This window comes from Psychrobacter sp. BI730 (assembly GCF_013414195.1).
In the GTDB taxonomy this organism is placed as follows: Bacteria; Pseudomonadota; Gammaproteobacteria; order Pseudomonadales; family Moraxellaceae; genus Psychrobacter.
Genome location: NZ_JAATTV010000002.1, coordinates 115,344 through 173,014, shown reverse-complemented (window position 1 = coordinate 173,014; position 57,671 = coordinate 115,344). Strand labels below are relative to the sequence as shown.

The window sequence follows — 57,671 nt, the reverse complement described above, 5'->3', positions numbered from 1 at the left end:
TTTTGGTATAAACGGTCAATATAGAGTATAGAAGGTAGTAGGCATACTAGATAATGTGAAAACCAATAGTATTAAACCAATACTAAATAAACTTAAGTTTAATCGTTTACAGATTAAGAGCATAATAAATAAATTAAAAACATTTTTAATAAAAAATTAGTTTAGCTACGTTAAAAAGCATCAACTGAATTATATTTTTGAATATAGCTAATAATCCTCTATAAAAGAGCTACAGCGTTAACCTCGCTTGAAGTATTATATATACATCTGCACTCAGTTGCCTTGTATCTCTTTTAAATTGAATCAACTATAGCAAGCATTAAAAAAGCCCCGTTAATACGGGGCTCTGACGCACAAAAATTACACTTTCTTTCTTATATATCCTAAAATTAGAACGGAATATCATCATCTACAGGGCCATCTGGCATTGCTGTAGGCTTAGATTGTGCAGGTTTCTGTGCTGGCTGATTGAACTGGTTTTGCTGAGCAGGCGCCTGATTGTTAAAGCTGTTCTGACCACCTTGAGCCGCTGGTTGGTTGTAGCCGCCTTGATGTGCCATCTGATTATTTGCTTGCTGACCAAAGTTGTTCTGGTTGTTTTGGCCACCTTGATTATTATAGCCGCCACTCTGACCTTGGTTCTGACCACCAAAGCTATCTCCACCCTGACCGCCGCCAGTTTGACCATCGAGCATCTGCATTTGTTCAGCACGAATCTCAGTAATATAACGGTCTTGACCACTTTGGTCTTGGTATTTACGTGTACGTAAACTACCTTCGATATAGACTTTGCTGCCTTTACGCAGGTATTGCGCTGCGATTTCACCTAGACGGTTAAAAAGTGCGATACGATGCCACTCTGTCGCTTCTCTTTTTTCGCCGCTTTGTTTGTCTGTCCACTGCTCTGATGTCGCAACCGAGATATTGGTTACGCTACCGCCATTGCTGAATTGGCGTGCCTCAGGATCTGCTCCGAGGTTACCGATGATGATAACTTTATTGACTCCGCGCATGATACCGTCCTTTTACTTATGAATAATTTAATAAACTGTTTTAATCGTTATTTGATAGCATCATTTGATACTATCAATTGTATAATTTTACTTTAACCAATTTTTATCGAAATATCTATAGGCTGCCTATGGTACACGTCAGTCTATGTCGCTTAGATACTCTATCTTGATATACTCGTCAATATTGTAGAGTCCAATAAATAACAGGTAATAGATAAATATGCTGCTATTTTGCCATTTTAAGACGCTAAAGAACACCGTCTACCTTTATCGATATTGCATAGCACCTTACTTATTATTAAGTGATTTAGAGATTTCTAGTTAGCATCGGAAGGCTTACGATGCATACTTAATGTCACGCTACCCAGCTCTACGCCAAATTTTTTCATCACTGAGCGATTGAGCATGACATCTTCATTGATAAGATACATCCAATCATCGAACGTTACTTTGTAGGTTTTGTCCTCGACACGTAACTCTAATAAGTAATTCCAGTGCAACGTATTGCCAACCACTTGCCCTGTTGCCTCGCCAATGACATCACCTGCGACACCTTTCCAGCTGCCATCTGTCTGCTCAGTCAGACGCCATATACGCTGCGATTTCGTGCCATCTGCCCACGAGAACTTCTCGTTTAGGACAATGACATCATCTCCCTCATGGGTTGCATCAATATCAACATAAAAGCGCTTTTTTACTTCGCCATTTCGACCTTGGAACATTCCCCAACCATCGATTTGACCCGAAAAAAACTTATGCATGTCGAGCGTCGGTGTGGTGTTCTGATATGCCTGAATATTTTGTGTAGCGCAACCAGAGGTCAGCAGCATGGCTGATAGACCAAGACCTACGGTTAACTTGGCTATTGAGCGATGCACCTTCTTTCTACCCTCGATGACACTACCAGACAACATCTTAAATTTACTCATATTAATTCCTTTTAAATAGAGATAAATAGTTAGTTTCCACTGATTGATATTGGTGGTTTATGAGATTGTTGTCTGTGCAATTTTTGCTATTTGGCTTTATCTCTATATAAAAACATAAGCCTAAAGCTGTTATATGTCGTATTAAATATCTAGCGGACTTTGCGCCAAACTCGATAGCTGCTGACGTGAATCATCCGTCAACTGTGTCTTATCTAACTTTAAATAGGCGACTTGCTCTTTTGCCATTACGACCAGCTCGTCAACGCCATCTACTGCCAGCATCTGTCGTGACCAGTCTTGGATATTGATGTCTTTGGGAATAGTAACCGTTGTGCTCGATAGATAAGGTGGCTGAGAAATGGGAATAATAATAAGCAATGCGGCACCCATAATAATAGCCAGTATGCCCCACGCCAACAAATTAGGCTGGCTTAATAACAGACCACCCATTGCCCCGCCTACAAACGCCCCAAAGAACTGACTGGAAGAATTAAGCCCCATTGCGGTCGCTTTATTGGCGACTGGTGCGCGCTTAGATATCCATGAGGGAATCGTCGCCTCAAGTAAGTTAAAACCCATAAAGTACAGCAGCAAACCCAATATAATACCAACACCGACCTGACTGCCAAGCGCTAACAATGCTAAAGCGGCGGTCATTAATGCAATCGCACCCAAAAAAACCTGACGCATTTTGCGTTTCTTTTCAGCGATTATGATAAACGGTATCGCGATGGCGAAGCCAATAAACAATAGTGGCAAATACACCATGCCTTGCTGACGTACTGACAAGCCAAGTACGTCACTGAGCTGGTGCGGCAATATCACAAATATCGCCGTCATCGTCAGATGTAGCGCAAAGATGCCGATATGTAAGCGGTTAAGATCGCCAATCTTAAGGACAGTGGCCAACTGTTGACCAATGGTTTTGTTATCCAAATTATGCTTAAGCACGCGCATAGGCGTCGGTACAACTACCAATAGCAGCATCGCCAATATAGCAAATCCTGAAGTCAGCCAAAACAGTCCAGAGATACCGAGCGAGCCGACTAACAATGGACCAAAAGCAAAGGCCAGCATAATAGAGGTCGCAATCGTCAGACCCATCGTGGCCATCGCTTTGGTACGCATCTCTTCACGAGTCACATCAGCCAATAGTGCCATAAGCACAGCAGAGACCGCACCACTACCCGCCAGCGCTCGACCAATAATCACTTCGTAAATATCAGTCGCATTTGCTGCAATCATGCCGCCGACAGCGAACAGTATCAATCCTAGAAAGATAATAGGCTTACGCGGGAATTTATCAGCAGCCAAACTCATCGGTATCTGAAAGATGGCCTGCCCTAAGCCATAAATACCAACGGCCAAACCAATTAAAAACGGCGTCGCGTGTGCATAATTGTCACCATAAACAGAAAATACCGGCACAATCATAAACAAGCCAATCATACGTAAGGCAAAGATGCCACCGACTCCGAGGATTGCCCGTTTCTCTACGCTATTCATACTTGCCTCACTGGTTGATCATTGCTGGTTGCTCATTGCTATCTTTCACGACTAACACTGTGCCATACCATGATTTATCACTACTGGTTTATCAAGGCATTGGCCTATAAATCAAGCCCCCTAGTATAAGACATTCGCCGTTTGGTTGCCGAGACTTTTGTCTTACTGGTGCAGTAACGTATGCGCCCTTAACCCAAGCCATTCATATTACGAGATTATTTTGTTACCAAGTGCATCAGATGCACAGTCCTGCCTTGAATAATGCTGTCACCATGACAATAAAGTAAAACGTTGTCAGCACAATTAACGGCTCACTCACCATATCTACGTAACGACGAACGCTTCTATAAAATGATATTTTTGGTCAAAACCATAACAAACAATGCCTGTTACTTAACACTGATTTGATTTAGATTTGTTTAGTCCTATAAAAAATCGTCATAAGAACGACAAGCAATACAAAGCCAAACAATAATGGAAAATGAATAACTAGGCTGGCTTAACTTTTACCTTATAAATATATGTACCTTTTATAAAAACACTACTTATAACAACACCATAAATTTAGAATTATTCACGTTTTAACCAACCACTTTACTGATCTGTACTTACTTTTTGATTTGAGATATTTCCCAATCCCCTTTTAGCAAATAGGAAACCTGTAACCGATGGCACATGACCATATCGCAATACGCGGCGCACGTACTCATAATTTAAAAAACATCGATTTAGACATTCCACGAGATAAATTCGTGGTAATCACTGGCCTATCTGGCTCTGGTAAATCTTCATTGGCATTTGACACGCTATATGCCGAAGGGCAACGTCGTTATGTTGAGAGTTTATCGGCATACGCGCGTCAGTTCCTCTCGCAAATGGAGAAACCTGACGTCGATAGTATCGAGGGTCTATCCCCTGCGATTGCTATCGAGCAAAAATCCACCAACCATAACCCACGCTCGACCGTTGGTACGATTACCGAGATTTATGACTATCTGCGTCTGCTCTATGCACGCATTGGTACACCATATTGCCCTGAGCACGGTGAGCCAATGGTCGCACAGTCGGTCACTGAGATGGTCGATCAAGTCATGGCATTGCCAGATGACACCAAGATTATGATCTTGGCACCGGTGATTCGCGAGCGTAAAGGTGAGCATACTGTCTTGCTTGAGCAGCTGATTGGGCAAGGTTTCGTCCGTGTACGCGTCGACGGTGATGTCTATGATACCGATGAGCTACCAACACTGGATAAAAAGAAAAAACATACCATCGAAGTGGTGGTCGATCGCTTTAAAGTCCGTGATGACTTGGGCAATCGTGTCGCTGAGAGCTTAGAAACAGCGCTACGTCTAGGCCAAGGGCTGGTCACGCTACACTTTATGGATGGCAACCCAAAAGAAGGCGGTGACGAAAACCAAGTGATGTCAGCCAAGCACTCATGCCCTGTCTGTGATCGCGCGGTGCCTGAGCTTGAGCCACGCATGTTCAGTTTTAACAATCCATATGGCGCGTGCCCAAGCTGTGATGGCCTCGGTAAACGTCAATATTTCGCCGCTGAAAAACTGATTACTCATCACGAGAAGTCACTTAACCAAGGCGCAATCAATGGTTGGGACAAGCGTCATGCATACTATTTCGGTTTGCTTAGCACTGTCTGTAAGCATTTCAAAATCGATATGGATGCACCGTGGCAGGACCTGTCAAAAGAGCAGCAAGACCTCATCATGCATGGTTCTGGTAAAGAAAAGCTGACCTTTAACTTTACCGATGAGCGCGGTCGCAAAACGAATAAGACTGTACCGTTTGAAGGTGTGCTTCCTTACCTAGAGCGTCGTTATGCTAAGACACAAAGTAACCTTGTCCGTGATGAGTTGGCTAAATATCTGGCTGATACCACTTGTAACGTTTGTGATGGTGCACGTCTGAATGAAATCTCACGCAATGTCCGTGTTGATGATCAGACCATTGCAGAAATCGTTAAGCTGTCTATCGGTGATGCGGCTGACTATTATAAAACGCTAAAGATTGGCGGTCATAAAGGTGAAGTCGCCGAAAAAATCTTTAAAGAGATTAATGAGCGTCTAAACTTTCTTGTGAGCGTCGGGCTTGATTATTTGACCCTTGCTCGCTCTGCCGAAACACTATCGGGCGGTGAAGCGCAGCGTATTCGTTTGGCTAGCCAAATCGGTGCTGGTTTGATGGGCGTCATGTACGTACTTGATGAGCCATCAATCGGTCTGCATCAGCGTGACAATGATCGTCTGCTAAAAACCCTAACCCGCTTGCGTGACTTAGGCAATACAGTACTGGTCGTTGAGCATGATGAAGATGCCATTCGCCAAGCGGATCACGTCATCGATATCGGCATCGGTGCAGGCGTACATGGCGGTCATATTATTGCCCAAGGTACGGTCGATGACATCATGGCAAACAAAGAATCGCTGACTGGGCAATATATGTCTGGTAAGAAGAAAATCGAGATTCCAACTGTGCGTCATAAAGCCAAAACCATCGACGTCGAAGTCAAAGGTAAGGCCAAAGCCAAAAAAGTACCGATGACCATCGAGCTAAAAGGCGCATCAGGCAACAACCTACACGATGTAGATTTGACCATTCCTGTTGGTATCATGACTTGTGTGACTGGTGTCTCAGGTTCGGGTAAATCAACCTTGATTAACCGTACCCTTATGCCATTGGCAGCGACTCAGTTAAACAACGCCTCAACGCTGATTGCCGATAAATTTGAAAGCATTAGCGGTCTTGAGTATTTGGACAAAATGGTCGATATCGATCAAAGCCCAATCGGTCGTACGCCGCGCTCAAACCCAGCGACTTATACTGGTGTGTTTACTCCTGTGCGTGAGATGTTTGCCCAAACGCAAGAAGCGCGCGCCCGTGGTTATAAGCCTGGTCGCTTTAGCTTCAACGTAAAAGGCGGACGCTGTGAGATGTGCCAAGGTGATGGCCTTATCAAAGTTGAGATGCATTTCTTGCCTGATATGTATGTGCCGTGTGATACCTGTGAAGGCAAGCGCTACAACCGCGAGACGCTAGAGATTCACTATAAAGGCAAAACCATCGCTGACGTGCTTGATATGACCGTTGAAGATGCCGTTGAGTTCTTCTCAGCCATTCCAGCGATTTATCGTCGTCTGCAAGCATTGATGGATGTCGGTCTGAGCTATATTCGCTTGGGTCAGTCTGCGCCAACACTATCAGGTGGTGAGGCGCAACGTGTCAAACTGGCGCGTGAGCTGGCCAAACGTGATACGGGACAGACGCTGTATATCTTGGATGAGCCAACCACTGGTTTGCATTTCCATGATATCGATAAGCTACTCAATATCCTGCATGCCCTACGCGATAAAGGGAATACTATCGTGGTCATCGAGCACAATCTTGACGTAATCAAGACTGCAGACTGGGTGATTGACCTAGGCCCTGAAGGCGGTAAAGGTGGTGGTATGATCATCGCTGAAGGTACGCCTGAAGAAGTGGCTGAAGTCAAAGAATCCTATACGGGTATATTCTTAAAGCCAATGCTAGAGCAAGGCATGAGAGAAGTCAGCTAATACCGTTAGTCATGATTGATAAAAGGCCACTCTTTATAGGGTGGCCTTTTTTATTGGCTGTTATAAAACAATGCACGAACCATAAGCTATGAACGGAAATTGATATATAAACTAAGAATTAAGTTGCTTCGCTACGTTACCTTTCTTAATATTTATTAGAGATACTTAGAAGTTAAATGTATTAATATTTAACTGGTTAAATATGATGTGTATACGCATACGATATAGAAACAACTGGTTAATAACGATATAGCCAACATAAATTGACATTACTCACTCTTGTACGATCCCTGAAACTCTTAAGGACTTCTTATGAAAAAATTACTACTTATTGTCTTAGCATCTACTGTTGGCGTTAGCGCCTGTGCGTCAAGCGGCACATCAAATGGCACAAGCGATCGCAATCATCAAAGACCTGCGATGTCAGCAGACATGAAACAAGCAATGGATGATTGTGCTCAACGAGCTGGCGTGAAAATGTCTAAAGAGAGTCGTCCAAGCCAAAGTGATATGAAAAAACTAGAAGCCTGTATGACTGCAAAAGGGTATAAAAAACCTGAAGGACATGGTCAAGGCCGTCCGCAATAACTACTATTTTTTAGATGACTGATGATAAAAGGCTACTCTTTATAGGGTGGCCTTTTTTGTTGATTGAGAATATAGTAAAGTACTACTTTATACTAACTTGGGATTAAAACATTGTTTATTTATTTCAGAAGAATATAGTAAAAGCTAATTTTTAAATGTAATGCTCTTAACATACTAATATTATTACAGTTGTATATCCCATATTAAAGGAGAGAAGATGCAAAGATTTACTAAGACAATTCTAGCACCTTTACTCATTATATTAGTATCGGCTTTAGTAGGCTATTTAGTATTAAACGGTTTTGATGATAGATATATAATTAATAATAAAAAAGATTTGGATAAAGTAACTAAACTCGCTATGAAAGGTAATATTGAAGCTCAATATAGTCTTGGTAATTTTTATACTAATTATAATGACCAGATAAATCAAGATGAAGCGTTCAAATGGTACAAAATGGCTGCTGAACAAGACCATATTGAAGCTCAAAAACAGATGGCATATATTTATGAGCAAAAATGGCATTATGAATATAACAAGTCTGAACCTAATCGTGACTATCTTTTCCAAGCTAGAGACTGGATGAAAAAAGTCTCTGATGAAGGAGATGTTGACGCTCTTGCATGGTTAGGACAGTTATATTTAGACGAATTCAAAAATAACGAATACGGTCTAAAATTAATATATCAAGCTGCTATGAAAAATGACTCATGGTCACAATTTAAAATAGGAAGATATTTCTCAGATGATAAAAGTATATACCCTCATTATAGTGACGTGGTTGATTTTCCAATGTCGGCTGAGTGGTATTTAAAAGCTGCGACTCATGAAGATTGTACGTCTAATGATATACTTGACTTCTGTACAACCGCTTTTATGGATTTAGCTCGATATTACAATAAAGGTTTAGGGGTCCGTCAAAATTTAGAACAAGCAAAAGAATGGGCTGGTAAAGCTTGTGACCACGGCGAACAAAATGGTTGTAATTTATTTACGAAAATTAATAAAAACTAAAAATTGATATATGCTAATGCATCGATTTAGCTAATTAAGCGCTGCTTCATTCAAACACGTAGATTAGCTTGACGAAGGAAACCCAACAATTCAATATTAAGCTAAGTTAACATTAAATCCGTCATAGGTTGGGTGCCGCAAGCTCAACCCAACCTACAAGTTAGACATTTTTCAGACTTAAGGTAATTAATGTTTAACCTAAACAAATTCCCTCTCAATATTCATCACCCGTGCATCTACCGTACGTTCTAGCTTTTCCTCAATTTGACTACATTGCGACTCGACCTCACGTTTGAACAGCCCGACAATCACAAACGTCCACTCACTGGCATCATGCCGATCACGCTCGCCGCTTTCACATACCGCGACACTTGGCGTATTGCCAAATCGTGCATGCAAACCGCCCATGCGTTGGCGTTTTTCTTTGAGTGAACTACATCCGGGTAGCGCGAAAGTCAGTGTTAAGATAGCGATATGCATTTTATTCTCCTTGCGACAGTGGTTTACGCTTTATAATAGTAGCAAATAAGAACTGTGAGTGATGCTATCGTTGATTCCGTTTAAAAGAGACATAAGGCAACCGAGTGTAGAGGTGACTGTGATACTTCAAACGAGGTTAACGCTGTCACTCTTTTATAGAAGATTGACTATATCGTTACCTTGCTATATTCGTATCGCTACCATATCCACTCCCAGACCCTTTATAATAGCGTATCCATACCAACCAACACGCGTATCTCACCCATGACCTCTATCAGCTACGTAAAGCAGCAGCGCATTACTCGACTATGCGTGCGCTGTGGATTACTCCTTATGCAGTATGGCGCTGAGTCTGCCGTGGTGGTGGACTTATCCAAACGCTTGGGGCTTGCCTTGGGAATGAACAGCGTCGAATGTTCGCTGAACTTTAACGCCATTACCTTGACGACTATCTGTGACGAGCGCTGTATCACCACTACTAGAGACACAATTAATCAAAGCATCAATGTCAATTTATTGGTTCAAATCCAGCAAATCGTCAACAAGACCGAAGCCACTATCGATCACAATGACTTGATTGACCGCACTACCCTTGCGTTTGATGAGTTGGATAAGACCGTGTATCCAACATGGCTCGTAAGTATATTTGTTGGCGCATCTTGTGCCGCATTTGCTTATTTGAATGGCGGTAGTTGGTCGATTACGGCGGTGACATTCATCGCGGGTATGGTTGCGATGTTTACCCGTATCTATTTGTCCAAGCACCACTTTAACCCTTTTATCACGGTAATTGTGACCGCTTTTATCGCTTCACTGATTGGGGCGACGACCTATTATTTTGATATTGGCAATAACGCCGATATCGCTGTAGCTTCCAGCGTATTGCTATTGGTGCCCAGCTTCCCATTGATTAACTCTTTGTCCGATATCTTAAAAGGCTATGTCAATATTGGCGTTGGGCGTGCGGTCTTTACCTATATGCTTACATTATCCGCGTGCGTCGGTATCGTAATGGCACTGGTTTTACTTCGCATACAGCACTGGGGGTTTTAAAATGTGGTTTATTAAAACCGTCATACTGTCTTGTATCATCACCCTTGGTTGGACGCTAATGTTTAGCGTACCCAAACGCTATATCTTGCCGTGTTTACTGATGACCGCATTTGGCTTTGGGTTAAAGACAGCGCTCGTTTATCAACACATTCATATCGTGGTTGCTAGCTTTTTTGGGGCGATGCTTGCCAGCTTTTTGGGTGTGTATTTTTCTAAGAAATATACTCTGCCGCCCAAAGCGCTCATCTCGCCTAGCGTCATTTGTATGATGCCTGGTATCGCCGCTTATAAGGCGATGGTCAGTATGGTACAGATAGGTTACTTTGGCTTTTCAGACGAGTTGTTTAGCCAAATGATGGTGTATTTGTTTGAAGCACTATTTGTCACCTCAGGATTGGTACTTGGCTTGTCTATTCCGGGACTGTTATTTTATAGACGTCGTCCTATTGTATAAATGGGTTTGAGTAGATTTAAATATCTAAATGCTAGGCTTTTCTTAACCAAGCAGCGTTTATAGTCAAGCGATTCAACACATCTTAACCATAAAAAACTTGTAAGATGGATGATAAGACCCATTACAGTAGAGTCGGAAACAGCACCCATAACAATTCAATAAAGAGACCTAATTATGACCAAACATTATGATTATATCGCCATTGGTGGCGGTAGCGGCGGCATTGCCTCACTCAACCGTGCAGCCAACTATGGCAAAAAATGCGCCATTATCGAAGCCAATCAATTGGGTGGCACTTGTGTGAATTTGGGCTGTGTTCCCAAAAAGGTCATGTGGTATGGCGCCCAAGTGGCTGAAGCTATCCATAAATATGCGCCAGATTATGGTTTTGATGTTGAGTTAAAAGGTTTTGACTTCCAAAAGCTGGTACAGAGCCGCCAACAATATATCGAAAACATTCACCGCGCTTATGATAACAACTTGGCCAAAAACGGCGTCGAAGTGATCAAAGGTTTTGCTAAGTTTGTCGATGCCAATACCGTAGAAGTAAATGGCGAGCTGATTACCGCTGACCATATTTTGATTGCTACGGGCGGTCATCCTATTCAGCCAGATATCAAAGGTGCAGAATACGGCATCGACTCTGACGGCTTTTTTGCGTTGAATCACTTGCCAAAACGCGTGGCGATTGTAGGTGCTGGCTATATCGCTGTCGAGATCGCAGGCGTGTTAAACAGTCTGGGTGCCGAAGTGCATTTGTATGTGCGCAAACACTCGCCACTACGTACGTTTGACCATACTATCGTAGAGACTTTGCTGATAGAAATGGAACAAGCTGGCATTAAGTTACACACCAACACGGTGATCAGTGAAGTCAATAAAAATGACGATGACAGCCTCGATTTGACCACCAACGATGGCGGTGAAGACTGTATCGATACTGTTGACTGCTTGATCTGGGCGATTGGTCGCGCGCCATCGACAGACGGTATCAATCTGCAAGTGACAGGGGTCGAGACAACCGAGACGGGTAAAATTAAAGTCGATAAATTCCAAAACACCAACGTCGATGGTATTTATGCAGTTGGCGATATTATCGAAAACAGCATAGATCTAACGCCCGTAGCGATTGCCGCTGGTCGCCGTTTATCAGAGCGTCTGTTTAATAATAAGCCTAATGAACATTTAGACTATACATTGATACCGACCGTGATTTTCACCCATCCAGCTATCGGTACGATTGGCTTGTCTGAGATTGATGCCATCAATCTGCATGGTAAAGAAAACATCAAGTGCTATACTTCAACGTTTACCGATATGTATAGCGCGGTCACTCAACATCGTCAAAAATGCACAATGAAGCTAGTATGCTTGGGTGATGACAAAAAAGTCATTGGTTTGCATGGTATTGGTTTTGGCGTCGATGAGATGATTCAAGGTTTTGCCGTTGCTATCAAAATGGGCGCGACTAAGGCTGATTTTGACAATACCGTTGCCATTCATCCAACTGGCTCAGAAGAGTTTGTGACAATGCGTTAAGCTCACTGTTTAACGTTTCTCTTAGTCTTAGCTATTATAAAAAAGGATGCCGTTTGAGCGTCCTTTTTTATTGTCAGTCATGACGTAAGCATATAGCTTCGTAGGTCTAAAACTGACTCATTACTTTTATATCGCTTTGGTGACTACTGTACTTTCTAATCATTATTTGTATTGGAAAATTTAAAGTAAGGCATACTGACAGCGCAATCCCGATGCTGTTATGATGCGCTTAATACTGACCGTTGAGGGATGACTGTGTGGCAGGTGTACTTATTTATATTACCGATTGGGCTTGGCATTATGACCTTGGCAGCAAGCCTATTGTTTTTGTTTGCTTACCTAATGTCGGATGATAATGCCACGCGCTTGCCAGCATTTAACTGGTTCAAGCGCTTAATTATTGTGGCATTTATGCTGCTGAGTATTGGTCTGTTTATGACTTTTGGGTATTTCTGGGGTTAATTTAGATAGAATATTTTTTAGTGTTTTTTACTAAGCCAATTTGATTAGCTAATGACTTTTTCTAGTTCTAATAGCTCTAAATCATCACGCTTTGGCTCGCCATTATTGCCATCATTTGGAAACGGCATTTTATTACCATTGAACTTATAACCACGGCGCTGATAGTAAGCCAAAAGCTCAGGACGATGACTTAGGATAGACATAGTCAGTCGGCTAGGCTGATTCAGTGACTGTAAGTGGCGATCTGCAAAGGTCTCAGCTGCATGTAGTATCACATTGCCAACACCCTTCCCTTGTAGCAAAGGATGTACCGCAAACATGCCGATATAAGCTTTCTTATTTGCGTCAGCATTGGTTTTGATATCGACAGCGATACAGCCAAGTATTTCACCCGTTTCTTCTTCATCACGGTCGCCAGTTGTGGTTTTCGGATAAACGAAGTAATAGTGATTAGGATCATTGATAACAGCAGCGAGCTCCGCTGATGTAGTCCTGATACCGCCGATTAAGTCGGCCTCATTGGTCCAACCTGCCGTCTCACGATAGCAGCAATTCAATAACTGCTCAAGTGCGCCAATATCATCTAATGTCGCTTCACGTAGAAATACCGACTCTTTATCAAAATGGTCTGTGTTTATATTGCTGTTATTTATATTATTTTCGCTCATATTATAATTTTCCTTTTTTGTTCATGTATAAAAAAACTGACTTAGATCCCTAAGCCAGCCTAGGGCACGTCATTAATTAGATTGTGAGGCTTAAAATGAGAAAAATTGTAGATAAACGAGGAAGAAATTGCCGTTAATATGAACATATTTGCAAGATTTCTGACGATGTTTAGCAAAATTTAGCCATTTTAAGACCACTAAATGTGTTCATGTGCTAATTGATGACATGCCCCAGATACTAATACTTATTGCTTGATAGTACTAGGGCGATAATGCATGCGCTTGCTCAATAATATCAAACCCTGCATTGAGCTGAGCGCGTGTCGGTGCATGACCACGGCGTAATAGCTCGGAGAAGGCAACCAGCTCTTTATCACGTCCAAGCGTACTTGCGGCACTAGCCCGTGTATCTTCGCCTTCATCATCGAAATAGTATTCTATATAATCATGCGTATCTGGCGTACCAAGTAGGATATTGTGATCTGGTGTCTCGGCATGACCGCTATAGCGTAGGCTCTTGCCATATTGCATGGTCCAGAAGAAAGGAATACGCGTTTCCAGTGAGTCAACACTGTCGTCACTTAGGATTGCAGCAGCTGTGACCATGCCATGCTGCAGCGCCACGCGCCAATGCTCGATACGCATGCGACCCATTTTATTGCTGGCTTTTGCAATATCACCTAGCGCGTAGACGCCATCGCGCAGCTGTAGATGCGCATCGACTTGTACACCATCTGGATCGTTAACTTCGCTCAATATCTCTGTACGTGGAGACACGCCAGTACCCAATATCACGATATCGGCATCAATATGCTCACCATTCGCCAGCGTGACACCGCCTACATTTGAGAAAGCCTGATTATTGTTATCTCCATCCTTGTCCACTTGACGGTCAATCTTAGTGATTTCATTGACGGTTGCGTCAAACACAAAATTGATGCCCTTCTCTTCATGTAACTTAATTAAGGCGTTACTCACCGTTTCAGAGACAATATTGCCCATCACGCGGCTACCTTGACCAATCACTGTGATAGAAGCGGTCGTGCCTGCTTGCGCTAATGCCGAAGCGGTTTCCATACCGATAAAACCTGTACCAATGATTACCACGCGCTGATCATGACTGGCCGCTTTAATTAGTTTGGCATCATTCATGCTGCGTAGCGTATATACGCCATCTATGTCAGCACCTGTAATAGGTGGTAAGTTTGGTTCAGCACCAGTGGCGACAACCAAGAAGTCTGCAGTTTGTCGCTCGCTGTTGCCATCATCATCTTCGATGACGACGGTCGCTTCATTGGGTAGCACTTCGCTAACCGTTTGGTTGAGGCGTAACTCAATATTGTTATTATTAGCCCAGTCAACACCGCCCAATAGCAGCTTATCCTCGTCCATCTTACCTGCCAAAAATGCTTTAGATAATAAAGGTCGGTTGTAAGGAGCTTTATCATCTTTACTAATCAACGTAATCTTGCCGCCATAGCCACCCTGACGCAACTGGTCGGCTGTCATAAATCCTGCACCGCCACCACCAACGATAAGAGTATGGGTATCAGTCAATTTATTACTTTCGATCTGCCCCGTTAACTGAGTTGAGGTATCGACTGTCAGATTGTCACCATCGTGAGTCAGCTCATACTGGGTCAAGCCCTTTGTCGCTATCGGCTCTAATAGTGAGCCATCGCGGCTATCAAAAGTTGCATGATGCCAAGGACAAACTACCCGATTGCCACAGCGTAATCCGTTACCCAAATCTGCACCCGCATGTGGGCATTTACCATCGAATGCACGGAACTCATCGTCATCGCGAGTGATTAAAATGATACTATCGTCTTCTTGCTTATACGACTTCATACCTCCGCTTGGGATATCCGCTTTACTGATGGTGACTGTGTTGATCGTTGCGTCGGTCATAATGCTTCCTTAACAGTTATAATGATGTCTAATGACAGCAGGTTGAAAATGACCGTAACCAACCAGACAAATTCAACTTATCCTATTATTTTTAATATGCTATGCATTGATAGTAGCAAGAGCGCCTCACACACGATGTTTTTTTGTATGTTTGCTGCGTTGCAAAACGTAATTATGCGACTTTGCTTTCCGCACTCTTTTTACTTCTAATCATTATTAATAAACAAAATAAAAGACGACCTTATGACTTCTCAAGACAACCAAAACGAAATAACTACTAATTCTCAAGCCAGTTTAGAGAGCCAAGCTGCCACTATTGATCGAACAAGTGTTGCTCAAAACGGCAATGAACAAAAAGCTAATGACCAAACAGCCAGTGAGAAAATTGACCTAGCTCATATTGATATTGCCACTATTACAGACACTGCAAATTTGCCACAGCCAAGTTTACAGCCAATACAGCAAGCGACTTATAAAGCCAATACGACTGATTTTATCGTTAATGAGCTATTGCCGTTAGATTTCACTGGTGAAGGTGAGCATTTATGGTTGCATATCGAAAAATCAGGCATAAATACTGCTTATCTGGCGAAACTACTGTCAGAGTGGGCAGACATTCCATTGCGTGACGTCGGCTACTCAGGGTTGAAGGATCGTCATGCGTTGACGACCCAGTGGTTTAGCCTTCGTATACCAAAAAAACAATTACCGCCTACTGAGTTTGCACCAGTAGACATCGGCGAAAATGAGACTGTCACTATCCTTGCCCAGCACTGGCACAATAAAAAACTCAATCGCGGTACGCACCGTGCCAATCAATTTGTCATTACTTTACGTGATATTCAGTTTGCGAGCGTTGGTGACGAAAATGTTGATGACGGAAGTAACGCATCACCCGAGCAACTACTATCTGCAAAAGAGGCCGTCGAGCAGCATTTAACACGCATTGGTAGAAACGGCGTACCCAATTATTTTGGTCCCCAGCGTTTTGGGCGTCAAGGTAATAACGTCAGAGAGGCTTTATCACTGTTTGCTCGTCCACCGCGAGAGCCTCGCCCGCAGCCAAAAAAGAGCAAACGTAAGCGTGCCCCGCGCGAGCAAAATACGATGGAATTGTCTGCTGCACGTAGCTTGATATTTAATGAGATATTGGCAGCACGGGTACGTGATGGTAGCTGGAACACTGGCCTAGCAGGTGAAGTGTTTAATTTGGATGGTTCAGGATCAATATTCACTAGTGAGACACTAGATGATACGTTGCATGCTCGTATTGACAGTGGCGATATTCATCCAACTGCTGTGCTATGGGGCACGGGTAACGATAAAGTCACCGGTAGCGCTGCAGATTTAGAGACCGAGGTAGTACAACACAGCCCCCTACTCATGCAACTGGCAACTGGATTAGAGCAGCGCGATATTAAGGCGCAAAGACGAGCGCTACGTCTACCGATTGAGGCGTTAAGCTGGGAATGGTCGGACGATCAGACGCTGGTATTAAACTTTACTTTGACGACGGGTAGCTTTGCCACAAGTGTGCTCGCAAGCTTGGTACAGCAATTAGCTTCTTGATTGGATGGATTAATGAAACTGGCATCTAAATTGGACTAAGCAATAGAATATCAGCCATACCGATAATACTTATATAGTGTTAGCAGTATGGCTGTTTATTAATGGCTGATCGTTAATGACTAACAGCTTTTATAGAGCCATTGCTTACCGCCTTCTTTTTCGGCCCACATCTCATTTGCACTGACAACTTGATTGCGACCACGGTGCTTGGCTTCATACAGGGCTTTATCTGCTGTGCTAATTAAACGTTGGCAGATATCACTAGGCAGCTTTTGCATTGAAGCTATTTGGCTTTCCGCACGCTGAGTAGCAATTGGCTTGATAAGAGGTGACGTTCGAGCGACGGTCTTTTGCTGTGTGATCGTTTTGTAGCCTTGCGCGATACAATCTCGCTCTTCATGAGTTAAGGTATATAGCCCAAAGCTTGCTGTCACATTAAAATCAGCCAGACCTTCAATCTTCATGACATGTTCAGCAATATTTAGCCGTAATTGCTCGGCAATCATCATAGCGCTATCATGCTTCGTGTCTGGTAGGACAATTAAAAACTCTTCGCCGCCATAGCGACTGATAATAGTCTTATCTGTTAACGACTGCGATAGCGTCTGCGAGATTTCAATCAGAACCTGATCACCTACATCGTGTCCATAATTATCGTTAATCTGTTTGAACCAGTCCAAATCTAACAGCATGACGCTTAAGTCTTGATATTCTCGCACAGTAGCCAAGGCATACTTCATCTTTTTCAGACCGTAGCGACGATTTTTAAGCTGAGTAAGCTCGTCCTGATTGGCGTGTCGCAGGGTCTCAAACCGACTATCATCTAATACCAATAGCAAGGCACGGAACATATAGACGATAAAAATTGCTTTCGGCAGCGCTAAATATAAGTGCGTCGACCGCCAAAAAAATGCCGATGAACGCTGTAACTCGCTGATACTATCCCAATTTAAGACGTTGTTTTCAAAAGCCAACGCAGCAACCGCATTTTCAGCGGCCATAATCTCGTTATAAGTTAGATAGTTATGACTCTCAAGCATGGGATGAATAACGGTAAACTGGCGTAAATTGGGCAAACTGATACCAAAGTAAGGTGACATGATCGCTAATAGCATCAAGATAATATGCAGCCAAAACATACGCCAAGCATAGCGGCGCCTGATCAACATCATACCTAGCATAGCAGCGCCGACGAGCGACACGCCTGCAAACAGACTGCTGTACCCTATCATCACAATAACAGTAGAAATGTAGGCGGTGTAAACCAAGACCAAAGCTATCTGCCATCTGCTTAAAACAATTTCGTTGTCGTTGCTTGAGTGAAATAAGCCTTTGACCATACATAAAAAGAACAGTCCGACGAAGCTAATCCCAAGCCATAATGGATATAAATAATGTATGTTCACATAGGTGTTTAACGCATCTTGCTGCCACCAGACATACAAGCACCAGAACCAATGCAATGACACTTCTAACACGATAAATAAGGCCATCAGCGATGTTCGGTCAGCAGCCTGCCACTCAAAGATCATTTGAGAGATTTTGTTGTAACCTAGATGGGATATCGATACAGCCATAGAAGGGCTACCGCAGAGAGTATAAATACATTAAAAGGTGTAAGTGCGTTGAATATATAAGCGCTAGAATCAAAGCCAAAGCATACTATTCGCTCTGAAACTTCCATATCAAGTGTTACAAGTTCTAGCCTTATTATCAATCTATTTTACGCATTTATTTCCCAATAATTTCTCTATGAATGTAATTATGTTTATGTAGCTATTTTTGGCCTTATTCATCATGATAAATAAGGCCCTATCGCTACTGAAAACAACCTTATTAGAAGTAACTGTAACAAGGTAAATCCTACTCACTAAGCAAGCGTTGCAAAAGACTCCCAAACCCCTTGCTGATCATCATTTAAAGTAGGAACATCGCCCAAACGTCGCCATGGCATATTGCTACCATGAAAATCACTACCAATAGATGCCGCCAAACCATGCTCAGCAATGCTACGATCAACCATTCGGCGAGTGCTGATTGGCTCACTGGTGGCTGGTAGCTCACAAGCATCGCCGCCCAGCTGCGCAAACTCTTCAATCAATTTACGCACGCGTGTCGCTGACAATTGATATCGCGTAGGATGTGCGAGCACCGCTTTGCCGCCGCAAGCGTGAATCAGCTCGATACCATGCTGCATCGTCAACGCCTCGATTGCTACATAAGCAGGTTTATTATCTGCTAGGTACTTATCAAAGGCTTTTTGAACGGTTTTGACTTCACCGCGCTCAAACAATACCTGTCCAATATGGGCGCGCCCGACTGCTTGTGGGTTACCGCCTGCTTTATCGAGCACTGCTTGCCATAGCTCATCATAACTAATATCTAATAATTCACTCAATTTTTCAGCGATACGCTGACCACGAGTGGCTCGACTGTCTTGCAGTTGCTGCAGCGTTGCGTGCATTTTTTCGCGATCAGTAAAGTCCAGTCCAAGTACGTGAATAATTTTATTAGTGGATTTATTCTTTCCGTAACCACCGCTTAATGTATGTTCACAGCTGATTTCAACGCCATTAATAATCTGCATATCGCAGGCACTGGCAGCGACCCTTGCCTCGTCAATCCCTGCTAGCGTGTCATGGTCAGTCAATGCCAATACGTTGATGCCCGCTGAATGAGCACGTTGTATGACCTCGGTCGGTGCATAGGTACCATCTGAACAAGTACTGTGGCAATGTAAGTCAATTTTCATACGCTGAGCCTTAAAGTTTCAAATAAAATAAGAGTAGAATAAAAGCTAGTTAGCAGACAGTCATTGTTACGATTATGTGCGTTGTAGTTTGTCTTGATGATTCTGTAGATTTAGCCGTTATCGGTGCTGTATTTGTGTTTATATTTGGCCAGTGGCATGGTCATCAGGCGCAATAAGAAAGTATTACTCTATAGGTTGCGTATATCGCATGATTATCGTGTTGATTGCTTTTTTTTGGTGCGGTAGACGTGTAAACTACCCCATACGTTTTTGTTGGACATACCCTTTGCTATGAAAGCATTATTAGACTTTATTCCCTTAATTGCCTTTTTTATCGCGGCGCGTTATAACGGTATTTTAGCAGCGGCAGGGGCTTTGCTCGTCGCCACTATTATCGTTTACGCCATTCATTTTATTCGTCAAAAAGGTAAGTTTGATAAGCAGCAATGGGTTGTCTTATTATTAACGATTTTATTCTGCGGCGGCACATTACTGCTGCGTGATGATATTTATTTGCGTTGGAAATCGCCCATTATCAATGGTATTTTTGCATTGACGCTATTCGTCAGTGCCGCTATTAATAAGCCATTAATGCAGCTTGCTATGAAAGAGGTATTCACCCTGACGCTTAGCGGCTGGAAAAAGCTGACCGTTGCTTGGGCGCTGTTTTTTGCCCTAATGGCTGTACTACATTATATCACAGCGTTCACAATGTCAGATGAAGCATGGATCAACTTTAAGACCTATGGCTGGATTCCAATTATGCTGGTGTTTGTCGTGGCTCAATTTGCCGTGTTGAAAAAGCATCTCAACCCTGCCCTAACAGACAAAGCCACGAAATAATTTCTGTTACCTTGTCATAGCAGCAATCACATTGTCGCTATGACGTTTATACTAAGCCCACATAAGCTCATCATTACTTTTTTATTATTCACTAAGGAAGTCTCATGTCTTTATTTGCCATCATTGGTCATGACGTGGCTAATAGCAGTGCACAACGTCTGATCACTCGTACTGAACATATTGAACGCTTAAAAGCGCTACACCAAGAGGGACGCCTTGTTATCGCAGGTCCAACGCCTATCGAGCATGGAAAAAGTGATATGTCTGGCAGCTTAATCATTGCAGATTTTGACTCTATCGAAGCGGCTCAAGCATGGGCAAACGATGAGCCTTACTTACGTGATGGCGTGTATAGTCATGTCGATATCAAACCATTTGTTCAAGCATTACCAGCACCAACTGACAGTAATGATCAAGTAGCTGCATCGTGATCCAGAGAGTCTCTTTTTCACCTGCCTGTTGCTACAAAAGTGCCCTGATTGGTCTCATGTTAGTGACAGCCGTTTCGGCGCAGGCTGCACCTGCTGCGCCCATAACACCTGCTGTCGATGCAACCGATCCGACAGCAGTGCTGCCGTTGACTGGCCCAATAGCGGCGCGCGCTTTACCAACAAAAAACTCAGCGCTAGATATCAATGATACCTTGGCGGCACAGTTGCAACCATCTACTAAAGCATTGTCAGCTGCCAATCAAGAATTGCTTAGCCGTAATGCACAATTACAGCGGCAAGTGAACGACTTGCAGACCCAAGTAAATGTCTTGGTTTACGAGAGTAAAGGACAGTTATTTCTATACGGTGCGTTTACCGTTCTGATCAGTCTATTAGTCGGTATTTTTGTCTCGTGGTTAGTATTTGTCCGCCGTGAGCGCTGGTAGCATATACTGTGCTCGCACTGACTTGCATTACTCTACTTCGCTGTGTCTGACCAAATGTCTATATCATTGATCCGTCACAATTGACCGTTGAGCTAACGTTACTGATATTCCTAAGAAGTGCCTCATGTCTACCGCTAATCATCAAAACCCTGAACACTTAAACGTTATCACACCTGCCAAGATTGACTGGCAAACGGATGATACCGGCAATATGGTGCCAGTATCAGGTGAGTTTGGGGATGTTTACTTTTCTCATGCGGATGGTTTGGCAGAGACACGTCACGTGTTTCTAGAACACAATCAGTTACCAGAGCGTTTGGCACACCTTGCACCAAAGCAATGCTTTACGATTGCTGAGCTAGGCTTCGGAACTGGGCTTAATCTACTAGCGACGTGGCAATTGTGGCGACAACTGCGTGAAACCAACCCGCAATTAGCAACGGCTCGCCTGCACTTTATTACTACTGAAAAGTTCCCTATACCGCTAGCAGATCTGACCCAGATACTTGCGTTATGGGGTGAGCGTGCGCCTGAGCTAATGGCATTTATTGAGCCACTTTTGGCTGCATATCCGCCCCTAATTGCAGGCTGTCATCGTTTAAGTTTTTCTCATGATAACTTAACCATCGATATGTGGTTTGGTGATGCAGCAGAAAGTCTAAGCAAACTGGCATTAGACCATTCTAACCAGCATACGCCTTATATTGATGCTTGGTTTTTAGATGGTTTTGCGCCTTCTTGCAATAGCACCTTGTGGGCTGACAGTATCTTTGCCCAAATGCAGCGCCTATCACGCCCTCCTACGACTGCCGCTACTTATAGCTGTGCAGGTATCGTCAAGCGTGGACTAAAACAACATGGCTTTCAAATTAAAAAAGTCAGAGGTTTTGGTCGAAAGCGAGAAATGCTAACGGCCATCATGATTGATACGGACAGTAGTGACATTACTAGCGATAATAAAAGCCACGAGGCGAAGCAGCAAACGACTTATAGCACATTCGATCACACTGTCGTCATTGGTGCAGGTGTCTCAGGGTTGCTCACAGCTTGGTCGCTTGCCAATCGTGGTATTACCGTCACCTTATTAGATAAATCAGCGCCCTTAGCAGGTGCATCAGGCAATCCTAGAGCGTTACTTGCGCCCAAAATGACGCCACTTCACCATGTTGACGAGCATCTGCATACCATCGGTTACCTCCATAGCAGCAGGCTATATCGAAAGTTAAATCAAACAGCCGTACAGCTTAATACAGTACCAGTACTTGAACTGACTGGCGCCCTTGATTTGCTTATAAAAGCCAATATCAGTACAGAACAAATTGCCGACTATCCTGATGAGATGGCGACCACCCTATCGCATGAGCAAGCACAGATTACTAGTAGCCTAAAAGAGCAGGACTTATCAGAGAACTTGTACTTACCGCAGTCTGGTCTGGTCAATCCACAAGCATTAAAAAACACCATACTGACTCATCCGCTCATTCACTTTCAGCAGTTAGAAGTGAATGAAATCAACGAGACTGAGCAGGAAGTTCGTATCGAAGGTATTGATGGAAACCGTAACACTGTCACTATGACTGCTGATAATGTTGTCATTTGTGCGGCTTTTGAAAGTCATCAATTGGATCAGCGTATTTTTGATTGCCGTAAAATTCGTGGGCAGCTATCTTGGTTTACGCCAACCCCTGAGCAGTACGCTAAGCTGCCTAAAATACCACTCAAATATAGTGGTTACTGTACGCCATTCACTGCCCAAACAGATGACGGACAATTAAACGATGTTACAGAGTACAGCCCTCAGTTTCTACTAGGGGCAAGCTTTATACGTAATGATACGGACACGGATATCCGTGAGGAAGAGCATCAAATTAGCCGAGACAAGCTCATCAATGCTATTCCTGAAATGGCATCTATCATTCCGGCAGATACGAGTTTATGGCAGGGCCGAGCTGGCATTCGCACCCAAACACCTGATTACCACCCTATCGTTGGACAATTGGCAAACAGTCAGCGAATATGGACAATGAGTGCGATGGGCGCAAAGGGTTATGCATTGGCACCTATTTGCGCTGAAGCATTAGCAGATATGATGCTAGGATCGTTTGCACCACTGTCAGAGACGATGCTCGCACGCCTATCACCCAATCGTACACGTTTACAGACGCCGCTTGTTTAAGAATAAATGGCTCTTGTGTAAATAACAGCAACGATTTCCATAGTTCATACTGTCTTATGATATCTTAATTTAATGTCGACTCTAATAATGAGATATACCCCATGAGCTATTACCAAACAACCCTTACTCTACCCACCTATGCGCGTGGCATTCATATCATTACTCCGAAGGTCGAAGAAGCTATTTCTCAGCTGCTACCTCACTCTGACAAGGTAGGGTTGGTTCATCTGTTTTTGCTGCATACGTCAGCCAGTCTTGCGATCAATGAAACTGCTGATCCAGATGTCAGACTAGATACAGAGGAATGGCTTAATAAAATCGCGCCAGAAGATCAGCCAGAGTATCGCCATACTTTAGAAGGCTCAGACGACTTGCCCGCGCATCTCAAAAGCATGATGTTTGGGGTAAGCTTGACTATACCGCTTGTCGATGGTGAGTTAGGACTGGGTACCTGGCAAGGTATTTACTTATGTGAGCATAGAAACCTGCAAGAATATGGCGGACAGCGTAAGCTGGTGATTACGGTAAATACGTAATAATATACTGTCAATAAATAGCAGGTTGACCCTTGCCAATTACCCCATTTACTTAGAGCGCCATTAACGGATAAAGCTGATTATGAATACTTCTCTCTCAAAAACACTAAACTTACGAAAATCTAAACTGCTTTATCGTACGGCTCCTGCTACTTTCTTGAGCCTGTTGCTACTGACTGCTTGTCAAAAAGATCCAGAACCTGAAGCAATTGATACAACTACAGCTGAGACCTCAACGCAAACCACGCCAGTAACGACCAATATCAATGTAGATGCAGCTGAAGATAGCAATGCAGATGACGCTAAAAATGTAGCGCAGACCGATACTGATTCAGAACGTGATATGAGCTTAACGGAGTTAGATAAAGATCTTGGTGTTACTACATCTACGGCAAATGATAGCGCTGAAAAACCTAATCCAGAACAAGCTATCAAAGGCGCACAAATCACTGATGTCCGTTATAAAAGTGCCGCAGGTGAGAGTTTATCTGTGGTCTTTGAGACCTCAGCAGCTGGTATGCTTAACGCTATCATTACTCGTCCCAACCAGCCAAAAATGACATTGAGCGCACCAGAAGGTCAAGGCAATAATCCTACCTATCAATCAGCTGACGGTAGTATCCAACTCGTCAGTCATGCTGGTGGTGGCACTATCGATCTTATCCGAAACAATAAAGTGACTAGCTTTGATGCCGTTAGTGCTGAAGCAGAAGTCATCACTGAATAAAATCTGAGGCGACCTTTGTTTCAACACTCTATTTAAAACCATAAAAAAGGCGGCAAACGTTATTATCGTTGCCGCCTTTTTCGTTTCTGCGTATTGCTCTGTACTGACTTGTCTCTACTGAGCTGTCTAATGAGTGATGAGTGATTGTATTTAACCAAACCCAGTCGATTGCCCAAACATCCCGATCAACCAGCTTATCACTGTCCACAATCCCCAACCGACAAATACAATGACCAGCAGTCCAAGAAAATCAGGGATATGCAGATATAACCAAGCAACGATTGGATTGCGCCAAAAAAACCCAAAACGGCTTTGCTGTTGCTTGTCTTCTAGTGACTGGTGCAAAAACGGTCGATCCATATGCATGGTTTCGGTAATACCATACTCATGGTGTAGATGCTCGTGCACGATACCCAGGGTCTTACGGCTAGGGCGAATGAAAATATCTAATAGCGTACCAATGCCAGGTACGATACCAACGACCATATCAATAACTGCCAATCTAACCGCTGGCGTCATTTTATGAGCGGGCACACCTAACTGACGCCCTAATATAAATGCATAACTGGTCAATGCCAATCCTGCCAAATCTCCTGCTAGTGGAATGGTCGAAAGCGCCGCATCCGCACCCATTCCTTGCTTAGTAAAAGGCACTCGCACCAGCGAATCCATGGTATTAGCAAATTTTGCTAGCTTACGCTCAGTTGCGATAACTTGCTCACGAGTCAGACCATGTTCGGCAAGTTTTGCTTGATAGTCCGTAACTGACGCATTCGTATCAGACAGTTTCTTTGATTTGAACCTCGGCAATTTATCGAACTTATCCATTTAGCGTCGTCCATATGCAAGTAACTGCGATGAGCGCAAAGACATAGCGCCCTACCCAGATATTAGCCAAGAACGCCTGAAAGCAAGCCAAAGGGTTACGACTGGCACAAGCACTGTTTTGTTTGGCAAACATCATCGCAACTAGTGCCAATCCAAATACTGGGGTTACGCCTAATGTGGTCGGAGCAAAGTAATGCCACATAACCACGCCCATCATTAGCAAAAAGAGCATCTGTAATATTGAGATGATAATCACATCATAACGACCGAATAGTATCGCTGTTGATTTCACGCCAATCTTTAAATCATCCTCACGGTCAGCCATGGCGTACTGGGTATCGTAGGCCACTGTCCAGCACATATAAGCTAAGAATAGCAGCCAACACCAAACATCGGGAGCGCCTTGCACCGCCACATAAGACATCGGTATCGCCCACCCAAAAGCAGCTGCTAAAAATACTTGCGGCAAATGCGTATAGCGTTTCATAAATGGATAAATAAATGCCAATATAACGGCACCAAGCGACCAGTAGAATACAGCTATAGGTAAGAAAAATAGCAGACTGGCACTTAACAGCACCAGTACTAAAAATGCAGCAACAGCTTCTTTGCCAGATAAGCGTCCATCTGCTAATGGGCGACCTTTAGTGCGAGTTACATGACCATCTACTTTACGATCCGCAAAGTCATTGATCGCACAGCCCGCCGCTCGCATAAATATTGCACCAAGGGCAAATATCGCGAACACCTTGATACTTGGCAACGCTGCCGTCATTCCTTGCTGCTGCGCTTGACCCATTGCAGCAAGTAGTACGCCCCAAAGCGTTGGCCATAAGAGCAGCTCAATGCCGACTGGCTTATCAAAACGGGTTAGCTGGATGTAGGCTTGTAGCTTGTCTTTAAATGTCATGGCTTTTTATTATCATTGTTTGAATACTTTTTATGTGCGCTTATATACTTCGCTCAGAACAACTAAATTAATTTTTCAAAGGGCTGATTACTGAGTTTTAATAGACTAATTACTAAGTTTAATGGACTGGTTACTGAACTTGTTGCCACAATTTATTCGCTTCGATCAGTGATAGCTCAGGATATTGCTTGCGTAATGCTTTCAGCGCTGGGACTTTGTCTTTCTGTTTCGCTTGTTGACGCAAAAATACTAGCTGCTCTTGTGGATTGCTCAGCTCTTTTAACCGTGCCTCAAGCCGAAGAATGCGAGTACGCAACATGATATTAATCAACAGTAAAACTGCACCCATAACCCAAATGATTAACGCTGACATTCCTTGCTCCTAAATCCATTAATTCTGCATATATAAGCTGATTGATTGCGTACATTTATACTCGTACATTCATTATCGCAAACAGTATCTGTCAGACAAAATACCCATCAAAGCGCACGGCTTCATTATGCCAGCTTTCACTAGCTGGCTCATCAGCAAGCAGCGGTGCAAACTGTGGACGCTTTACGATCACGCGACCTTGGCCTTGCATATTTCGTCTGACAACGGCCTGCGCCCTACTTAGCAGCTGTCGCTCTTCATCTGAAGTTGGTGGACGAGCCAATTGATGCAGTGCTTGCATATGCTTACCGACTTTTGCCCCTTTACCTGTTTTGCTATCTTGATAGCTATCCTCTGGAAACATCGGATCCAAATAGACGACATCGACTGCCATAGCATCGTCTATTGCGGTGCTTGCTTCTAGATTCGCAAAATAACTGAGCGCATCAGCATTAATAATCTGTAGACGGCTCATGAGCTTTTGCCAATTGGGTTGCGCACTCATACGCTGCTGCTCTGCAAGTAACAGCAATGCCATCAAAGGCTGTTGCTCAAGCATAGTAACTTGGGCACCAGTACTGGCCAATATCAAACTATCATGCCCAAAGCCAGCAGTTGCATCAATAACGTGACTATCTGATATGATTTTGGCGGCTTGTAATAGCAGCTCAGACTTACGACCAGCACTCACTACACGGCGCTGCAACTTGTCCCACTCAGGTGCCACACTAAGCCCATCACTTAGCCATAATAGCTTATCTTTATCATCTAATAATAAAATAGGTTGAGTAGATGCTTGGCTCAACTGCTGACGGCGCTTTTGAGTTAACTTCTCTGTAGCGACCTTAATATCCAAGATAATTGGTAATGTATGCTCAGCTATCAATGACTGTAGACTCTCAACCTGTGCTTGCTGACTTTCCTTGACGTAGAATAGCTGACAATGTACAACAGCACCTGTCTCGTCATACGTTTGGGGCACATCGGTCATAACCATCATCCTATTTGCTGCTTATTTTCACTATAAATTACTGGCGTGTTAAATCATAACGCAAATCTAGCCAGCCATTTGATAACCAAAGCCCCAAGCGGCGACCAACACGATAACACCCGTGATAATGCGTAACCAAGCAAAAATAGTAAAGTCACGGCGACTTACCCATGCCACAAGTAAGCGGATACAAAGTAGCGCCACTACAAATGATACGATGGTTCCGATACCTAGCACCAGCCAGTCTTCACTGTTGGTCAATACGTCACCATGTTTGAGCAAATCCAACAGTGCCGCGCCTACAATGACAGGAATACCCAAAAAGAAAGAAAACTCAGCAGAAGCCTTACGTGAGACACCTAACCACAGCGCACCAATAATAGTGGCGCCCGAACGTGACGTCCCTGGTATAAGAGCTAGACATTGGAACAAACCAATCATCAACGCAGTTCTTATGCTGACATCTTCCGCTTCTTCTGCAATGACCGTTTTAGGACGTTTTTCCACATAAAATATCAGCAGACCGCCAATGATAAGCATAATGGCAACGACGATAGGATTGAACAAATAAGCTTTGATTTCATCGGCAAAAGTAAAACCAACAATCATCACAGGGATAGTAGAGACAATCAGACTCAGTCCCAGCTGTCTAGGATTGGTCATGCCCTCTGCTTTGCCAGTCAGCAAACCCATCAATGCTTGCCACAATCTACCCCAATAGTCATAAATCACTGCCAAAATAGCGCCAAGCTGCACAACAACAACAAATAAATCAACTTTTTCTTTAGTCCAGAAACCCATCACATCTGCTGATAAAATCAAATATCCCGTACTAGAGATGGGTAAAAACTCAGTGATACCTTCAACGATACCCATGATGACAGCTTGAACGAATAAAACTATATCCACAGTGACTTTCCTAGAAACAGACTGGCCTAAAAAAACTGGCCTAAAAACAGACCGATTGGCTGTCCTATATTAACGTTGATTTTATATGGGTATGCGCTTACTAAACACTAAAAAGCTGGCTGCAAAAAGCATATTTATAAAGCTATGCTTTGCCTTGCTCTTTAAGTGTTTTCCAAGCTTGATTGCGTAGATACTTTGGTAATGCCTGTGACGCTTCCGTACCACCATCGTTTGCAAACTGAGCAATACCAAGCTGCCCAATCACAACAGCATCTGGCCAAACATTTTCATGGCAGTCTTGCTGATCATGTCGTGCCAATAACGGCGCGCCATTACCCGCGATAGGCAGGTTGAGTACTGTTTGGCTATCATAATCTAATAGCTGCTCTGTACTATCGCTACCATCAGCCGATACTGGCTGCATGGTGCTATGACCTAACTGTTCGTCAGTTACCAACTCATACTGCCCGAAATAGACTTGCTGCATACGAGCATCAAGAGCGCTATATAAGTGTGTTAGCCCATATTTCTGATACGCGCATTGTGCGATTGCTTGTAGGCTTGAGACGCCAACGCAAGGCAAATCATGCGCTACAGACAGAGCCTGTACCACTGCCGTATTGATACGGATACCACTAAACGCACCCGGCCCGCGATTGAATATTAAAGCCTGTATATCAGCAAGACGTAACTGCGCCTCAGACAATGCAGCATCAATCATCGGTAAAATCTGTTGAGTCTGCTGACGCTTACCTGTTTCGGTATGGCTCGACAATACCTGTCCGCTCGAATCTAAAATCGCGATCGAACACTGGTCGAACACGGTATCCATTGCTAAAAACATCACAACCTCGGCTTTTACTTTTGGCGTTCTAAATTGATTTGTCAGATTTTAATAATTTTTAATAACGATCTATCATTCATTCACTATAAGAATACTGACAGAATGAAGCAGCGCCTATCATAGCATTTAGGGTACACGAATTTTATTAATTTCTATATTTTTCACACTTTATCCATCAGTGTTTATCTGCAACTGATAACGATAAAAAGCCCCAAAGCTTCATTGGCTTTGGGGCTTTGTTTAGACGTTTTAAAAATAACTAATTGTTATCTAAAAGCGGGTTTTGAACTTCTTTGGTGCTTGGTTTTGCATCTCTTGCATTTGCTTTTGCATCTCTTCAGTGCTTGGCATATTGTTTGGATCCAGTCCCATTTGCTTGGCCATTTTTTCTGGATTCACGTCTTTAGCGCCACCTTGCTGACCACCACCGCCAAACAATGGACCGCCGCCACCGCCAGCACTACCGCCACCCATGAGCCCTTGCATAGACTTCATCATTTTACTGATGCCTTCAGGCTTTGAGATCATTTTCATCATTTTTGCCATCTGCTTGTGTTGCTTGAGCAGACGATTAACGTCTTGAATCTCACGGCCTGAACCTGCAGCGATACGGCGCTTACGACTTGGATTGATTTTATCAGGATTTTTACGCTCAAATGGTGTCATTGAATTGATCAATGCTTCCATTTCGCGTACTTTTTCTTCTGGCTTGGCATCTTCGACTGCTTTTTGCATGTCTGAGCCGCCCATACCAGGCATCTTATCCAAGAAGCCTGCCATGCCGCCCATGCTCTTCATCTGCTGGAACTGAGTCAATAGATCCTCAAGGTCGAAGTCACCGCCCTTTTGCATCTTTTTCGCCATTTTTTCGGCTTTATCACGGTCAATCTTTTGCTCAACTTCTTCGACCAGACTCAGTACGTCACCCATACCAAGGATACGCTGCGCGATACGCTCAGGGTGGAACAGCTCTAGCTCGTCTAGTTTTTCACCGCGGCCCAAGAACTTAATTGGCTTACCGGTGATAGCGCGTACAGAAAGCGCCGCACCGCCGCGAGCATCACCGTCAGTCTTAGTTAAGATAACACCTGTCAATGGCAACGCATCATTAAAGGCTTTTGCAGTATTGGCGGCATCTTGGCCAGTCATGGCATCGACGACAAATAGCGTCTCAGATGGGTTAACCGCAGCAGTTAGCGCCTTAATCTCATCCATCATGGTATCGTCGATATGTAGACGACCAGCGGTATCAATGATCAAGATATCTTGATATTGGATTTTGGCTTCTTCAATCGCACGCTTTGCGATATCAATTGGATTCTCATCTGTGCTTGAGTTCACAAACTTAGCATTCACCTGACCGGCTACTTGCTCAAGCTGTTTGATAGCCGCTGGACGATAAACGTCAGCCGAGACTAGCATCACTTTTTTCTTTTGACGCTCTTGTAGATATTTGGCCAACTTACCAGCTGTAGTCGTTTTACCCGCACCTTGCAGGCCTGCTAGCAAATAGACAACGGGCGGCTTGCCTGTCATCTCTAACTGCTGATTGGCACTGCCCATCATTTCGGTCAGCTCGTCGTGTACGATTTTGACAAAGGCTTGACCTGGCGCTAACTCTTTTAGCACCTCAGCACCAAGCGCTTGTTCTTTGACGCGTTTTACAAAATCACGAGTGACAGGTAGTGCTACATCGGCTTCTAACAACGCCATACGCACTTCACGTAGTGTGTCTTTGATATTGTCTTCGGTCAACTGTCCGGTACCGACGATGTTACGTAGGCTCGACGATAAGCGTTCTGTTAAGGTATCAAACATAAATAACTCTCAATTAAAATGGTTTTCAATTAAATAATACGCAATTAAAATAACTCTAAATCAAACCATTAAAATGGTTCGTAAATAATATTAGGATACGCTATAAGATATTAGGATATTGCATGACAAGGGACATGATAAAAGAATTATATTATCAATACTATAGCATTAACATGACTCAAAACTTATAGTCGTTTCGCAAAGGACACAGCGCTTATAATTGCAGTCAACTTTTTACAGATGACATATTTTATGTTTTGCGCCATGCAGTACTACCGATCATTTATAAGTTATAAGCAAGATGGTGCTCAATTGGCACCCATTTTATGATAAATTGGACGATTATTCTAATCATTCTGATAATACCACTTTAGCGACACATTGAGCGGCAGTTTATGCTCAGTATAAGATGAGGCTTTTTATCTGTGCACTTTGCATTCTTACTTGCTAGCATGGCTTATATCTTAGTCAGTATCCATATTGGTTGGGCGCTGGTTCAGGACAAACCTATCCACAAAAGCCTCAGTTTGGGCTTATTGCTGGTTGGCATGGCGGCACATGCGGCACTGCTATATCCATACGTTGTGACGCTGTATGGTTTAAATTTCAACTTGTTCAATATAATCAGTCTGACCAGTTTATTTTTCTTATTCTTTTATCTGTTGTTCTGTTTATATCGCCCTATTCTTAGCCTTGGTATTTTGGCTGCACCCACTGCGCTAATAGGTATGACTGTCGGTTACGTTGGCCGCGCCCCTTATCAACCATTGACTGATGTCAGTATCGGACTTGAAATCCATATCATATTATCATTAGCTGCCTATTGTGTGCTGTTGATGGCGGCGGTACAAGCGCTATTTCTACGGCTACAAATACGTGAGCTCAAGCATCATACCATTCATCGATTTTGGGTCAATAAGCTACCCTCCCTGCAAAGTATGGAGAGTTTATTATTCGATATGCTCTTGGTTGGCTTTGTATTGCTCAGTATCGCACTGGGAATTGGGTTTATCTATGTGCAAGACTTGATGGCGCAACATATCGTGCATAAGACTGTTTTCAGTCTACTATCGTGGTTATTATTTGGTGTACTACTATTCGGTAATTGGCGTGCAGGCTGGCGAGGCAAACGTGCGGCCAATATCACTATTTATGCCTTTATTCTATTAGCCATTGGCTTTGTTGGTAGCAAGTTCGTCTTAGAAATGCTCCTATAAAATATATATTCAGAAAAAGGCGGTCAGCAACACTAGTTACTGACCGCCTTTTTTATATTTCTAGCCGACTCACTACTCATTTTTCTTAGTTAAATACCACTGTCTTATTACCCGCCACAATCACACGGTTTTGTACATGCCAGTTTACAGCACGTGCTAATACGTTGCGTTCGATATCACGGCCGATAGCACGCAACTCTGTCACCCCTTGGCGATGCGTCACACGGTGTACATCTTGCTCAATAATAGGCCCTTGGTCAAGCTCAGCTGTGACATAATGCGCAGTTGCACCGATAAGCTTAACGCCTTTATCATAAGCCTGACGATAAGGATCTGCGCCCACAAACGCAGGTAAGAATGAATGATGGATATTAATAATCTGCATCGGCCAACGCTTGACGAAATCTGATGACAATATCTGCATATAGCGCGCCAATACTAGCAAGTCGTTACCTGCCATCAGCTTATGAATCTGCTCTTCTGCCTCTGCCTTATTGTCTTTGGTCACTGGCACATGATGAAAAGTAATGCCAAAATTCTGTACTGCTTGCTTTAAGTCAGGATGATTGCTGACCACGCAAGTAATCTCACAATCGAGCAATCCACGCTGATGTCGCCATAATAAATCTAACAACGCATGATCAAACTTAGATACCAAAATACCGACTTTGGTCTTCGTTGCATTATTATGTAGGCGCCAATCCATGTCGTGGCGCTTAGCAACCGTATGCGCAAAGCTGGCCTCAAAATTCTCGATAATATCGCTTAATCCTGCCAAGGCAAACTCTAAACGCATAAAATATTGACCGCCTTCATGCGCCGTTGAATACTGATCGAGCGTAATGATATTAGCACCATAACGATGAATAAATTCAGAGACTGCCTGTACGATACCTGCCTGATCTTTGCATTTGATGAGCAGCGTGGCTGTATCGATAGCAATAGGTGTCTGTTTGCTCTGAGAAGCTATGGTCGATAATGAAACGGTTTTAGTGTTGTCTGACATAATTCGCCCAATATAAAAAATGATGACTTATCGCTGAAAAATTGCTAACAGCATAGTAAACCGGTTATTTTAATCTTTTTTGCAATACTTTGCTGAGCGAGTTGGTTGTTTTTGTTTATTTAAGGTGATTTGGTTATTTAGAAAGATAAAGCAAAAACCCCCAACGTAGGGTTGAGGGGTTTAAAAGTCTTAAATTAAAATAATAATCTTCTATTCGACCTTAATGGCTCTGGAGAAATCAAATCCATTGCGAACAACAGTGACTGTAGACCCCATAGAAAATGCTTGATTGAAATCTACAATATAGCTATTAAAGTCTGTACTTGTCGTATTGCTTGACACTCCATTAATCGAAACTGCATAAGGTGTTTGACCAGTTATATAAGGAGATAGAGTTACTTTAGTAGTATTTTTTTGATCATTAATCATAATACTCATATTATCTACACAAGTAGCTCCACCTGTACCAAACGGGCTAGCATTATCGATCCAAGGCGTTATTAAGCTGTTGCCACTGATGTTCAAATCGCTGTCTAACGACGGTAGTCTATAATTAACACTTTGAGTGCTTTCGCTTCCGTTTAAGGAGGTAGAGGCATCAAAACGAACTTTCACCCAGTTGGAGTAGCGTAGAGGATAGCGAATCTCAAAGTCTGCCCGTCCTTCTGCATTAGTAATAAAGGTATAACCGTCATCTGACACTGTGCCGCCGATAATAGCTACTGGATTAATAGCTTCCAGAATACCATTATTATTTCTATCCTCATCCAAGATGGGGTCACTGTCTAAAGTAAAGTTGTAATTTGAATCTTCAGTAGGTAAGAATCCAAATTCCTGTGGTATTGATACAGCAACTTTTTCAGACTTTGTAAGTGGCTCTGGTGTTGTTGTGCCAATAATATCACCTTGCTCATTGCGCTCTATTTCGTCCGCTTTTTGATAAGTGACTGTACTATCAAGTAAGCAATATCTACCTTGAGCATATTCTGTAGCATAAGACTGAATAGACACTTCCTTGTTAGGAACCGCACGTCCTGAGCCGTCGACTACAGATATTGATACGCGTTTTGTATAATAAATAGTATCGGAAGATACGACGTTGCTAAAGGCTAGTGTTGTGTACACCGCATCTTGTGAAACTGTGATAGTCGTAGTTTCATCCGGTACGTTAAAAGTAGCATCTAGTAGGCTGGCATTGATAACGACACCGCCGATAGGAGAACTTGCATTAGCTTGGTATACAACGCGTGCTTGACCTTTACTATCAGTTATTGCTGTAGCAGCCGATAAGCGACCTGCTGAAGAGTCTGACGTACGGCTAAATACTACAGTTTGACCTTCGACTGGTATATCATTTATGTCTTTTACCGTTGCAATGACTTCAGTACTACTACCTGGAGTAATGACAGATCTTACAGCTTGAAAGATGATTTTTGCGGGTGTAGTTGCCCTAAATCGAGTATCAACTGTTGTCTGATATTTAAGACTACCCGTAGTACCTGTAGTACCTGTAGTACCTGTAGTACCTGTAGTACCTGTAGTACCTGTAGTAAATATACCAAGTACCTTAGCTTTGAGTACTGCTGTACCTGCTAACTCAGACGTTAGTTTCACAGGGACTGTAATTATATAGCCATTTGCAGCTATATCAGTAGCTCTGATTTTTCTTGTGAAGATGACACTATTGTTGCCACTGCCATTATTAAACTTCCCAATAGTCGTTTGAACTTCAATAGTTTCACCAATCAGACTTTGTGCTAATTCTGGACTATCAGCACGAATTTGGACATTAATAGTTTGCTGCTCATTTACATCATAGACATCTTCAATATCAATAAAGCTTATACCTGCTTGAGAAACTTTGATCAGGTCTAGACTGTTTAAACTACGTTGAGTATTTACTCTATTTTCTCCAAAGGCACGGGCATATATACGTAAGTTACCGTTATCGTCAAATGACAGTGCGCTTTCACTAAGAGTAAAGCTAGCGTTGCCATCTGCATCAGTTGTCGTAGGGGCGCTAGTAATAACATCATCATTCTCGTTTACTAGCTCGATACCAGCATTGGCAATAGAACGTCCTGCCCCGTCTATTAAAGTAGCACTAATGACTGTTGAAGCATTGTCCTTCAAGTTAGTCTCTGTAGCCGTAAGGGTCATTGCTGTACCAATTGCTGATAAGCTCAAAGCCTTCTCTTCGCGCACTTGCATACTGACATTACCATCTACGTCATATTGTGGCGTGACGATTTTGGCATTGATTACAACACTATGATTGAGGCGTGCATTTGTAGAATTGGCAGCTAGGATAATACCAACATCTATCTGACCACTAGCGTCAGTTGTTACCATGCTTGGCGTGGTCAAGGCTGCACCACTTGCTTCTAAGTTTTCAATACTCAGCTGTACTGGCACTCCTGATAAAACACCACCATTACTATCTGTCACTCGGAAGGTCGCACTAGTCTGATCGCCACCAGTATTCAAAGTAGACTTATCAGATGACGCGATTAGCTGGTAACTCTCAATTGTAGACGTATCTACTGCGACAGTGTATTTTTGCTCTAGCTCGACATTTTCTGCTGTTATTGTTTTCGCTGTTAATCGAATACCATTCTTTTCCAGAACTGCTTGGTTAACGCTAGCACCATTTTCCAATGTAAGGTCAAAAGTTGCCACACCATCGCCATTAGTTGTAACAATGTTATTGCTAATAGTTACGCCAGTTTGTAGAAAATCGTCAACATATAGTTCAACTTTACGATTGGCAATACTTATAGTCTTGTCGGCATTGTCAGCGTTGCCTTTGATGTTATTAGCAACTCGCACAAAGACCTTGAATGTATCTCCTTTGGTATTGACGACTTTGTTTGCACCGATGGCAAGGCTTTCAGACGTACCATTGAGGTCTGGAATCACTGTCTCAACAGTACTTGTTTGCGTGACAATGTTACCGCTACTATCAGCTGCTGATAATGCTACAACGAAGCTTGTACCTAACCCAGCCTTTTGATTATCGGTCAAATTGTTTGGTACTGCCAGAGTAAATACAGCCTTGCCTGAATCATCAGTAGTTTGATTGCCACCTGATACTAACGTAATTCCTTTACTAGCGATAGAAGCTGGCAATGCAAGGAACACTTTCTGTCCAGTAACGATATTACCTTCACTATCTTTGGCTATTACTTCAACCTGTGTTTCGCCGCCATTTAGGTTTAGAGCATTTACTGGGTTAGCGAGTAAAGAAATAGCTGCTGTCATAGACTGGATCTTGACTTTAACCTGCTGTTGTTTACCAGTCAGGGTCTCAGTTAACGTCGCAGTCAATACTTGCTTGCTAAGCGCTTCTTTATCCTCATCACTCAAAGTACTTGGAACGGCAATATTAAAGCTTACCAAACCATTGGCATTTGTAATAGCAATGGTACTTGATGAACCAAGCTGACCATTTATTGTAAACAGGCTTGCTAATTGTGGATTATCAAATACCAATTTTACTGTCTGATTAGTGACTTGTTCACCAGATGACTGATTATTCAGCTGTGCTTGGATAGTAGCATTACTACCCACATTGTTTAGAATATATCCTGCTTGATTATCGATGTTATTGGTGGCGTTCAAGATGTTCAAACTAACGCTAGGAGTAGTGATTTCTACTTTCTGTATTTCTGACTCATAAGAAACACCATTTTCACTATAAGTTAGCTGATAGTTGATACCGGTGTTCTTTAAATCCTCTCGCTGTATAGCTGTTAAACCTTTAGGTACGTTAACAGCAAAAAGCACCTCACCATTGAAGTCTGTAGTCGCTGTAGTTTGAGTAACTGTAACACGATACTTCAATGCTTTTGCACCTAGCTGGATAGTAACTGCTTTGTCTTTAACTGGCTGAGCACTACTCGCTTTGGATGTCAATCTCACACCAATATTACCGTTACCGCCTAATTCGCTAATTGCTGGCGTTGTGATAGAAGCGAATTGTATACTCGTTACTGGCTGCTCAACTTTTACTGTCTGTATAATTTTGGATTGAGTACCATCTTCATCAGTCAGTACTGCCGTGTAGGCGATGCCTGTTTTTATTAGTTGATCACGCTGAGCTTGTGTTAGGTTTTGACTGATACGAACTGTAAACTCTGCCACACCACTGCTGTTTGTGGTTTGTTCGTTACCTTGAATAGTAATACCTGTAGCAAATCCTTCATTAATAACAAGCTTGACTGTACGACCGACAGCAGCGCTACCATCTTTACGCTTCCCTAAGATTTGTAATTTGAACTCTTCATCTAAGACACTCGCGACTGCAGGTACACTTTGCGCAGTCAATGTAATATCGCTTTGTCCGATGTCGGAGCCGATACGAATACTTTCACTACTGGTAGTGCTTGGCACTCCAGACGCTTCTGTTATATTTGCAGACAATACAAAACTACCTGCCTTTTCGATCTGTGCTTTTTGTGACACAGTTAAATTATTAGGCACTCGTACTGTATAGCTAACTTCACCTTTAGTATTAGTAGTTTGTTCTGAGTTATTTTCCAAGGTCAGTAGACCTGCAGCAGCCAGACTTGCTGGTAAACTTGCTATTACTTTTTGTCCTTCCACTACACCGCCGCGGCTATCATTGACGCGGAAACTAATGACTGTACTGCCACCTGAGCTTGATAGCTCTTTCTTATTGCTTTCATTAAAGTTTATCTTGTATTCCGCAGTTGGAACAATGACTACGCTAGAAGGACTCGCTGTTGACGTCGAACGGTTTGGTTCTGTGAGTAAAATAGTGTAGCTAATACCTTTTTCTGCAAGCTCTTGACGCTCAGTAGCGCTCAATGTTGGCGATATAGTTAATGCCACAGTCGCTTGACCATTAGTATCTAATGTCAACTGTTCACTCGCTAGACTGACCCCTTTAGGAGCATTATTTAGCTTGATTGTTGCCTTTGCACCAGCAATCTGGGTAGACACATTCGTATTTTTAGGTGAAGCAGTGATAGTCAGCTGCTGTGTATCCCCATAAGCACTAAGCTGCTTTGAGTTTCCTGAAACTTTTAGATCGTAGTCTTGAACAGGTAATGCAACAGCTAGCTTGCCAGATACAAGCTTAGTAGCTCCACTGCTTTCTTGGATATTGATAGCATAAACGATACCTTGTAGCAGTTTATTACGTGTCGCTTCAGGCAAGTTACTATCGATCTTGAGATTAAAAGTAGCGATGCCTTTCGAATCAGTTGTTTGACTAGCAGCGTCGACAGAGACACCGTCTGTCTGATCCAGACCGAGACCGACCTCGACATCAGGAACCAGTGCACCTTTTTCATTTTTCAGCTGTACACTTATAACTGCCGTATCGCCATAAGGGTTCAGTTTATTATTGGAAACAGAGCTCGTATCAAGACTTTGAGTAACGCTCAGTTTACTTTCAACAACTTGAGTGCCATCTCCACTACCTTCTCTACTAACGGAGACTTTCAGCTCCTGCGGTGCAACAGCTGTACCATCTGCTTTATTAGCAGTGGCCATTAAGGTAAAGCCGTTTGCGATTAACGCCTCTTTGTCTGCGACTGCCTTTGGGTTAAGCTTTAACGTATATACCGCATTACCATCGCTATCAGTCACTTGAGTGCTTTGACCTTCGATAGTGATACCGTTGGTTTCGGAGCTCACTACCTTTAATGTAACTGCCTTGCCAACCATCGCACCACCTGAGCCTACTTCGGCAGCTTTGACTGTAACATTAAAGATAGCCTGCTCATCAGATAACTCGATGATAGTAGGTGATGTACTGAGTTTCTGTAAGAAAAAATCAGGCTCAACATCTGGTACTTGTTCACCGCCGTCACTCCCACTACCATCCGTTCCAGGCTGCGTAACTCCCAAATCAGGTGCCGGTGCAACAGAGTCTACGGTGTCACCATCACCGCCTCCACCACAACCTGCTAATGCTAATGCGCAAGTCAAAGAAGTAAGCTGAAACAACTTAGAAGTGAGGGGTAGAGAGCTATATGACATTTTTTGACTCCGCATGAGCAGTAATTTATCTGAGCAAATAAGCAAAAAATCATTATCCAGAATCAAAAGAGATTGGTAATGATACATAGATTTACAGTAATACTGGTGTATTAACAGATTGTATTAAATATATAACAGCAACTTTACTGACTTTTGTTATAACTTACAACTAAAAATTAATCTTTACTATTAAACAATCAACAACATAGAGCGCTCATTTCAGGGTATAATAGCCCTCCTTTAATTCGACAGTTATTGTAAAAATATTTGAGTATTCATCTGTTTTATGGTATAAATGTCGGCTTTAAAATTTTCTGAATTGGTCAGCCTGTTATTTGCCTTTAGATAGCAGCAAAACCAGCTCAACCTTCATATAGTTTTGTTTGGTGCAAAGCTGCCGCTTGCTGTGTCCATGCCGCAAAAACGTGCAACTTGCCCAGACTGGTATGAGAAAAACTCATACCTCATAGATTAGGAGTTCGCCATGTCTCGAGTTTGCCAAGTGACTGGAAAGCGCCCTATGGTGGGTAATAATGTTTCGCATGCAAACAACAAAACCCGTCGTCGCTTTCTACCAAACCTTCACAACCATCGTTTTTGGGTAGAGTCTGAAAACCGCTTTGTACGTCTACGTGTGTCTACCAAAGGTATGCGCATCATTGACAAACTTGGTATCGATAAAGTGTTAGCGGATCTACGCGCACAAGGTCAAAAAGTTTAAGTTAAAAATAGCAGCTGGGTGATGACTCTCATCATTTAGGCTGCTGTTTTGCTACATTGATTGTGGCAACTCACTCTTTGAGACACGTACCTATCGTTTGAAGACCCCTCATTTACAGGAAAGCTATCATGAGAGATAAAATTAAATTAGTATCAACAGCTGGTACTGGGTATTACTACACCACTACTAAAAACAAGCGCACTATGCCTGGCAAAATGGAAATCAAAAAGTTTGATCCAAAAGTACGCCAGCACGTGATCTTTAAAGAAGCTAAAATCAAATAATCTTCATTTTATAAATGGTATTATTTGAACAAAAAAAGGGTTTATCCATTGATAAACCCTTTTTTTATGCTTGTATATTTAGCTATCTTCAGCTCGCTAATAAACTAGATCAACTGTAGTGCGTTGGTTCTTTATCATACACATGCGCATGCCACTTACTCATCTGCTTTTGCATAATGACCTGAATCGCAGCATGAATCATATGTTGACCAATCGCTTGAGTATCGCTACCAAGTAGCTCTTTAAGCTTGTCAGAAAAGTCAATCGTCATCAGCGGCGCGTCGTCTTGCTCGGCATCACGCAACAACAACCTACCATCATCTGCTTCCACTAACTCTAAGGTGGTTTCTTTGGCGAACCCTGCAAATTGATCGCTACTTTCGTTGTCTACTTCTATATCGTTATCGATATCATATGGCATCAATGTATTCCTTATTATCCCGTTTAGTACTGGTAGAGAAACTGGTCATTGCAAAGCAGTTATTTATTGAAAACAAACTCATTCGGCAAATCTATCATCTTACAGTAACGCGGGTAAATCTGTCTTACTCATACAATGGACGCTTTAACACTAGAATTCAAGGGCTATCACATAAGTCTTCACTATAAAAACAAACTTGAATGCCATGTCGTTTGTATATATTAGTGCCAATAACGTAACTTTCCTAATGTAAATAAGAATGCCACGAACATTCCAAGGTAATAAACCAGCTTTAGCTCAAGGCTAGGATCACGATACTTAAATGGCAGTGCAACGGTGGCCGTCGCAGTGGGCAATATCAGCAGCATAAGCAGCCAGTTTTCAATGACATTTAGCCAACCTTGTAAGTCGGTTCCGTGACGTAATGACGCCAATCCCATTAACAAACAAGCGATAATTAAGCTGGTAAATAAGCCATTTGGTAAGTCTTTAGGATAGATAATTTTAGCAATACTGGCTGGTACGATTCTCATATAAAATTCCAGTCATGCTTGTAGAACATGGCTTAATGATTAAAAAATATAAAATATTACGACGTTATATAAGCGTGAATAAACAATATAGGCGTGAATAAACAATACAGGCGCGAAGAAGCATTATATTTATAGCGACATAACTTAACTGTAAGTACCCATCAGCCATAGCATTGATATACAAGAGGTCAAATAGCCCAAACTAATCGCATTCCAACTCTCGATATGCAGGTCTTTAACTTTATTAAGTATGCGAGAGCCTACCCAAAAAAACAGCGGAATACCTAACATAAATGCAGGCACAATGACTGCAGCGTGACGCAGCACGGTTTCGACGTCATCACCTACCATCAGGCGAAAGCCATAACCTGCCAAACTAAGTACAAGTGCAAACATCGCTAAGCCAATAGTGATACCTCTAGGCACCAAACTGCGCTGCGGTGTTTCACTTTCAAGTGATTGCTTAGCCTGCTGATTCAACGTTTCATGAGAGTTTACTTGCTCAGAAGGTTCTGTTGAACGGCTAGAATTGTTTGTGTCCATATTTCACCTTTACGTGACTGACCGTTATATAGAGTTGATTCAATTTAAAAGAGATACAAGGCAACTGAGTGCAGATGTATACGTGATACTTCAGGCGCGGTTAACGCTGTAGCTCTTTTATGGAGTATTAACTATATAGTCATAAGTTATACAGCACATTCTAATATTATTATTGTATGGCTAATAGCGTTTATTAACCATACAAAACTCGCTAGCTGTTGTTGGCTAATAACAACTCTGCGCGCATCTCATCGATAGCCGCTTTATAATCTTCTTGATTAAAAATCGCAGAACCAGCAACGAACATATCAGCACCCGCTTCAGCAATCGCACGTATATTACTGGCTTTGATACCGCCATCAACTTCCAATCGAATATCTCGACCACTAGTAATAATACGCTGACGTACCTGACGAACTTTATCTAAAGTACTATCGATAAACGACTGCCCACCGTAGCCCGGGTTCACACTCATTAATAAAATCTGATCTACTTTATCCATGACATAATCAAGATAATGTAATGGTGTCGCTGGATTCAATACCAAGCCACACTCTGCACCGCCATCTTTGATCAGTTGCAGTGAGCGATCGATATGAGCGCTGGCTTCTGGATGGAAGGTAATGATACTAGCACCCGCTTCCAAAAACTGCTCAATCATACTATCGACAGGTGAAACCATCAGATGCACATCAATTGGCGCTTTAACACCATAGTCACGCAACGCCTTACAAATCATGCTACCAAACGTCAAATTGGGTACGTAATGGTTGTCCATCACATCAAAATGAATCACATCGGCACCCGACTCTAGTACCTTCTCCACTTCTTCGCCCAACCGCGCGAAATCAGCTGAGAGTATCGACGGTGCAATAAGATAAGGTTTAGCAGGACTGTTCATAATTGAGCTACCTAATTCATGTTTATATAAGATATTGATAAATTAAAAAGAAAATTTCAAGCGGCTCACATATGCTGAGAGCCTTTTATATAATGATGTTAAATACTTAATGGTTTAGCGCTGCTTATATTGAGTTTTGCAATAAGCACGGCCAACTTCGAAAGAGCGCTTTGCCTCATGTTTGGTGGCGCGATTGCTCACTCTTTGACGCCATAAGCGAAAAGATGACGGCTTTAGCTCTTGGCGCATGAGTTTGATAACCCCAGTCTCATCGAGACCATAGCTATGCTCTATAGCCCCAAATGGCGTTCTATCTTCCCATGCCATCTCTATCACGCGAGATATTTGCACATCATCAAGTACTCTATCGCCAGCGTCGTTGACGGTTTTTGCAATCAGCTCGTCTGACTTAACTTGAGACACTTCATCACTATAATCATTGCTACGTTGTTTCTTTTGTAGAGCAGCATCCATATCAGCTTGCATAGTCGCTTTTGTAGAGCTCGTATCTGCTGACTTATTCTTTGAATTAGAAACTGTCAAATCTTGATAACTTGCCATAAAAATCACCTGTTGAGCATGAATGGAGTAGCGAAAAATGTATCACGGTCATCTGAAACACATCTTAGCTCATTTGAGCCATGTGCCAATGATGTTCGATATGATCATTAATCACCGTTTGGATAAAATAATAGCTGTGGTCATGACCTGCCTGATAACGTAATGTTAAGGGCTGTTTGGCTTTTTCACAAGCAGCTTGTAGTTTAGAGGTCTGTAGCTGACCTTCTGCTAAAAAGTTATCAGCCGCGCCTTGATCGACCAAAATGCTCGAATACTGCTGGCCAACCTTTTCAATCATTTGTGAGGCATCGGCTTGCGCCCATAGAGACTTATCATCACCGAAATACTCTGTGTAGGCAGCTTGCCCCCATGCAGACTCACTCGCCGCACATACTGGCGATAAAGCCGATACGCTGACAAACTTACTTGGGAACTTAAACCCTAGCAATAACGCGCCATGACCACCCATTGAGTGTCCTGTGACACCGATGCTGTGAATAGGAAACTCTGAACGTAGTAAGTCATATAACTCATCGACAATATAGCTTTGCATATTAAAATTGTCTGACCACGGCGCTTGAGTCGCGTCAACATAATAACTTGCACCTTGACCAACAAAATAGCGCTCATCATTTGGTACATCGCTGTCTTCACTACTTCTAGGCGAAGTATCAGGTGCGATAAGTATCATACCAAGCTCGCTACATTTTTGCTGAAAATGCGCTTTATGAGTGACATTATCGGCATTACATGTCAAACCTGATAGGTACAATATCGCAGGACAACGTCGTCCAGCCAAGGCTTCATCAGGTAGATAAATACTAAACATCATAGAAGTTTTAGTAGACGTCGACTCGTGACTATAATAATGCTGCTCACCGTTGAAACAGCGATTCACGCTTTTTTGGGTAAGCTGTTTATTGGTAGATAAACTATGACTATAAGAATTCTGCATGAGTGATATCCCTTTTATTCAAAATAGAACCAATGACGATGTTTAATAAATGCTCAACATCTAATAGTAAATCTGATATTGGCATTTATAAAATGCCAAATCTTACTTTGTGCTTATTCAGCGGCTATCTCTACTTCGTCTACCGATAGATTAGTAGCATTGTCAGGTAGAATATTAACCGTTGTAGAAGTAGCATTATTTGTAATACTAGCAACGGATGGACGCGCCTTATCAAACAATACTTGCTCAAACGCAGGCAATGCTGTCTCCATTAAGCTACCAATCACCATTTGCGGCTCTGACGGCTCAAAGCCCATGGCGCTCTCACGCTCATTGACCCGTATACTGGCATCCTTAAAAGCCGACTCAAAACTGGTATTCCCTCGTAGGCTTTCAGCAAAAAATGCTTGACCAAAATAGGTCATCTCAGCTGTATTAGTGCAGCCAAACGATGCTCTGTCAGCGGCTGATGCAGTAATCACTACCGTGGTTGGCGATGCCAATTCGTCAATAAACGAACCTGAGTAGCAGGCAGACACCACAATCACACGCCAGCGAATACCCGATGCGTCTAGCGCGTCACGCAACCATGTAGCATCTAAATTATCCATCGCAAGCGGCGGATTTGCCAACTGAACGATATCTTGGTTACCATGTGAAGACAACGTCAGGAACAACACATCTTCATCAGCATTCATCTGCTGACCGATTTTCTTTAAGCCGCGCAAAATGCTGGTCTTAGTAGCAATTGGCTCATCGAGCCAGCTATAAGTATTATTAATCAGCGATAGTGAATGCCCGCTAGTACCAAAGCGTACATCAAACAACTCGCGCACCTTGTTAATCTCAGAGCGAAAGACGTTTTGATCAGAAAATCCTGCCACTCCCATGAAGTACCAGTCGGTTTTGCCATCGATACTTGGGTCTATACTATCCAATGCTTGCTGTAATAGACGTGGCTGCTGATACAGTGCCGCCTCTTCTAGTACAGGCTCTACAGGTATTTGCTTAAAGATTGGCTGGTCAGCGACATTACGCTGCCAGATGGTCAGCAACGCTACCGCGCCAACCAATACAATGATTCGCTCCCACCATGGTATACGCAGACGACGGGAGAAAATCCACAATAGAGCTAGCGTTTGCCATAAGAACAATACTAAAAAAAGTACTGGTAAGAACGAATAACTCCAATTTGGCAACCAACCATAGCTACCAAAAAACTGCACCAAGCTCTGTAATAAGGCTGACAATGTATCGGCGACCAACCACAGCACTACTGGTACAAATACCAATGCTTGATTGCTCGCTCGCCGAGCCAAAATGATACCACCAAGCAAAATAATCATCGGCCAGATCAAATAACTGACCAATCCTTGCTCATTAAATATGCTGCCACTTTCAGCAGCTAACCATGAAAATAAGACATTACTACCAAGCGCCAATAGTGCAAATACAGCAAACTGTACAAAAGTGGGTTTAACCCAAGAAAAAGCCCGTGTTGAGCCCACTAGCATCCACAAAGTTGCAATAATATTGGCAGCGAAATTGAGCGAAAAACGCTGAAGCGAGACGGTTTTTAACGACGTAAGTGACAAAGACTTAGACCTCTAGCCAGTCGAGAAAAATAAAATGACTCAATGATAATTATCTTAATGTAACAGCCACGCGGTGCAATCAATTGACGATTTTTTGTACAGCATGCAGACATCGATTTATATTGAATTCACGATGGAGTGATTATAGAAGATGACCAGCACTGCTTAATATTTTAGCTCGCTAATCTATCGCGATTGTAACGGATTGTCGGTTAAGAGGATAAGGCTGATTTGTAAAATTCACTTAAATTCGACCAAAAATTCAAATAAAAAAGGAGGCCTCTGATATAAAGCCTCCTTTTTTTACTAATTACTAAACATTATCTCATCAATAGCTCATTGACGCGTTTTAGGTAAGCGGCTGGATCGTCTAGCTGACCGCCATCTGCCAATAACGCTTGATCAAAAATGACTTGGGCCAGATCATCGAATTGCTCACTGCTCTCAAGCTTCTTGATGAGTGGATGGTCAGGGTTTACTTCTAGCGTTGGCTTACTTGCTGGTACGTCCTGACCCATTTGCTGTAGCATCTGAATCATTTGTGGTGATAGCTCACCTTCACCAACAACCAAGCAAGCTGGACTATCGACTAAACGAGTAGACACTTTGACGTCTTTAGCACGCTCGCCCAACGCAGCCTTTAATTTATCAACTACTGGCTTTAGCGTTTCTTGTGCTTTCTCTGCTTCCGCTTTTTCTGCTTCATCTTGCAAGTCGCCTAGGTCTACTGCGCCTTTCGCGATGTTTTGCAGCGGTGTCTCATCGAATGAGGTCAAGAAGTTCATTGCCCATTCATCAACACGGCTAGTCATCAAGATAACTTCGATGCCTTTTTTCTTGAATAACTCAAGTTGCGGGCTGTTTTTCGCAGCGGCTAGGTTATCAGCGGTGAGGTAATAGATGGCTTTTTGGCCATCTTTCATACGACCTTTATAATCTTCAAAGCTTGTTACCAAACCATCTTGGGTGCTAGTTGTATAACGCAATAGCTTAGCAATACGTTCTTGATTGCCTACGTCTTCGCCTAAACCTTCTTTGATGACATCACCGAACTCTGCATAGAACTGTGCAAATTTTTCTTGCTTGTCACTGTCTTCGCTATTGGCAAGACTTGCAAGCAGCGTCAAGATACGGCGAGCGTTACCTTCACGAATAGATTTTACATCACGTGACTCTTGTAATAGCTCACGGCTCACGTTCAATGGCAAGTCTGCTGAATCAATCACACCTTTCACAAAACGCAAATACATCGGTAGCAATTGCTCAGCTTCGTCCATGATAAAGACGCGTTTCACATAAAGCTTTAGACCATGCTGCTGCTCACGAGTATATAGATCGACTGGCGCTTTTTTAGGGATATATAGTAGCTGTGTATACTGTACGCGGCCTTCGACACGGTTATGCGTCCAAGTAAGCGGCGCGTCCATGTCATAAGAGATATTCTTATAAAAATCGACATACTCGTCGTCTTCAATTTCAGAGCTAGAGCGAGTCCATAGTGCACTGGCTTTATTGATTGTTTCCCACTCATCAGTGAGTACCATCTCGCCACCAGCAGGCGTGTCGTCGTTCTCGTCTTCTTTTACATCTTCTTGCCAAATCTCTTTACGCATTTGAATTGGCAAACTGATATGGTCAGAGTATTTATTGACCAAACGCTTAATTTTGCTGCGATCTAGATAGTTATCTTCGCCCTCGCTATATTCTTCTTTTAGGTGCAAAGTAATGGCCGTACCGCGCGTGTCTTTGGTAATAGGCTCAACAGTAAAGCTACCAGTACCATCTGATACCCAGCGCACGCCTTTATCAGCAGGCTCACCCGCTTTACGTGATTCAACACTGATGGTATCAGCGACGATAAAACCAGAGTAGAAACCAACACCGAACTGACCAATCAATTGACCGTCTTGCTTTTGTGATTCAGACAGTTTATCCAAAAATGCTTTGGTGCCTGACTTAGCAATCGTACCTAAGTTTTCGATTGCATCGGCTTCGTTCATACCAATACCATTGTCGGTAAAGGTAATAGTTTTGGCAGCTTCGTCAACAGCGATGCGGATTTTTAATTCGCCATCATCTTCATAAAGGCTGTCATCATTTGTGCCTTCAAAGCGCAACTTGTCACAAGCATCCGACGCATTAGATACCAACTCACGGACAAAAATATCAGCGTTAGAATATAGTGAATGCGTTACCAAATGCAGTAACTGCGCCACTTCCGCTTCAAACGTATGTTTTTTTAATTCTGGATTCAGACCTTCAGCTTGAGTTGCTTCACTCATAAAAACTCCTTTAAATTCTATGAAAGACCTATTATCAGATAACGATACACTCACCAAAGATGCTCTAATAATGTTAGAGAACCTGCCGTATGCAATACCGTTAAACTGTCTATACTAATAGGGGCATTGAGAAAAAATTCAAGCTCAAAATCTTTATTCCATAAAAAACACCGCGCTTGTTTACCAAGGCGGTGTTCTGGTGTCAGTTATTTATTTGCTCAGTTATTTCCTGATATAGCAACCAAAGCGCAAACGACAGCAACTATTCTGAATATGCTTCTATCAATATATCCCAGAGAGTCGTCAGCTTTTTTGAAAATTGCGTATGGGTTTTCATAGTAATCTCTATGTCGATTAACATCGGCTTGTTAGTAATATTATCTTTTCAGTAATATTGTCTTGTTAACCACTATTAAAACCATTTCTCCAACATTTGTATAATTAATTGATTACAACGCATTGTTTTATTTTTCAAAACTATAAGCCGAATGACTCTTGATCCTTTAACGTGGCATCGGACGAATAGTAAGGATTTGCTCACTACGACCAAAAGGGCCGTATACATCGTGCAGTACCGCACTGGTCAATCCGATACCATCATCGCCATATTGTTGTACAGCCTCGATACCGAGCCAGCGACCTTTTGGCGAGCGATGCATATGGATTTGCAAATCCGTATTGGGAAACATCCATTCTAACTTAGATAAACCAAGACCCAATCTTGGTACAACACCATTGGCAGTATCGACCATACCTAATAGATGCACCAAATCATCAGTAGCCTCGCCTTCAATCATGTCGAGATCATTGGTAATCCATACCATACCGCGACCAGAGCGACGGTCTTCTGTCGCTACTAGACGTACGCTTTCGATAAAGCCGCCCGGCCAGCCTTTCATGCCTTCCCAAACTGGCAACTCTTCAGGTTTGTATTCTGCTGGTTGATCTTCAAGTCCAGCAATCTCACTGGTATCTTGAGTAATAAGTCGCCATGCTCTTGCAATGATGGCATCGCGGCCACGGCTACTCATGACCGCTTCGACCAGCTCAATAGTCTTGCCCGGTCGGATACAGCGAGTAGTAATAGTAAAATCGTCAAGCGGTATTAACCCCAAGATATCAAGGCTCACACGTGCGATACGAAGATTAGGTTGTGGCGCAAAGCTGTTGATCTCAGCTGTCAGTAGGCCTGTTGCTGGTGCCATGTGCTGCTCATGCTCATTCCAAGCACCTTGAGCATGCTTGGTTGGCTGATAATGCGCCACACTGACACCGTCTTCTTGTAATTCTCGTTTGATAAATTTGTAATAAGCAGTCATAGCTATCCTATATTTGGCACTTTCACTTGTATTTTTTATTTATGCTTGTACTTTCTATTTATGGATAAGCTCTTGTTTTCTTAGCGTGAGAATACGGCGAGCTTTTTGTAAGAAGAATAATAAACAGATCATAACTACTGCGAGCATCGCGTAGAAAAAGCTTTTTTCTGCCATAAACTTCATGATATTCATAAACAATACGAAAACCACTGCTGCCATCACTAGCATATTGAGTTTTAGTTGCTTGTTGACTTCAGCGAGCGTGGCCTCTGCCAATACAAATCTGGCTTTTGGTTCTTTCATGCGACCTTATCCATATCAATGATGGTTCATACAAATACAAACACGAATATTAGTTACTTACCAACCTGAGTAACAGGTATCCGCAACGCTTTCGGCAAACTAAACGTCACATTTTCTTCAATACCAGATAGCTCACTAGGTAGATCGCCACCCCAGTCTTGCAACTGTTGCAATACTTCTTGGATCAACACTTCGGGCGCGGATGCACCAGCGGTCACGCCTATACTCTGCACACAATCTAACCAACGCTTGTCCATCTCACTGGCATTATCAATTAAATACGCACGGCAATTCATACGCTCAGCCAGCTCTCGCAAGCGATTAGAGTTTGATGAGTTTGGTGAACCAACTACCAAGACTACTTCACAGCGACTGGCCAAATCTTTTACCGCATCTTGGCGGTTTTGAGTAGCATAGCAAATGTCGTCTTTGCGAGGGCCTTGGATACTAGGGAATTTTTCACGCAGTGCATCGATAACGCGCGCAGTATCATCCATCGACAAAGTTGTCTGAGTCACAAATGCCAAGCGTTCAGCATCTTGTACAGTCAATGCGGCCACATCACCTTCATCTTCGACCAGATGAATCTGCCCACCATGGCGACGATTGAAGCGCCCCATCGTGCCTTCGACTTCTGGGTGTCCTGCATGTCCAATTAACACTGCATCCATCCCATCTTGCGCAAACTTTGCTACTTCGATATGTACTTTAGTTACCAACGGGCATGTTGCATCAAACACAGTCAAATCTCGGCGCTCAGCTTCATCTTCGACTGCTTTAGAAACCCCATGAGCGGAGAAAATAACGATAGAGCCGTCTGGTACTTCATGAAGCTCTTCAACGAATACCGCACCACGATTGGCCAAGTCTGACACCACAAACTTATTATGCACAACTTCATGACGGACATAAATGGGCGGCTCAAAACGTGTCAATGCTTCATTAACAATCGCAATTGCACGGTCCACACCAGCACAAAATCCACGGGGATTGGCAAGATAAATTTGCATAAAAAGGCCTATCATTGGATAATTTATAGTTAAAACGTATTTTTGAATTTTTTATTCAAAAGTTGGGGCGAAATCAATGCTCTACTTTAGCATAATTTGCTTTTGTCGCTCTCTAAAATAGCTGTCTACTCATAGCAATATTTTGTGGGCAAACCTCAGCATACTTACGACATATTGCAAAACCAGCTTTAACTTGTATAAAAGCAGTTTATAATAATGCATCTATTATAATTTCTATCGCCATACATGATGGCGTTTTTTATTTTTTCCAGTCTTTGTTTTTGACTGAGGCACTGCTTAACTTTTTATCAACACGCATTTATTACGATACATTTTACAAGTTACCAAGACACCTTCTATTAGGATAAATTGTATGACAGGTTCATTATTCATCGTTACTGCCGCTTCAGGTACTGGCAAGACCTCACTGGTTAAGCAATTGCTTGCGACCACCAATGACTTGACTGTCAGCGTCTCACATACGACTCGCGCACCACGCCCAGGCGAGATTGACGGACAGCACTATCATTTCACAGATACCGATAGTTTTACCAATGGTATTAATGCGGGTCTATTTCTAGAGCATGCTGAAGTATTTGGTAATTATTATGGCACATCAGAGGAAAGTGTACGTAATCAGCTAGCGGCGGGTATCGACGTTATTTTGGAGATTGACTGGCAAGGCGCGACGCAAATCAGAAATATCTTTCCCGATGCCGTTATGGTTTTTATTCTACCACCTAGCATTGCGACATTACGTCAACGTCTCTCAACCCGCGCGCAGGATTCTGTAGAAGTTATAGAGCGCCGTCTAGCTGGGGCGGTCACCGAAATGGCACAATATGTGAATGCTGACTATGTAGTGATCAATGATAATTTTGATGTAGCCTTAGCTGAGCTAAAAGCTATTATCGTGGCCGACAGGCAGACACTTAGCCGTCAGCAGCAGCGCTATCATCGTACGATTAGCAACTTGCTAAACACTCAGGTAGAAGAGTAAACTACGCACAAGCAGCTAATCTCGTAAGTAGATATAAAAAGCAACTACGCGACTTGGCAAAAAATGCTATAATATTTAGCTATCCCCCTTTATATTTTTGATATTATTTTTATTGAGTGGCGGGCAAGGTCCGTTACTAATAAAAACAACCGAGGTAGCTATTTATGGCACGAGTGACGATTGAAGATTGTTTGGATAATGTTGATAATCGCTTTGAGCTAATTTTGGTCGCAAGCAAACGCGCCCGTCAATTGGCCAAAGGTATTGCCGAGCCGTTGGTTGACGTTGATAACGACAAGCCTACAGTATTGGCACTACGTGAAATTGCCGCTGGCAAAATCACACGCGACATTCTAAATCAGCCAGAGCATAATTTTGCTACTAGCTCATTAGATTTAGCATTGTCAGGCGACCACAGCTTCTAATAGGCTGTTTTGATAAGATGTATTTTATAGAGACAATAGTGTTTTTATAAAATAAATACACATCTTGATCAACTATAGAGACCACAGCATAGGCTGTGGTTTTTTGGTTGTGATAATAATGTATTGGCTATTTTGGTCACCATTTATCCCCAAAATAGACCACTGAGTGAAATTTTTTCATCGCCCACACGCTTATCAGTTGACATTGAAAGCGATTTGCGATTAATTAGAGAATGGCGTACTCATCCTTAAGTTTTGTATGGTAGGTCATTATTTAGCCTCCATTTGCTTCGGTAAGTGGCCCAACAAGTAGGTCATGGAAAATAGGATCATTATTTTATGAGTCAAACCCTACCCAAACTCAGTCATCACCTCGTCGATGATGCTCAATATAATTTACTACGTTCGGTAGGTTATCTCACTGCTGCTGAGCGCCGTGATATTGTTGATGCTTGTGAGTTCGGAGATATTGCGCACATTAAAGACAAGCGCAAATCAGGGGAACCTTATATCACGCATCCAATCGCTGTCGCTGAGATACTAGCGGGCTTTCGCTTAGATAGAGACACCATCATTGCAGCAATCCTGCATGATACGGTCGAAGACACCGAAGTTAGTGATGAGCAAATCAAGCAGCGTTATGGTGAAACTGTATCAAGATTGGTCGATGGTGTGACCAAGCTAAAGTCCTCTTCACATAACAAGCAGCAGAATAAAGCGGCCACCTTTCATAAAATTTTAACCGCCACTCTCGCTGATCCGCGTGTACTCATTATCAAGCTTGCTGACCGTCTACATAATATGTCTACGCTTGACGCAGTACGTCCTGAGAAGCAACGCACCACAGCTCAAGAAACCTTGGATTTTTATGTGCCATTTGCCCGATTAATGGGTCTGAATGATATTGCTGACTATATCGAAGTATTGTGTTATCGCAATTTAGACTCTGATATGTACAACAAGCTGTCCGATAAACTGCTACAGCATGGGCTTGGACGTAACTTTCAAAGAGAGTCCATTCATCGTTATTTAAGTATCGTGCTAAATAACTTGGATCTCAATGGTCTGGTCAAAGTCTTAGACAATAGCGTGGTCATATATCGTCAGTTTTTCCGCAATCGCGGTGAGATTAATGCGCTACTACGTCACTATGCGTTTGAAATCGTCCTCGACAATATCGAAGCCTGCGACAAGCTAGCCTATTATCTAATCAAAAAATATCAGATTGATGATACCCATATTGCGGATAATATTCGTCGTCCGCTGCCAGGTGGTAACCAATCCCTCACCCTCATCTATGAGCGTGATAATGACGTGGTAAAAGTTACTATATTGACCAAGCAAATGCAGAGCGCTGCAAGACTTGGGGTCATCGGCGCAGAGCACGCATCTGATGTCAGTCAGTCGGTTATCCAAGCGTCATTGCGCAACATGAAAGATTTGGTCGATGAAGACAATCTGAATGAAAACAGTCCTGATTTTTCAGCAGCAGTCTCTACTATTAATGAGCTGATGGATTACCTGCACTCTAGTAAAATAATTTGCTACAGTCCTCAAGGGCGTGCTTACGAGCTTCCACAGGGTGCAACCGCGCTAGATTTTGCCTACGCGGTCGGGCCTATGATTGGTAACGTTGCCGTTGGTGCAAATATCGATGGTAAAGCTGCAAAGCTCGGCACCGTGGTAAAAAATGGACAGTCCGTTGAGATAGAAGTAAACAGTCACTCAGAACCAAAAGCTGAGTGGTTGGGATTTGTAGTGACTAACAAAGCTCGTGAAGAGATTTTACGTTGGTTCAAAGACTTATCTGTTGCTGATAAACAACACCATGGCAGGCAAGCATTAGATCGTGCGCTCAGAACGCATCAGAAAAGTTTTGATGACTTGACAGATGCTGACTGGAAAGACCTGACTGAATGGCGCGGCCTAACTGAAAAAGATGCGTTATTTGAACAAATAAGCTCAGGTACGCTACTTCCTCAATTAGTCGTGACACGCTTGTTTAGTGATGAGCTGAGCGATCTACAGGCAAAAGTACATAGCGATGATATGACCCAACCGCAACAGCTGATTGCGAATGCTGCTGGCGTCGAGCTTGATTTTGCTAATTGTTGTCATCCAATATATGGCGACCCTATCGTAGGCCATTTATCACGTCATGGTTTGGTCGTTCACCGTCATAAGTGCTTCTCACTGGACGATATCCGCAAAGACAATCCTTATCAGGTGATCCAGCTACGTTGGCGAAATGACAATGCGGTCAAACAAGGCGACATCGGTGAGCATGACCTGAAAAATAGCGGTAAGATTCGTTTTCCTGCTTATTTAAAGCTCTCTATTGCGCTTAGTGACGAGCAAATCAGTGAAGTTATCTATCACTTACGCCAGCTCAATATGGGTGTTGAAACCGTTGATGTTCGCAATACTGATACCATTATTCATATCGTGGTACGTAGTCGCAACCACTTAGCACAGGGTATCCGTGAACTACGCTCGCTGCTAGGTTTCCCTAACATTATACGGTTATATCAATTATAATAAGCGCATTTTCTGATTTGCATCACTGCTATAGTCATGATGCAAATAGCTAAAATAGAACTGCTATTCTAGTAGCAATGAATCACTCACATAAAATATAAAAGGGATACCCCATGACTCGTCAAACCATCCAAACTGATAAAGCACCTGCAGCGGTCGGCACTTATTCACAAGCTGTAAAAGTCGGCAATACTGTTTATATCTCAGGTCAGCTTGGTTTTGATCCTGACACGATGGAGCTAAGAGAAGGTTTTAAAGCACAGGCTGAGCAAGTATTTGAAAACATCAAAGCTATCTGTGAAGCAGCTGGTGGCAGTCTAAATGACGTGGTCAAATTCAATGTATCTTTGACTGACTTGAGTGATTTTGCTGTCTTGAACGAAGTGTTTGTCGCCAATCTAAGCGAGCCGTACCCTGCCCGCGCTGCCGTTCAAGTAGCTGCTCTACCTAAATGTGGTGTGGTAGAAATTGAGTCTATTCTTTATATCGAATAAGACAATATTTAATGCTTAGTATTAAGTGCTAATTTTAGCAACAGCCTATAAGTCATATCACCATAAGCTTAGCATCATGCTAAGCTTATTGGTCTCCGTTCTATTATTCTGATCTCATATTCACCTAATAAGACTGCGAAGCCGTTTATGTTGGTACAAGTTGCTCTGCCCGTTCCCCTTTATCGGGTGTTTGACTATAGCCTACCAGCTGATATGCTTGCGTTGCCAGACAGTACGATACCGCAAATTGGCAGCCGTGTTGAGGTTTCATTCGGTCGTCAGACTCTGATTGGTATTGTGATTGCTCATATTTCACAAGACGATAGCAGCGTACCTGCTAACAAGATCAAACCTATTAATAAATGTCTAGATGCTGAGCCTATTTTGGACTCGGACATGCTCAAGCTTGCCTACTGGTTGGCACGCTATTACCACTATCCACTTGGCGACGTGTTAGCAGTTATCCTGCCAAGTCTTGTCCGTCAAGGCAAACCATTAGACTTGCTGATTACCCATTGGCGTATTTTACCTCATATTACTGATGATGATTTTCGAGCCAATGCTAAGAAACAAAAGCAGCAGTTCGATATGCTAAAGCTACATGGTCAGCACGGCGCCAGTGAAGATGTATTGCTACTAGAAGGGATGCAACGAGCCTTTTTAAAGACGCTAGAAGATAAAGGGTTAGTCGAACGCTATATTCAGCCAAAACAAGCACCTGCTCCAGTCAAACTGGCAAAAATGCCACTTGATCTCAATGATGAGCAGAAACTTGCTGTCGACGCTATTATTGCTGCCCATGAATCAGATACTTATACTGGTTTTCTGCTCAATGGTATTACTGGTAGTGGTAAAACCGAAGTCTATCTGCAAGCGATGCAAGCTGTACTAGAAGCTGGTAAACAGGTTCTTATTTTAGTACCAGAGATTGGTCTCACACCGCAAACGCGGGCAAGATTTGCCAGTCGGTTCGCAGCCCATATTGTGCTATTGCACTCTGGCATGACTAACACTCATCGCTTGCAAGGTTGGCAAGATTGCCGTACGGGGCATGCACAAATCGTGATCGGGACACGTTCGGCTGTACTATATCCTTTCGCAGATTTAGGCCTGATTGTCGTTGATGAGGCGCATGATGGATCGTACAAGCAGCAAGACACATTACGTTATCATGCTGCTGATGTCGCTCTCTATCGAGGTTTGCAGTACAAAATCCCAGTCATACTCGGTACTGCCACGCCTTCCCTTGAGCATTTAAAACTGTTCGATGATGGCAAGCTATCAGAATACCAACTGCTTACTCGTCCGGGCAATGCCGAACCTGCAACCATGCAGCTGATCGATGCTCGCTTGCAAAGTACCCATCAACAAGCCCAAGATGACGGTGCGCGCTATGATACAGGGCTGACAGATGCCATGATCGGGGCGATACGGCAAACGCTAGAAGCTGGTGATCAAGTACTAATATTTTTGAACCGTCGTGGCTATGCGCCTGTTCTATTGTGTGAGGCTTGTGGCTGGCAAGCAGATTGTCCGCGCTGTGACGCTCATCTGACCGTCCACTATAATAGCCAATCCCAGCGAAACAGTTATTCAAGCAACTCTTATTTGAAATGCCATCATTGCGATTGGCAAGCCTATATCCCTACCGTATGCCCTGATTGTGGCAGTCAAAACCTAGATGCCAAAGGTATGGGAACGACAAGGCTTAGCGAAAATCTACACGCAATCTTTGCTAATCCCCAAACCAGCAAAGAGCTCTATCCGATTATTCAAATAGACCGTGATACCACAAGACGTAAAGACAGCTGGGAAAATATTTACGAGCAAATTAATAAAGGCAACCCTGCCATATTGGTCGGTACACAGATGGTTGCCAAAGGTCATCACTTCCCCAATGTCACGCTGGTTTGCTTACCCAATGCCGATCGCGGATTTTTATCAGCAGACTTTCGCTCACCAGAGCATACCGCGCAGCTCATGATTCAGGTGGCTGGCCGTGCTGGTCGAGGTGACAAAGCTGGCCGCGTATTGATTCAAACGTTGCAACCTGATAACGAGTTACTATTAAAACTGGTCAAAGACGGCTACTTGTCATTTGCACGCGAGCTACTGCAAGAGCGTCAAATGATGGGCTTACCTCCTCATCGACATGCGGCATTGATACGCTGTGAAGGCAAAACATTGGCAGCTACTACTCAAGCGCTC

The 57,671-nt window shown here is 42.9% G+C and carries 50 protein-coding genes (1 of these 50 only partly in view); 22 read left to right on the top strand and 28 right to left on the bottom strand.

Annotated features, from left to right (window positions below; all coding sequences use genetic code 11):
- Positions 1–389: 389 nt before the first annotated feature.
- From ssb to HCZ91_RS01880, 3 genes are all read right to left on the bottom strand, one after another.
- Positions 390–1,013 carry a single-stranded DNA-binding protein gene (ssb, locus tag HCZ91_RS01890; protein WP_101204383.1) on the bottom strand — a complete coding sequence of 208 codons (624 nt, stop codon included), beginning with the start codon at positions 1,011–1,013 and terminating at the stop codon, positions 390–392.
- A gap of 317 nt (positions 1,014–1,330) precedes the next feature.
- The gene (locus HCZ91_RS01885) at positions 1,331–1,942 is read right to left on the bottom strand and encodes a DUF3833 domain-containing protein (protein WP_179797696.1); all 612 of its coding nucleotides are present in this window, start codon (positions 1,940–1,942) and stop codon (positions 1,331–1,333) included.
- Positions 1,943–2,083: 141 nt separating this feature from the next.
- On the bottom strand, positions 2,084–3,448 hold the full coding sequence (locus tag HCZ91_RS01880) for an MFS transporter (RefSeq protein WP_057761326.1): 1,365 nt from the start codon (positions 3,446–3,448) through the stop codon (positions 2,084–2,086).
- A gap of 668 nt (positions 3,449–4,116) precedes the next feature.
- Here HCZ91_RS01880 and uvrA point away from each other — a divergent pair.
- The 3 genes from uvrA to HCZ91_RS01865 all read left to right on the top strand — a co-directional run bounded on the left by uvrA (position 4,117) and on the right by HCZ91_RS01865 (position 8,626).
- A complete protein-coding gene (gene uvrA / locus HCZ91_RS01875) occupies positions 4,117–7,023 on the top strand; it encodes an excinuclease ABC subunit UvrA (protein WP_179797694.1) in 2,907 nt (968 codons plus the stop codon).
- A 312-nt stretch (positions 7,024–7,335) separates the two neighbouring features.
- Complete coding sequence (locus HCZ91_RS01870) at positions 7,336–7,611, top strand: hypothetical protein (RefSeq protein WP_179797692.1); 276 nt, start codon at positions 7,336–7,338, stop codon at positions 7,609–7,611.
- Positions 7,612–7,828: 217 nt separating this feature from the next.
- A complete protein-coding gene (locus HCZ91_RS01865) occupies positions 7,829–8,626 on the top strand; it encodes a tetratricopeptide repeat protein (protein ID WP_179797690.1) in 798 nt (265 codons plus the stop codon).
- 198 nt (positions 8,627–8,824) lie between these two features.
- Here HCZ91_RS01865 and HCZ91_RS01860 read toward each other — a convergent pair whose 3' ends face one another.
- Entirely contained in the window at positions 8,825–9,106 is a 282-nt protein-coding gene (locus tag HCZ91_RS01860; protein ID WP_179797688.1) for a DUF503 domain-containing protein, read from the bottom strand.
- A gap of 264 nt (positions 9,107–9,370) precedes the next feature.
- Between HCZ91_RS01860 and HCZ91_RS01855 the strand changes: the two genes are divergently transcribed.
- The 4 genes from HCZ91_RS01855 (at position 9,371) to HCZ91_RS01840 (ending at position 12,614) form a co-directional block, all read left to right on the top strand.
- Positions 9,371–10,159 (top strand): threonine/serine exporter family protein, encoded by a 789-nt coding sequence (locus HCZ91_RS01855; RefSeq protein ID WP_179797686.1) that lies wholly within the window; start codon positions 9,371–9,373, stop codon positions 10,157–10,159.
- Position 10,160: 1 nt separating this feature from the next.
- Positions 10,161–10,613 (top strand): threonine/serine exporter family protein, encoded by a 453-nt coding sequence (locus tag HCZ91_RS01850; protein ID WP_101205820.1) that lies wholly within the window; start codon positions 10,161–10,163, stop codon positions 10,611–10,613.
- Between the two features lie 174 nt (positions 10,614–10,787).
- The gene (gene gorA, locus HCZ91_RS01845) at positions 10,788–12,152 is read left to right on the top strand and encodes a glutathione-disulfide reductase (RefSeq protein ID WP_179797684.1); all 1,365 of its coding nucleotides are present in this window, start codon (positions 10,788–10,790) and stop codon (positions 12,150–12,152) included.
- A gap of 300 nt (positions 12,153–12,452) precedes the next feature.
- A complete protein-coding gene (locus HCZ91_RS01840) occupies positions 12,453–12,614 on the top strand; it encodes a hypothetical protein (protein ID WP_238070030.1) in 162 nt (53 codons plus the stop codon).
- A 44-nt stretch (positions 12,615–12,658) separates the two neighbouring features.
- Here HCZ91_RS01840 and HCZ91_RS01835 read toward each other — a convergent pair whose 3' ends face one another.
- Together HCZ91_RS01835 and HCZ91_RS01830 are read right to left on the bottom strand one after the other, a co-directional pair.
- Entirely contained in the window at positions 12,659–13,282 is a 624-nt protein-coding gene (locus HCZ91_RS01835; RefSeq protein ID WP_179797680.1) for a GNAT family N-acetyltransferase, read from the bottom strand.
- 261 nt (positions 13,283–13,543) lie between these two features.
- Positions 13,544–15,193 (bottom strand): FAD-dependent oxidoreductase, encoded by a 1,650-nt coding sequence (locus HCZ91_RS01830; RefSeq protein ID WP_218870013.1) that lies wholly within the window; start codon positions 15,191–15,193, stop codon positions 13,544–13,546.
- 243 nt (positions 15,194–15,436) lie between these two features.
- Here HCZ91_RS01830 and HCZ91_RS01825 point away from each other — a divergent pair, with 243 nt between their 5' ends.
- Positions 15,437–16,762 carry a tRNA pseudouridine(13) synthase TruD gene (locus tag HCZ91_RS01825; protein WP_179797678.1) on the top strand — a complete coding sequence of 442 codons (1,326 nt, stop codon included), beginning with the start codon at positions 15,437–15,439 and terminating at the stop codon, positions 16,760–16,762.
- Positions 16,763–16,881: 119 nt separating this feature from the next.
- Here the strand turns inward: HCZ91_RS01825 and HCZ91_RS01820 are convergent, their stop codons facing one another.
- Both HCZ91_RS01820 and HCZ91_RS01815 read right to left on the bottom strand, forming a co-directional pair.
- Complete coding sequence (locus HCZ91_RS01820; protein WP_179797676.1) at positions 16,882–18,339, bottom strand: GGDEF domain-containing protein; 1,458 nt, start codon at positions 18,337–18,339, stop codon at positions 16,882–16,884.
- Positions 18,340–18,632: 293 nt separating this feature from the next.
- Positions 18,633–19,514, bottom strand: a complete 882-nt coding sequence (locus tag HCZ91_RS01815) for a PHP domain-containing protein (RefSeq protein WP_179797674.1) — start codon at positions 19,512–19,514, stop codon at positions 18,633–18,635.
- 291 nt (positions 19,515–19,805) lie between these two features.
- Here HCZ91_RS01815 and ispZ point away from each other — a divergent pair, with 291 nt between their 5' ends.
- From ispZ to HCZ91_RS01785, 6 genes are all read left to right on the top strand, one after another.
- Positions 19,806–20,357: a septation protein IspZ gene (gene ispZ, locus HCZ91_RS01810; RefSeq protein ID WP_101205812.1), complete on the top strand. Its 552-nt coding sequence runs from the start codon at positions 19,806–19,808 to the stop codon at positions 20,355–20,357.
- Positions 20,358–20,461: 104 nt separating this feature from the next.
- On the top strand, positions 20,462–20,788 hold the full coding sequence (locus tag HCZ91_RS01805; RefSeq protein WP_102091917.1) for a YciI family protein: 327 nt from the start codon (positions 20,462–20,464) through the stop codon (positions 20,786–20,788).
- 56 nt (positions 20,789–20,844) lie between these two features.
- Positions 20,845–21,234: a hypothetical protein gene (locus tag HCZ91_RS01800; RefSeq protein ID WP_179797672.1), complete on the top strand. Its 390-nt coding sequence runs from the start codon at positions 20,845–20,847 to the stop codon at positions 21,232–21,234.
- 124 nt (positions 21,235–21,358) lie between these two features.
- Positions 21,359–23,410 carry an FAD-dependent 5-carboxymethylaminomethyl-2-thiouridine(34) oxidoreductase MnmC gene (mnmC, locus tag HCZ91_RS01795; protein WP_179797670.1) on the top strand — a complete coding sequence of 684 codons (2,052 nt, stop codon included), beginning with the start codon at positions 21,359–21,361 and terminating at the stop codon, positions 23,408–23,410.
- A 101-nt stretch (positions 23,411–23,511) separates the two neighbouring features.
- On the top strand, positions 23,512–23,946 hold the full coding sequence (locus HCZ91_RS01790) for a secondary thiamine-phosphate synthase enzyme YjbQ (RefSeq protein ID WP_179797668.1): 435 nt from the start codon (positions 23,512–23,514) through the stop codon (positions 23,944–23,946).
- Between the two features lie 82 nt (positions 23,947–24,028).
- A complete protein-coding gene (locus HCZ91_RS01785) occupies positions 24,029–24,673 on the top strand; it encodes a hypothetical protein (RefSeq protein WP_179797666.1) in 645 nt (214 codons plus the stop codon).
- A 150-nt stretch (positions 24,674–24,823) separates the two neighbouring features.
- Here the strand turns inward: HCZ91_RS01785 and HCZ91_RS01780 are convergent, their stop codons facing one another.
- The 7 genes from HCZ91_RS01780 to ffh all read right to left on the bottom strand — a co-directional run bounded on the left by HCZ91_RS01780 (position 24,824) and on the right by ffh (position 31,346).
- On the bottom strand, positions 24,824–25,501 hold the full coding sequence (locus HCZ91_RS01780) for a DUF4112 domain-containing protein (protein WP_179797664.1): 678 nt from the start codon (positions 25,499–25,501) through the stop codon (positions 24,824–24,826).
- A complete protein-coding gene (ubiA, locus tag HCZ91_RS01775; RefSeq protein WP_102092797.1) occupies positions 25,494–26,411 on the bottom strand; it encodes a 4-hydroxybenzoate octaprenyltransferase in 918 nt (305 codons plus the stop codon). Before ubiA ends, HCZ91_RS01780 begins: the two co-directional genes overlap by 8 nt.
- Before the next feature lie 130 nt (positions 26,412–26,541).
- The gene (locus HCZ91_RS01770; RefSeq protein ID WP_179797662.1) at positions 26,542–26,784 is read right to left on the bottom strand and encodes a hypothetical protein; all 243 of its coding nucleotides are present in this window, start codon (positions 26,782–26,784) and stop codon (positions 26,542–26,544) included.
- Positions 26,785–26,875: 91 nt separating this feature from the next.
- Positions 26,876–27,775 carry a class I SAM-dependent methyltransferase gene (locus HCZ91_RS01765; protein ID WP_179797659.1) on the bottom strand — a complete coding sequence of 300 codons (900 nt, stop codon included), beginning with the start codon at positions 27,773–27,775 and terminating at the stop codon, positions 26,876–26,878.
- Positions 27,776–27,841: 66 nt separating this feature from the next.
- Positions 27,842–28,684, bottom strand: coding sequence for an undecaprenyl-diphosphate phosphatase (locus tag HCZ91_RS01760; RefSeq protein ID WP_179797657.1), 843 nt, complete (start codon positions 28,682–28,684; stop codon positions 27,842–27,844).
- Positions 28,685–28,826: 142 nt separating this feature from the next.
- Positions 28,827–29,528: a tRNA (adenosine(37)-N6)-threonylcarbamoyltransferase complex dimerization subunit type 1 TsaB gene (tsaB, locus tag HCZ91_RS01755; protein WP_179797871.1), complete on the bottom strand. Its 702-nt coding sequence runs from the start codon at positions 29,526–29,528 to the stop codon at positions 28,827–28,829.
- Positions 29,529–29,798: 270 nt separating this feature from the next.
- Positions 29,799–31,346 carry a signal recognition particle protein gene (ffh, locus tag HCZ91_RS01750; RefSeq protein WP_179797655.1) on the bottom strand — a complete coding sequence of 516 codons (1,548 nt, stop codon included), beginning with the start codon at positions 31,344–31,346 and terminating at the stop codon, positions 29,799–29,801.
- A gap of 425 nt (positions 31,347–31,771) precedes the next feature.
- On the opposite strand from ffh, the gene ccsA reads away from it, so the two are divergent.
- Entirely contained in the window at positions 31,772–32,563 is a 792-nt protein-coding gene (ccsA, locus tag HCZ91_RS01745; protein WP_179797652.1) for a cytochrome c biogenesis protein CcsA, read from the top strand.
- An 85-nt stretch (positions 32,564–32,648) separates the two neighbouring features.
- On the opposite strand, the gene purU is transcribed toward ccsA, so the two are convergent.
- Together purU and HCZ91_RS01735 are read right to left on the bottom strand one after the other, a co-directional pair.
- A complete protein-coding gene (purU, locus tag HCZ91_RS01740; RefSeq protein ID WP_257019936.1) occupies positions 32,649–33,569 on the bottom strand; it encodes a formyltetrahydrofolate deformylase in 921 nt (306 codons plus the stop codon).
- Positions 33,570–33,779: 210 nt separating this feature from the next.
- On the bottom strand, positions 33,780–39,578 hold the full coding sequence (locus HCZ91_RS01735; protein WP_179797649.1) for an Ig-like domain-containing protein: 5,799 nt from the start codon (positions 39,576–39,578) through the stop codon (positions 33,780–33,782).
- Between the two features lie 484 nt (positions 39,579–40,062).
- On the opposite strand from HCZ91_RS01735, the gene rpmB reads away from it, so the two are divergent.
- Positions 40,063–40,299 carry a 50S ribosomal protein L28 gene (gene rpmB, locus HCZ91_RS01730; RefSeq protein ID WP_057761372.1) on the top strand — a complete coding sequence of 79 codons (237 nt, stop codon included), beginning with the start codon at positions 40,063–40,065 and terminating at the stop codon, positions 40,297–40,299.
- 128 nt (positions 40,300–40,427) lie between these two features.
- A complete protein-coding gene (rpmG, locus tag HCZ91_RS01725) occupies positions 40,428–40,583 on the top strand; it encodes a 50S ribosomal protein L33 (RefSeq protein WP_010201403.1) in 156 nt (51 codons plus the stop codon).
- A 109-nt stretch (positions 40,584–40,692) separates the two neighbouring features.
- On the opposite strand, the gene HCZ91_RS01720 is transcribed toward rpmG, so the two are convergent.
- The 11 genes from HCZ91_RS01720 to ispH all read right to left on the bottom strand — a co-directional run bounded on the left by HCZ91_RS01720 (position 40,693) and on the right by ispH (position 51,006).
- On the bottom strand, positions 40,693–41,004 hold the full coding sequence (locus HCZ91_RS01720) for a hypothetical protein (protein WP_179797647.1): 312 nt from the start codon (positions 41,002–41,004) through the stop codon (positions 40,693–40,695).
- Positions 41,005–41,225: 221 nt separating this feature from the next.
- Positions 41,226–41,537, bottom strand: a complete 312-nt coding sequence (locus HCZ91_RS01715; protein WP_057761376.1) for a hypothetical protein — start codon at positions 41,535–41,537, stop codon at positions 41,226–41,228.
- Between the two features lie 144 nt (positions 41,538–41,681).
- Positions 41,682–42,080 carry a hypothetical protein gene (locus HCZ91_RS01710; protein ID WP_257019935.1) on the bottom strand — a complete coding sequence of 133 codons (399 nt, stop codon included), beginning with the start codon at positions 42,078–42,080 and terminating at the stop codon, positions 41,682–41,684.
- Positions 42,081–42,291: 211 nt separating this feature from the next.
- Positions 42,292–42,981, bottom strand: a complete 690-nt coding sequence (rpe, locus tag HCZ91_RS01705; protein ID WP_179797645.1) for a ribulose-phosphate 3-epimerase — start codon at positions 42,979–42,981, stop codon at positions 42,292–42,294.
- 114 nt (positions 42,982–43,095) lie between these two features.
- Positions 43,096–43,380, bottom strand: coding sequence for a TIGR03643 family protein (locus HCZ91_RS14055; protein WP_257019949.1), 285 nt, complete (start codon positions 43,378–43,380; stop codon positions 43,096–43,098).
- Between the two features lie 226 nt (positions 43,381–43,606).
- Positions 43,607–44,497, bottom strand: a complete 891-nt coding sequence (gene fghA, locus HCZ91_RS01695; protein ID WP_179797643.1) for an S-formylglutathione hydrolase — start codon at positions 44,495–44,497, stop codon at positions 43,607–43,609.
- A gap of 113 nt (positions 44,498–44,610) precedes the next feature.
- Positions 44,611–46,092: a C13 family peptidase gene (locus HCZ91_RS01690; RefSeq protein WP_179797641.1), complete on the bottom strand. Its 1,482-nt coding sequence runs from the start codon at positions 46,090–46,092 to the stop codon at positions 44,611–44,613.
- A 320-nt stretch (positions 46,093–46,412) separates the two neighbouring features.
- Positions 46,413–48,374, bottom strand: a complete 1,962-nt coding sequence (gene htpG / locus HCZ91_RS01685) for a molecular chaperone HtpG (protein ID WP_179797639.1) — start codon at positions 48,372–48,374, stop codon at positions 46,413–46,415.
- A gap of 503 nt (positions 48,375–48,877) precedes the next feature.
- Complete coding sequence (locus HCZ91_RS01680; RefSeq protein WP_179797637.1) at positions 48,878–49,693, bottom strand: thioesterase family protein; 816 nt, start codon at positions 49,691–49,693, stop codon at positions 48,878–48,880.
- A 54-nt stretch (positions 49,694–49,747) separates the two neighbouring features.
- Positions 49,748–49,996 carry a hypothetical protein gene (locus HCZ91_RS01675; protein WP_102092783.1) on the bottom strand — a complete coding sequence of 83 codons (249 nt, stop codon included), beginning with the start codon at positions 49,994–49,996 and terminating at the stop codon, positions 49,748–49,750.
- Between the two features lie 53 nt (positions 49,997–50,049).
- Entirely contained in the window at positions 50,050–51,006 is a 957-nt protein-coding gene (ispH, locus tag HCZ91_RS01670; protein ID WP_179797636.1) for a 4-hydroxy-3-methylbut-2-enyl diphosphate reductase, read from the bottom strand.
- A 373-nt stretch (positions 51,007–51,379) separates the two neighbouring features.
- Here ispH and gmk point away from each other — a divergent pair, with 373 nt between their 5' ends.
- The 5 genes from gmk to HCZ91_RS01645 form a co-directional block, all read left to right on the top strand.
- Entirely contained in the window at positions 51,380–52,006 is a 627-nt protein-coding gene (gene gmk, locus HCZ91_RS01665) for a guanylate kinase (protein ID WP_179797635.1), read from the top strand.
- 164 nt (positions 52,007–52,170) lie between these two features.
- Positions 52,171–52,431 carry a DNA-directed RNA polymerase subunit omega gene (rpoZ, locus tag HCZ91_RS01660; protein ID WP_057761396.1) on the top strand — a complete coding sequence of 87 codons (261 nt, stop codon included), beginning with the start codon at positions 52,171–52,173 and terminating at the stop codon, positions 52,429–52,431.
- A gap of 339 nt (positions 52,432–52,770) precedes the next feature.
- Positions 52,771–54,969 carry an HD domain-containing protein gene (locus HCZ91_RS01655; RefSeq protein ID WP_179797634.1) on the top strand — a complete coding sequence of 733 codons (2,199 nt, stop codon included), beginning with the start codon at positions 52,771–52,773 and terminating at the stop codon, positions 54,967–54,969.
- A gap of 113 nt (positions 54,970–55,082) precedes the next feature.
- On the top strand, positions 55,083–55,463 hold the full coding sequence (locus HCZ91_RS01650) for a RidA family protein (protein ID WP_179797633.1): 381 nt from the start codon (positions 55,083–55,085) through the stop codon (positions 55,461–55,463).
- Positions 55,464–55,610: 147 nt separating this feature from the next.
- On the top strand, positions 55,611–57,671 hold the 5' portion of the coding sequence (locus tag HCZ91_RS01645; RefSeq protein WP_179797632.1) for a primosomal protein N'. The gene runs 228 nt beyond the window's last position; 2,061 of the gene's 2,289 nt are visible here — the first part of the coding sequence; the start codon lies at positions 55,611–55,613; its stop codon lies beyond the right edge, outside the window.

Coding starts and splice junctions, on each gene's coding strand:
- ssb (WP_101204383.1), bottom strand. CDS start 1,013: ATGCGCGGAGTCAATAAAGTTATCATCATCGGTAACCTCGGAGCAGAT.
- HCZ91_RS01885 (WP_179797696.1), bottom strand. CDS start 1,942: ATGAGTAAATTTAAGATGTTGTCTGGTAGTGTCATCGAGGGTAGAAAG.
- HCZ91_RS01880 (WP_057761326.1), bottom strand. CDS start 3,448: ATGAATAGCGTAGAGAAACGGGCAATCCTCGGAGTCGGTGGCATCTTT.
- uvrA (WP_179797694.1), top strand. CDS start 4,117: ATGGCACATGACCATATCGCAATACGCGGCGCACGTACTCATAATTTA.
- HCZ91_RS01870 (WP_179797692.1), top strand. CDS start 7,336: ATGAAAAAATTACTACTTATTGTCTTAGCATCTACTGTTGGCGTTAGC.
- HCZ91_RS01865 (WP_179797690.1), top strand. CDS start 7,829: ATGCAAAGATTTACTAAGACAATTCTAGCACCTTTACTCATTATATTA.
- HCZ91_RS01860 (WP_179797688.1), bottom strand. CDS start 9,106: ATGCATATCGCTATCTTAACACTGACTTTCGCGCTACCCGGATGTAGT.
- HCZ91_RS01855 (WP_179797686.1), top strand. CDS start 9,371: ATGACCTCTATCAGCTACGTAAAGCAGCAGCGCATTACTCGACTATGC.
- HCZ91_RS01850 (WP_101205820.1), top strand. CDS start 10,161: ATGTGGTTTATTAAAACCGTCATACTGTCTTGTATCATCACCCTTGGT.
- gorA (WP_179797684.1), top strand. CDS start 10,788: ATGACCAAACATTATGATTATATCGCCATTGGTGGCGGTAGCGGCGGC.
- HCZ91_RS01840 (WP_238070030.1), top strand. CDS start 12,453: ATGACCTTGGCAGCAAGCCTATTGTTTTTGTTTGCTTACCTAATGTCG.
- HCZ91_RS01835 (WP_179797680.1), bottom strand. CDS start 13,282: ATGAGCGAAAATAATATAAATAACAGCAATATAAACACAGACCATTTT.
- HCZ91_RS01830 (WP_218870013.1), bottom strand. CDS start 15,193: ATGACCGACGCAACGATCAACACAGTCACCATCAGTAAAGCGGATATC.
- HCZ91_RS01825 (WP_179797678.1), top strand. CDS start 15,437: ATGACTTCTCAAGACAACCAAAACGAAATAACTACTAATTCTCAAGCC.
- HCZ91_RS01820 (WP_179797676.1), bottom strand. CDS start 18,339: ATGGCTGTATCGATATCCCATCTAGGTTACAACAAAATCTCTCAAATG.
- HCZ91_RS01815 (WP_179797674.1), bottom strand. CDS start 19,514: ATGAAAATTGACTTACATTGCCACAGTACTTGTTCAGATGGTACCTAT.
- ispZ (WP_101205812.1), top strand. CDS start 19,806: ATGAAAGCATTATTAGACTTTATTCCCTTAATTGCCTTTTTTATCGCG.
- HCZ91_RS01805 (WP_102091917.1), top strand. CDS start 20,462: ATGTCTTTATTTGCCATCATTGGTCATGACGTGGCTAATAGCAGTGCA.
- HCZ91_RS01800 (WP_179797672.1), top strand. CDS start 20,845: ATGTTAGTGACAGCCGTTTCGGCGCAGGCTGCACCTGCTGCGCCCATA.
- mnmC (WP_179797670.1), top strand. CDS start 21,359: ATGTCTACCGCTAATCATCAAAACCCTGAACACTTAAACGTTATCACA.
- HCZ91_RS01790 (WP_179797668.1), top strand. CDS start 23,512: ATGAGCTATTACCAAACAACCCTTACTCTACCCACCTATGCGCGTGGC.
- HCZ91_RS01785 (WP_179797666.1), top strand. CDS start 24,029: ATGAATACTTCTCTCTCAAAAACACTAAACTTACGAAAATCTAAACTG.
- HCZ91_RS01780 (WP_179797664.1), bottom strand. CDS start 25,501: ATGGATAAGTTCGATAAATTGCCGAGGTTCAAATCAAAGAAACTGTCT.
- ubiA (WP_102092797.1), bottom strand. CDS start 26,411: ATGACATTTAAAGACAAGCTACAAGCCTACATCCAGCTAACCCGTTTT.
- HCZ91_RS01770 (WP_179797662.1), bottom strand. CDS start 26,784: ATGTCAGCGTTAATCATTTGGGTTATGGGTGCAGTTTTACTGTTGATT.
- HCZ91_RS01765 (WP_179797659.1), bottom strand. CDS start 27,775: ATGACCGATGTGCCCCAAACGTATGACGAGACAGGTGCTGTTGTACAT.
- tsaB (WP_179797871.1), bottom strand. CDS start 29,528: ATGTTTTTAGCAATGGATACCGTGTTCGACCAGTGTTCGATCGCGATT.
- ffh (WP_179797655.1), bottom strand. CDS start 31,346: ATGTTTGATACCTTAACAGAACGCTTATCGTCGAGCCTACGTAACATC.
- purU (WP_257019936.1), bottom strand. CDS start 33,569: ATGTCAGACAACACTAAAACCGTTTCATTATCGACCATAGCTTCTCAG.
- HCZ91_RS01735 (WP_179797649.1), bottom strand. CDS start 39,578: ATGTCATATAGCTCTCTACCCCTCACTTCTAAGTTGTTTCAGCTTACT.
- rpmB (WP_057761372.1), top strand. CDS start 40,063: ATGTCTCGAGTTTGCCAAGTGACTGGAAAGCGCCCTATGGTGGGTAAT.
- rpmG (WP_010201403.1), top strand. CDS start 40,428: ATGAGAGATAAAATTAAATTAGTATCAACAGCTGGTACTGGGTATTAC.
- HCZ91_RS01720 (WP_179797647.1), bottom strand. CDS start 41,004: ATGCCATATGATATCGATAACGATATAGAAGTAGACAACGAAAGTAGC.
- HCZ91_RS01715 (WP_057761376.1), bottom strand. CDS start 41,537: ATGAGAATCGTACCAGCCAGTATTGCTAAAATTATCTATCCTAAAGAC.
- HCZ91_RS01710 (WP_257019935.1), bottom strand. CDS start 42,080: ATGGACACAAACAATTCTAGCCGTTCAACAGAACCTTCTGAGCAAGTA.
- rpe (WP_179797645.1), bottom strand. CDS start 42,981: ATGAACAGTCCTGCTAAACCTTATCTTATTGCACCGTCGATACTCTCA.
- fghA (WP_179797643.1), bottom strand. CDS start 44,497: ATGCAGAATTCTTATAGTCATAGTTTATCTACCAATAAACAGCTTACC.
- htpG (WP_179797639.1), bottom strand. CDS start 48,374: ATGAGTGAAGCAACTCAAGCTGAAGGTCTGAATCCAGAATTAAAAAAA.
- HCZ91_RS01680 (WP_179797637.1), bottom strand. CDS start 49,693: ATGACTGCTTATTACAAATTTATCAAACGAGAATTACAAGAAGACGGT.
- HCZ91_RS01675 (WP_102092783.1), bottom strand. CDS start 49,996: ATGAAAGAACCAAAAGCCAGATTTGTATTGGCAGAGGCCACGCTCGCT.
- ispH (WP_179797636.1), bottom strand. CDS start 51,006: ATGCAAATTTATCTTGCCAATCCCCGTGGATTTTGTGCTGGTGTGGAC.
- gmk (WP_179797635.1), top strand. CDS start 51,380: ATGACAGGTTCATTATTCATCGTTACTGCCGCTTCAGGTACTGGCAAG.
- rpoZ (WP_057761396.1), top strand. CDS start 52,171: ATGGCACGAGTGACGATTGAAGATTGTTTGGATAATGTTGATAATCGC.
- HCZ91_RS01655 (WP_179797634.1), top strand. CDS start 52,771: ATGAGTCAAACCCTACCCAAACTCAGTCATCACCTCGTCGATGATGCT.
- HCZ91_RS01650 (WP_179797633.1), top strand. CDS start 55,083: ATGACTCGTCAAACCATCCAAACTGATAAAGCACCTGCAGCGGTCGGC.